The 57,671-nt window shown below is 40.7% G+C and carries 51 protein-coding genes (1 of these 51 only partly in view); 23 read left to right on the top strand and 28 right to left on the bottom strand.

Annotated elements, in window-relative coordinates; translation table 11 throughout:
• From ACTQ9S_RS04530 to ACTQ9S_RS04520, 3 genes are all read right to left on the bottom strand, one after another.
• Positions 1 to 685, bottom strand: partial view of an alpha,alpha-trehalose-phosphate synthase (UDP-forming) gene (locus tag ACTQ9S_RS04530; RefSeq protein ID WP_440454007.1) — the 5' portion only. It extends 1,034 nt beyond the left edge of the window; 685 of the gene's 1,719 nt are visible here — the first part of the coding sequence; the start codon lies at positions 683 to 685; its stop codon lies beyond the left edge, outside the window.
• Positions 660 to 1,703, bottom strand: coding sequence for a trehalose-phosphatase (otsB, locus tag ACTQ9S_RS04525; protein ID WP_440454005.1), 1,044 nt, complete (start codon positions 1,701 to 1,703; stop codon positions 660 to 662). The genes ACTQ9S_RS04530 and otsB overlap by 26 nt, the downstream gene beginning before the upstream one ends.
• Before the next feature lie 392 nt (positions 1,704 to 2,095).
• A complete protein-coding gene (locus ACTQ9S_RS04520) occupies positions 2,096 to 3,004 on the bottom strand; it encodes a LysR family transcriptional regulator (RefSeq protein WP_440454003.1) in 909 nt (302 codons plus the stop codon).
• 233 nt (positions 3,005 to 3,237) lie between these two features.
• Here ACTQ9S_RS04520 and ACTQ9S_RS04515 point away from each other — a divergent pair, with 233 nt between their 5' ends.
• Positions 3,238 to 3,942, top strand: a complete 705-nt coding sequence (locus ACTQ9S_RS04515) for a glutathione S-transferase family protein (protein ID WP_440454002.1) — start codon at positions 3,238 to 3,240, stop codon at positions 3,940 to 3,942.
• A 113-nt stretch (positions 3,943 to 4,055) separates the two neighbouring features.
• Positions 4,056 to 5,183 (top strand): zinc-binding dehydrogenase, encoded by a 1,128-nt coding sequence (locus ACTQ9S_RS04510; protein ID WP_440454000.1) that lies wholly within the window; start codon positions 4,056 to 4,058, stop codon positions 5,181 to 5,183.
• Positions 5,184 to 5,369: 186 nt separating this feature from the next.
• On the opposite strand, the gene ACTQ9S_RS04505 is transcribed toward ACTQ9S_RS04510, so the two are convergent.
• Positions 5,370 to 5,618 carry a hypothetical protein gene (locus ACTQ9S_RS04505; RefSeq protein WP_440453999.1) on the bottom strand — a complete coding sequence of 83 codons (249 nt, stop codon included), beginning with the start codon at positions 5,616 to 5,618 and terminating at the stop codon, positions 5,370 to 5,372.
• A gap of 479 nt (positions 5,619 to 6,097) precedes the next feature.
• Positions 6,098 to 6,529 (bottom strand): Lrp/AsnC family transcriptional regulator, encoded by a 432-nt coding sequence (locus ACTQ9S_RS04500; RefSeq protein ID WP_068037292.1) that lies wholly within the window; start codon positions 6,527 to 6,529, stop codon positions 6,098 to 6,100.
• A 168-nt stretch (positions 6,530 to 6,697) separates the two neighbouring features.
• On the opposite strand from ACTQ9S_RS04500, the gene ACTQ9S_RS04495 reads away from it, so the two are divergent.
• From ACTQ9S_RS04495 to ACTQ9S_RS04480, 4 genes are all read left to right on the top strand, one after another.
• The gene (locus ACTQ9S_RS04495) at positions 6,698 to 7,780 is read left to right on the top strand and encodes an ornithine cyclodeaminase (protein WP_440453997.1); all 1,083 of its coding nucleotides are present in this window, start codon (positions 6,698 to 6,700) and stop codon (positions 7,778 to 7,780) included.
• 368 nt (positions 7,781 to 8,148) lie between these two features.
• Positions 8,149 to 9,108 (top strand): arginase, encoded by a 960-nt coding sequence (locus ACTQ9S_RS04490; RefSeq protein ID WP_440453995.1) that lies wholly within the window; start codon positions 8,149 to 8,151, stop codon positions 9,106 to 9,108.
• A gap of 86 nt (positions 9,109 to 9,194) precedes the next feature.
• Positions 9,195 to 10,598 (top strand): YjiH family protein, encoded by a 1,404-nt coding sequence (locus ACTQ9S_RS04485; protein WP_440453993.1) that lies wholly within the window; start codon positions 9,195 to 9,197, stop codon positions 10,596 to 10,598.
• 564 nt (positions 10,599 to 11,162) lie between these two features.
• Positions 11,163 to 12,284: a Fic family protein gene (locus tag ACTQ9S_RS04480; RefSeq protein WP_440453991.1), complete on the top strand. Its 1,122-nt coding sequence runs from the start codon at positions 11,163 to 11,165 to the stop codon at positions 12,282 to 12,284.
• Positions 12,285 to 12,395: 111 nt separating this feature from the next.
• Here the strand turns inward: ACTQ9S_RS04480 and ACTQ9S_RS04475 are convergent, their stop codons facing one another.
• The 10 genes from ACTQ9S_RS04475 to madL form a co-directional block, all read right to left on the bottom strand.
• The gene (locus ACTQ9S_RS04475; RefSeq protein ID WP_068329066.1) at positions 12,396 to 13,199 is read right to left on the bottom strand and encodes a sulfite exporter TauE/SafE family protein; all 804 of its coding nucleotides are present in this window, start codon (positions 13,197 to 13,199) and stop codon (positions 12,396 to 12,398) included.
• Positions 13,200 to 13,332: 133 nt separating this feature from the next.
• Positions 13,333 to 14,241 (bottom strand): malonate decarboxylase subunit epsilon, encoded by a 909-nt coding sequence (mdcH, locus tag ACTQ9S_RS04470; RefSeq protein ID WP_440453989.1) that lies wholly within the window; start codon positions 14,239 to 14,241, stop codon positions 13,333 to 13,335.
• Positions 14,219 to 15,106 carry a triphosphoribosyl-dephospho-CoA synthase MdcB gene (mdcB, locus tag ACTQ9S_RS04465; protein WP_440453987.1) on the bottom strand — a complete coding sequence of 296 codons (888 nt, stop codon included), beginning with the start codon at positions 15,104 to 15,106 and terminating at the stop codon, positions 14,219 to 14,221. Before mdcB ends, mdcH begins: the two co-directional genes overlap by 23 nt.
• Positions 15,033 to 15,758 (bottom strand): malonate decarboxylase holo-[acyl-carrier-protein] synthase, encoded by a 726-nt coding sequence (gene mdcG / locus ACTQ9S_RS04460; RefSeq protein ID WP_440453986.1) that lies wholly within the window; start codon positions 15,756 to 15,758, stop codon positions 15,033 to 15,035. Before mdcG ends, mdcB begins: the two co-directional genes overlap by 74 nt.
• 31 nt (positions 15,759 to 15,789) lie before the next feature.
• Positions 15,790 to 16,506, bottom strand: coding sequence for a biotin-independent malonate decarboxylase subunit gamma (gene mdcE, locus ACTQ9S_RS04455; RefSeq protein WP_350656165.1), 717 nt, complete (start codon positions 16,504 to 16,506; stop codon positions 15,790 to 15,792).
• Positions 16,507 to 16,510: 4 nt separating this feature from the next.
• Positions 16,511 to 17,398: a biotin-independent malonate decarboxylase subunit beta gene (locus ACTQ9S_RS04450; RefSeq protein WP_350656164.1), complete on the bottom strand. Its 888-nt coding sequence runs from the start codon at positions 17,396 to 17,398 to the stop codon at positions 16,511 to 16,513.
• On the bottom strand, positions 17,391 to 17,708 hold the full coding sequence (gene mdcC / locus ACTQ9S_RS04445) for a malonate decarboxylase acyl carrier protein (RefSeq protein ID WP_068329083.1): 318 nt from the start codon (positions 17,706 to 17,708) through the stop codon (positions 17,391 to 17,393). Before mdcC ends, ACTQ9S_RS04450 begins: the two co-directional genes overlap by 8 nt.
• A 22-nt stretch (positions 17,709 to 17,730) precedes the next feature.
• Entirely contained in the window at positions 17,731 to 19,386 is a 1,656-nt protein-coding gene (mdcA, locus tag ACTQ9S_RS04440) for a malonate decarboxylase subunit alpha (protein WP_440453985.1), read from the bottom strand.
• A 21-nt stretch (positions 19,387 to 19,407) separates the two neighbouring features.
• The gene (madM, locus tag ACTQ9S_RS04435; RefSeq protein WP_068329089.1) at positions 19,408 to 20,166 is read right to left on the bottom strand and encodes a malonate transporter subunit MadM; all 759 of its coding nucleotides are present in this window, start codon (positions 20,164 to 20,166) and stop codon (positions 19,408 to 19,410) included.
• Positions 20,167 to 20,238: 72 nt separating this feature from the next.
• Complete coding sequence (gene madL / locus ACTQ9S_RS04430) at positions 20,239 to 20,643, bottom strand: malonate transporter subunit MadL (RefSeq protein WP_068329092.1); 405 nt, start codon at positions 20,641 to 20,643, stop codon at positions 20,239 to 20,241.
• A gap of 324 nt (positions 20,644 to 20,967) precedes the next feature.
• Between madL and ACTQ9S_RS04425 the strand changes: the two genes are divergently transcribed.
• Positions 20,968 to 21,645: a GntR family transcriptional regulator gene (locus tag ACTQ9S_RS04425; protein ID WP_068329095.1), complete on the top strand. Its 678-nt coding sequence runs from the start codon at positions 20,968 to 20,970 to the stop codon at positions 21,643 to 21,645.
• A gap of 802 nt (positions 21,646 to 22,447) precedes the next feature.
• Here the strand turns inward: ACTQ9S_RS04425 and ACTQ9S_RS04420 are convergent.
• Entirely contained in the window at positions 22,448 to 23,770 is a 1,323-nt protein-coding gene (locus ACTQ9S_RS04420) for an MFS transporter (RefSeq protein WP_440453983.1), read from the bottom strand.
• 30 nt (positions 23,771 to 23,800) lie between these two features.
• Positions 23,801 to 24,079 (bottom strand): metal-sensing transcriptional repressor, encoded by a 279-nt coding sequence (locus ACTQ9S_RS04415; RefSeq protein ID WP_068329102.1) that lies wholly within the window; start codon positions 24,077 to 24,079, stop codon positions 23,801 to 23,803.
• 259 nt (positions 24,080 to 24,338) lie between these two features.
• Between ACTQ9S_RS04415 and ACTQ9S_RS04410 the strand changes: the two genes are divergently transcribed.
• Together ACTQ9S_RS04410 and ACTQ9S_RS04405 are read left to right on the top strand one after the other, a co-directional pair.
• Positions 24,339 to 25,076 (top strand): HupE/UreJ family protein, encoded by a 738-nt coding sequence (locus ACTQ9S_RS04410; protein WP_440453981.1) that lies wholly within the window; start codon positions 24,339 to 24,341, stop codon positions 25,074 to 25,076.
• Positions 25,077 to 25,095: 19 nt separating this feature from the next.
• Positions 25,096 to 25,734, top strand: a complete 639-nt coding sequence (locus ACTQ9S_RS04405; protein WP_440453980.1) for a transmembrane anchor protein — start codon at positions 25,096 to 25,098, stop codon at positions 25,732 to 25,734.
• A 219-nt stretch (positions 25,735 to 25,953) separates the two neighbouring features.
• Here ACTQ9S_RS04405 and ACTQ9S_RS04400 read toward each other — a convergent pair whose 3' ends face one another.
• Entirely contained in the window at positions 25,954 to 26,343 is a 390-nt protein-coding gene (locus tag ACTQ9S_RS04400) for a DUF6122 family protein (protein WP_440453978.1), read from the bottom strand.
• A 314-nt stretch (positions 26,344 to 26,657) separates the two neighbouring features.
• Positions 26,658 to 27,641: an ImmA/IrrE family metallo-endopeptidase gene (locus tag ACTQ9S_RS04395; protein ID WP_440453976.1), complete on the bottom strand. Its 984-nt coding sequence runs from the start codon at positions 27,639 to 27,641 to the stop codon at positions 26,658 to 26,660.
• A gap of 248 nt (positions 27,642 to 27,889) precedes the next feature.
• Between ACTQ9S_RS04395 and ACTQ9S_RS04390 the strand changes: the two genes are divergently transcribed.
• Positions 27,890 to 28,609 (top strand): cysteine hydrolase, encoded by a 720-nt coding sequence (locus ACTQ9S_RS04390; RefSeq protein ID WP_068329117.1) that lies wholly within the window; start codon positions 27,890 to 27,892, stop codon positions 28,607 to 28,609.
• Positions 28,610 to 28,912: 303 nt separating this feature from the next.
• Here the strand turns inward: ACTQ9S_RS04390 and ACTQ9S_RS04385 are convergent, their stop codons facing one another.
• A complete protein-coding gene (locus ACTQ9S_RS04385; RefSeq protein ID WP_440453974.1) occupies positions 28,913 to 29,734 on the bottom strand; it encodes an alpha/beta fold hydrolase in 822 nt (273 codons plus the stop codon).
• A 639-nt stretch (positions 29,735 to 30,373) separates the two neighbouring features.
• Between ACTQ9S_RS04385 and ACTQ9S_RS04380 the strand changes: the two genes are divergently transcribed.
• Positions 30,374 to 30,571: a hypothetical protein gene (locus ACTQ9S_RS04380; protein ID WP_440453972.1), complete on the top strand. Its 198-nt coding sequence runs from the start codon at positions 30,374 to 30,376 to the stop codon at positions 30,569 to 30,571.
• Between the two features lie 619 nt (positions 30,572 to 31,190).
• Here ACTQ9S_RS04380 and ACTQ9S_RS04375 read toward each other — a convergent pair.
• Positions 31,191 to 31,940: an MBL fold metallo-hydrolase gene (locus ACTQ9S_RS04375; RefSeq protein WP_440453970.1), complete on the bottom strand. Its 750-nt coding sequence runs from the start codon at positions 31,938 to 31,940 to the stop codon at positions 31,191 to 31,193.
• A gap of 446 nt (positions 31,941 to 32,386) precedes the next feature.
• Here ACTQ9S_RS04375 and ACTQ9S_RS04370 point away from each other — a divergent pair, with 446 nt between their 5' ends.
• Positions 32,387 to 32,614 carry a helix-turn-helix domain-containing protein gene (locus ACTQ9S_RS04370; protein ID WP_440453969.1) on the top strand — a complete coding sequence of 76 codons (228 nt, stop codon included), beginning with the start codon at positions 32,387 to 32,389 and terminating at the stop codon, positions 32,612 to 32,614.
• A gap of 609 nt (positions 32,615 to 33,223) precedes the next feature.
• Entirely contained in the window at positions 33,224 to 34,345 is a 1,122-nt protein-coding gene (locus ACTQ9S_RS04365; RefSeq protein ID WP_440453968.1) for a Fic family protein, read from the top strand.
• Positions 34,346 to 34,433: 88 nt separating this feature from the next.
• On the opposite strand, the gene fecE is transcribed toward ACTQ9S_RS04365, so the two are convergent.
• The 5 genes from fecE to ACTQ9S_RS04340 all read right to left on the bottom strand — a co-directional run bounded on the left by fecE (position 34,434) and on the right by ACTQ9S_RS04340 (position 40,790).
• Positions 34,434 to 35,201, bottom strand: coding sequence for a Fe(3+) dicitrate ABC transporter ATP-binding protein FecE (gene fecE, locus ACTQ9S_RS04360; RefSeq protein ID WP_440453966.1), 768 nt, complete (start codon positions 35,199 to 35,201; stop codon positions 34,434 to 34,436).
• Positions 35,201 to 36,232 (bottom strand): FecCD family ABC transporter permease, encoded by a 1,032-nt coding sequence (locus ACTQ9S_RS04355; RefSeq protein ID WP_440453964.1) that lies wholly within the window; start codon positions 36,230 to 36,232, stop codon positions 35,201 to 35,203. The genes fecE and ACTQ9S_RS04355 overlap by 1 nt, the downstream gene beginning before the upstream one ends.
• 155 nt (positions 36,233 to 36,387) lie before the next feature.
• A complete protein-coding gene (locus ACTQ9S_RS04350) occupies positions 36,388 to 37,464 on the bottom strand; it encodes a FecCD family ABC transporter permease (protein WP_440453963.1) in 1,077 nt (358 codons plus the stop codon).
• 42 nt (positions 37,465 to 37,506) lie between these two features.
• Positions 37,507 to 38,598: an ABC transporter substrate-binding protein gene (locus ACTQ9S_RS04345; RefSeq protein ID WP_440453962.1), complete on the bottom strand. Its 1,092-nt coding sequence runs from the start codon at positions 38,596 to 38,598 to the stop codon at positions 37,507 to 37,509.
• A 104-nt stretch (positions 38,599 to 38,702) separates the two neighbouring features.
• Complete coding sequence (locus tag ACTQ9S_RS04340; RefSeq protein ID WP_440453961.1) at positions 38,703 to 40,790, bottom strand: TonB-dependent receptor; 2,088 nt, start codon at positions 40,788 to 40,790, stop codon at positions 38,703 to 38,705.
• A 205-nt stretch (positions 40,791 to 40,995) separates the two neighbouring features.
• Here ACTQ9S_RS04340 and ACTQ9S_RS04335 point away from each other — a divergent pair, with 205 nt between their 5' ends.
• From ACTQ9S_RS04335 to ACTQ9S_RS04310, 6 genes are all read left to right on the top strand, one after another.
• Positions 40,996 to 43,209 carry a TonB-dependent receptor family protein gene (locus ACTQ9S_RS04335; RefSeq protein WP_440453959.1) on the top strand — a complete coding sequence of 738 codons (2,214 nt, stop codon included), beginning with the start codon at positions 40,996 to 40,998 and terminating at the stop codon, positions 43,207 to 43,209.
• 329 nt (positions 43,210 to 43,538) lie between these two features.
• Positions 43,539 to 44,774: an ATP-grasp domain-containing protein gene (locus tag ACTQ9S_RS04330; protein WP_440453958.1), complete on the top strand. Its 1,236-nt coding sequence runs from the start codon at positions 43,539 to 43,541 to the stop codon at positions 44,772 to 44,774.
• Positions 44,775 to 44,830: 56 nt separating this feature from the next.
• The gene (locus ACTQ9S_RS04325; protein WP_440453956.1) at positions 44,831 to 46,636 is read left to right on the top strand and encodes an IucA/IucC family protein; all 1,806 of its coding nucleotides are present in this window, start codon (positions 44,831 to 44,833) and stop codon (positions 46,634 to 46,636) included.
• Positions 46,636 to 47,907 carry an MFS transporter gene (locus tag ACTQ9S_RS04320; protein ID WP_440453954.1) on the top strand — a complete coding sequence of 424 codons (1,272 nt, stop codon included), beginning with the start codon at positions 46,636 to 46,638 and terminating at the stop codon, positions 47,905 to 47,907. The genes ACTQ9S_RS04325 and ACTQ9S_RS04320 overlap by 1 nt, the downstream gene beginning before the upstream one ends.
• Positions 47,908 to 47,921: 14 nt before the next feature.
• On the top strand, positions 47,922 to 49,910 hold the full coding sequence (locus tag ACTQ9S_RS04315; protein WP_440453952.1) for an IucA/IucC family protein: 1,989 nt from the start codon (positions 47,922 to 47,924) through the stop codon (positions 49,908 to 49,910).
• 1 nt (position 49,911) lies between these two features.
• A complete protein-coding gene (locus ACTQ9S_RS04310; protein ID WP_440453950.1) occupies positions 49,912 to 51,177 on the top strand; it encodes a type III PLP-dependent enzyme in 1,266 nt (421 codons plus the stop codon).
• A 472-nt stretch (positions 51,178 to 51,649) separates the two neighbouring features.
• Here ACTQ9S_RS04310 and ACTQ9S_RS04305 read toward each other — a convergent pair whose 3' ends face one another.
• Positions 51,650 to 52,198: a manganese efflux pump MntP gene (locus tag ACTQ9S_RS04305; protein WP_440453948.1), complete on the bottom strand. Its 549-nt coding sequence runs from the start codon at positions 52,196 to 52,198 to the stop codon at positions 51,650 to 51,652.
• A 36-nt stretch (positions 52,199 to 52,234) separates the two neighbouring features.
• Here ACTQ9S_RS04305 and ACTQ9S_RS04300 point away from each other — a divergent pair, with 36 nt between their 5' ends.
• Positions 52,235 to 52,486 carry a cation transporter gene (locus ACTQ9S_RS04300; RefSeq protein ID WP_440454045.1) on the top strand — a complete coding sequence of 84 codons (252 nt, stop codon included), beginning with the start codon at positions 52,235 to 52,237 and terminating at the stop codon, positions 52,484 to 52,486.
• Positions 52,487 to 53,116: 630 nt separating this feature from the next.
• Here ACTQ9S_RS04300 and ACTQ9S_RS04295 read toward each other — a convergent pair.
• Positions 53,117 to 53,386, bottom strand: coding sequence for a type II toxin-antitoxin system HicB family antitoxin (locus ACTQ9S_RS04295; protein ID WP_440453947.1), 270 nt, complete (start codon positions 53,384 to 53,386; stop codon positions 53,117 to 53,119).
• A gap of 1,321 nt (positions 53,387 to 54,707) precedes the next feature.
• Here ACTQ9S_RS04295 and ACTQ9S_RS04290 point away from each other — a divergent pair.
• The 3 genes from ACTQ9S_RS04290 to ACTQ9S_RS04280 all read left to right on the top strand — a co-directional run bounded on the left by ACTQ9S_RS04290 (position 54,708) and on the right by ACTQ9S_RS04280 (position 57,642).
• Positions 54,708 to 54,959 carry a hypothetical protein gene (locus ACTQ9S_RS04290; RefSeq protein ID WP_440453945.1) on the top strand — a complete coding sequence of 84 codons (252 nt, stop codon included), beginning with the start codon at positions 54,708 to 54,710 and terminating at the stop codon, positions 54,957 to 54,959.
• A 278-nt stretch (positions 54,960 to 55,237) separates the two neighbouring features.
• On the top strand, positions 55,238 to 55,483 hold the full coding sequence (locus ACTQ9S_RS04285) for a hypothetical protein (RefSeq protein WP_440453943.1): 246 nt from the start codon (positions 55,238 to 55,240) through the stop codon (positions 55,481 to 55,483).
• 755 nt (positions 55,484 to 56,238) lie between these two features.
• Positions 56,239 to 57,642 (top strand): FAD-binding oxidoreductase, encoded by a 1,404-nt coding sequence (locus tag ACTQ9S_RS04280; RefSeq protein ID WP_440453941.1) that lies wholly within the window; start codon positions 56,239 to 56,241, stop codon positions 57,640 to 57,642.
• Positions 57,643 to 57,671: the final 29 nt, after the last annotated feature.

Here is a 57,671-nt window from a genome sequence, read left to right as displayed (position 1 = left end):
TGCTTTTCAAAAGACTTTTTTCTAAAAATTCATCCTTTAAATAATGTTGGAATACGTCAATGCAGTTGGTTTTATCTTGCTCAGTTTGGGTGCCGAGCACATCATAATGAGCAAGATACCTAATCAGTTCAGAGCTTTTTTCAAGCTGTTGCCAAAATGCTAACGGGGCAAACGGAATGTGCAAAAAGAAGCCGATACGATTTGTCATACCCATTTGCTTGCAATAATACGCCACGCTTAAAAAGTGATAATCATGTACCCAAATCACATCATCGGGTTGAATAATCTTTTTTAACTGCCTAGCAAAGAGGCTATTTACCTCTTGATAACCTGCATAGTCCTCTGCTGTTTGACTCATTAAATCAGGTTGCTCATGCAGTAGCAGCCACAGCACATTATTGGCAAAACCGCAGTAAAAGTGCTGATATTGTTTGCTCGTTAGGGCCGTAGTCATATAAGTGACTTCTGCATTGGTCTCATGCAGATATGCTGAAGTAGCTTGTTTATTGATGCTGAATTCATTGTTATCACAGTTGTCATCAGCCTCAACAACCTCACCATTCCAACCCATCCAGATGACTGAATTTCCTACTAATACGTCGTGCAAGGCTACTGCAAGCCCGCCTGCCATTGGATTGCCATCGGGCATTTTTACCCGATTAGATAAGACGATTAATCGGCTCATATGATTTATCTCGTTGTTCTTTCAGCAATGGAAGATTAGAGTCTGCTAAATCAGACGATAAAGTGGCGTTTTTTTGATAAAAAACGAATTGGCAAAAGCTTAAAAAGTTATCAAGCAAGACTGTTACTTCATCAATATTACGTACATAGTAATGAGCACACGTTGGCTCACTGCCTACTTTAATACCCATACCTTTTACTGAACTATTCACTGAGCTATTCGCTGAACTACGATATTTTTGTATTGCTCTTTTTTCACTTACCTTGTTTTTGGATACTTCGTTTTCAAATACTGTGTTTTCATTTTGTACGGCAATAAAACCTGCCTCATCAGTAATGTCATCACCAATAAAAATGGCACACAGCTCCTTGTCAGTTTGCATTTTTTCTAACAAGGTTAAGATCGCTGTACCTTTATCCGCTCCTTTTGGCAATATCTCCCAAACGTATTTACCCTGCTTCAACGTCCAGTTAGCATAATTACTTAAGGTTTTTAGCATAATGGTATGAGCCACATTGGCTAATGTAGGATTTTTACGAAAGTGCAGAGCAACGGAATAAGGCTTATTTTCTATGGTTAAGTCACTATATGACGTACTATATTGGCTAATAATCTGCCTTATAGCAGTAAGTTCGGCATTATCAACATGCATGGTGCTTGCAACGTGATTGTCGTTTGGCTTGCTTAGAGCATTGTTAAAGATGCTATCAAATGCTATTTCTAATCCGTGAGTTGCTGCAATGGGCAACTGTAAAGGTGAGAGCATTTGCCTTGCTTCAACAAGACTACGCCCTGTCACAATGGCGACTTGTACCCCATAGTTTTGTATTCGTTGTAAAAGCAATAATGTTGCATTTGGGATGATGCTATCTTTTGGATCAAGGGTAAAATCTGCAAGCGTACCGTCTATATCCAAAAACAAACAATAATCTCGCTGATGAGATAAATAATCAGCAAAATTATTTGGTTGGATGTATATAGCTGGCGTATTTAAGCTATGATTTCTTCCTGAAGTCACGCTCGTTCCTTTTTCTTTTTAATAGGACGTTGTGTCTAGCCTAATTTAATTCATATTCAAAATAAATTATGTATTAAAAGCTAACATGTTCGTAAGTATTTGTTTGTAAACAATAATAACCTACTAGTAAGTTTGCCACAAAGCCAGCTACCCTGTGATGGCAAAAGTATTCAATTTGGTATAAATTTCTTTAGTGTAAGTCTTTTAGTTCATAATTTATTAATACTTGATGTAGTCGCTCCAGCATAAAAGGAATACCGTGCTACTGGGATGAATTTTTCGCAGCCTCTGTTATAGCAGCACGCAAGGAAAATTTATACCAGTAGCACGTTCTAAGAAGTGTATTTAAGATTAACTATAGTCGGTAATATCAATCTGATTAATAACTATTTTCATGACGCTTCCTCTTTTATTCTTTCAACCAAAAAGTCTACAGCCGCTTTTACTTTTGGCACTAAATAGCGCTGTTTTTGATATAGTAAATAAACGGCCATATCAGCATGTTGCGTAATCGCCAGTTCATGCTCAAACTCTAGCTCTTGCAATTGTCCTGATTGAAGATATGACGCTAATGCCCAGCGAGTTGACATCAGAATACCTTCACCCTCACAAGCTTTTCTCGCCAGCCATGGCCCATTATTTGAAATTGCAACCGCTGGCCCTGAGACATCATGCCATTGACCATCCACATGACATAACCAAGGCGTTGGCCCTGTCGGCGCTTTAAAATACAGACCGTTATGTTCTTTTAATTCCATCACATTTTTAGGCATACCGTATTTTTCTAAATAGCTTGGTGAAGCGACAGGGATAAACCCATTATCCATGAGCCTTATCGCTAATACACGCTCATTGGGTGCGTAACCACCACGAATAGCGATATCAACATCGTCTCGCCCCAGCGTTGATAATTCATCACTTAAGCTAACATCTAGGACAATCTCGGGGTATAATGCGCTAAATTCATCCAACAATGGCAGTAGGATTTTTTCACCAAAGCCCACCATTGAGCTGATTCGTAAACGTCCCATTGGCGTGGTTTGGTAACTGCGAACCGTTTCATGGCTTTGTTTTAATTGACTTAATATTTGCTGTACATCGTTATAGTAAATCTGCCCCACTTCTGTCAGTTTGACGATGCGGGTCGAACGCTTTAATAACGTCGCACCCAAACTCTTTTCTAAATCAGCGACTCGCCTCGATAGCGATGAGGGCGGCACATCAAACACCTTTGCCGCTTTGGTGAAACTGCCCGTTTCGGCGACTTTACTGAAATAGCGTATTGCCCGTAATTGATCCAACTCACTTCTCCATTTAAGAAACAATCGTCAATAATTAGCTTTTAAGAAGCATCTACGCATTTTCGCTCTATTATTGTCTTAAAAGCAATAGTGATTCACATTTACCCTTATATACAAGCCAATTAAAACCAGTAATAATAGATTCAACTTAGACATTGCAGCCTTAGTTTTGTTTCTTCGGCAATGCTTCGGCAATAAAAATAACAATCACCTTAATAATGGATAACTGACTGATGATTACTTTGCACGGTTTTGCTGCTAGCAACTATTACAACCTAGTAAAACATGTCCTTTTATATAAACAACTGCCATTTCAAGAAAATCTGGTCTACGGTGGTAGTGACGAGTTACTGGCAGTCAGTCCAGTTGGCAAAGTACCTGCTATCACAACGCCTGAGGGCCTTAATCTCTCAGAATCGAGTGTCATTTGTGACTTTATCGAAGAGCGTTACCCTGACACTCCTCTATACTCTACAGATGCTGGCGAACGTGCGGTCGTGCGTCAAATCATGAAAATAGCAGAGCTTTATTTAGAGCTACCAAGCAGACGATTGATCCCTTTTGCCTTTTCAGGTACGACTATTCCTAAGCCAGTTGCAGCGGAAGTACGCCAAGTATTAGAGCGTGGTATTACTGCTTTAAATCGCCTAAGTCAGTTTTCACCTTGGATTGCTGGCGAGCAATTTACCATGGCTGATATCTACGTTTATTACGTTAGCACCATTGTTAGCAATTTTGCCTCAAAGCAACTTGACTGGGACGTATTAGCAGAGATAGCAGGTATGAAAGAGTGGAACGAAGCGATGAGTCAATCTACCATTGCTCAAAAAGTCGAAGCAGATCGCTTGGCAAACATGCCTGAGTTTATGCAGAAAGTAAAAGAGCAAATTCAAGCAGTCAACGCAGTCAACGCAGTCAATGCAGTCAATGCCGATTAGTTTTAGCAAAAAAAACGAGCCCTAAGCTTTATTTAAATTCAATAACACATACTTTGACCAATATAAAAAGTGATTGGTTTAACACCCTTAATTATTTGCAGGAGCAAAACACAATGTCAGATACAAACATCCAACTGGTTTCAACCATCAGCGCAGACAATAAATTAACCTTATCTTTGCAAGACATCGACATGCCACAGCCAGGTGCTGACGAAGTCGTTGTACGCATTGAAGCAGCGCCATTAAACCCGTCTGACCAAGCGGTGTTGTTTAGCGCCGCTGATATGTCCACAGCGACTCAGTCAGGTACAGAAGAGCGTCCCGTTATCACAGCGGATGTTCCCGCGCAGTTCATGCCAGCGCTGAAAACGCGCGTTGGTAAAGACACACCTGTAGGCAATGAAGGCGCAGGAACCGTGGTTGCAGCAGGGTCATCACCTGCAGCACAAGCATTGATGGGTAAAACGGTGGCAGTGATTGGCGGCGGTACTTATCGTCAATATTTATCTGCCAACATACAAAGCTGCTTAGTATTAAAAGACGGCACAACCGCTAAAGAAGGCGCTTCCTCTTTTGTGAATCCGCTGACTGCACTGGCAATGGTTGAAACCATGCGTGCCGAAGGTCACAAAGCCATCATTCATGCGGCAGCAGCCTCTAGCCTCGGTCAAATGCTCAACCGTATTTGTATGGCTGATGGCATTGATTTAATCAACATCGTACGCAAAGAAGAACAAGAAACCTTGCTACGTGATATGGGTGCAAAATATGTGGTTAACTCAAGCAAAGACTCTTTCCTTGCTGACTTGACGGCAGCAATTACTGAAACGGGTGCTACGATTGCATTTGATCCTATCGGTGGCGGTCAATTAGCCAGCGATATCCTTAACTGCATGGAAGCGGCAATCACTCGCGATGTCGAAGAATACAATGTGTATGGCTCTAATACATTCAAACAAGTTTATGTTTATGGCGGATTAAACCGTGGCCCTATTACGCTAAATCGTAACTTTGGTTTTGCTTGGGGTGTTAACGGCTTCTTGTTATTCAATACATTAGGCAAATTAGGCACTGAAACGGTCATGTCGATGCGTAAACGTGTGGCAGAAGAAATCACCACTACCTTTGCTAGTCGCTACACCCATGAAGTGTCATTGGCAGAGGCGCTACAATTGGATTCGATAGCGGCTTACTCTAAACAAGCGACAGGTGAGAAATACTTAATCACCCCGCAAAGCTAGTGGTTGCTGAAATAATAGATTTTTAAATTGAAAAAAAGCAGATACTATTTATAGTATCTGCTTTCGTATATCTTTAACGGTTATCTAACGCAAATAGAAAGAAGTTTCTACTTCAACAAAACCTCTTGCAAGCTGCCTTAAATTAATTGACCTTTACTTATCGTTTACAGCTATTAGTCTTTAACCTTAAGCCTGCTTACTTGCTATACATTTCTTCATCGCTTCTTTTTCAGTAACGCTTAGTTGACCTTGTGACCTATCCATATCCAAATTAGCTCGACACTCCAGTCTCATTTTTTTTAATTCAGTAGATGCGGCTGGTTTTTGAATATCATTCATCTCATCTGCAAAGGCGATACTCGGCACCATAGCATTGGCAGAATAACTTGTTGCACTGAGTAATGTGGCTAACAATATAAACAAGGTCTGTTTCATTAGAGGTCTCTATCAATTTTTAAAGTGCGTTTTTAATTAGTGTCAAGATCGACTAACGAATAATTTAAAGCACTGTTTGTGACTCTAAGCTCGCTCAGGCTATTATGCCGACTGATTGCTATCATAGCTGGTATATACGTTACGTAGTTTGATGAAAGTTAAAGAAAGGTAACAGTTTTTGCGCTCAATAAGGATTTATAGAAATATTGGCTTGCGATGATGAGATGCGACCAAAACATCCTAACAATCGCACTCAAATGATTTGGTAAAAAAAGGTATGTTAGAAAAGTCTGCTGCTTCAGGACGTAGTACGAATTAGATTTATAGCAAAAACTATGAACTTTGAAGGGGTTTTATACTGAGTGCAAGTCTATTACATTAAAACAAGATATATGAATAAACTCCTGTTAATACGTTCAGTTTATCAAGTTTGGTTCTACGGTTTCTTCAGCATACCTCTCTTTTTAAATATGATCACATTACAAACTCGAAAGCAAAACACTTGTTTCGCTATTCAAAATGCCATCAATCTCTCTTACTTGACGCAGCACTTCATCAAATTCTCTCAAGCTTGTAGTGTGTATCTCTGCTACCAAGTCCCATGCGCCATTGGTCGTATGCAGCTTAATGAGTTGCGGGATGCCTCGTAACTTCCTAATCACTTGTGACGTAGACTTTCCTGTTACTTCAATCATCATCATAGCTTTGACGGTTTCTTTGTCTAGTGCCTCATGCACTCGAATCGTAAATCCTAAAATAGCACCGTTATGAATCAATCTATCCAATCTGTTTTGGATAGTGGCACGAGAGACTTTGAGTTTTTTAGCAAGGTTTGAGATGGTTGCTCGACCATCTTGTCGAAGTTCAGATATCAGTTCGCTATCTAAAGAATCATAAGTGTAATACGCCATAAAAATGCTTCCTTCATTGAGTTTTGACATTATGCTAAATAGCACCTAACAATATGCCAAAAAAATGTCCATATTTAATAACTTATTGACATTTTAACTGACAATTATAGTTGGTAGGATATTAATTGTCGGTTCAATAAACAATATTCATGAAAAGGAACAGAATTAATGTCTAAATTTATCGTACCACCCAAGGAAGGCGTTCCATTCGTTAGTGTACAAGCGATGGCTAAAATGATTCATGATTATGGCATTGAGCAATGTATCACAGATCTAGTGGATGCTTTAGAGCAAGATTTCCTTCGTTGGGATCAATTCGAAAAATCTTCTCGCTTTGCTTCGCATTCAAAAGACGGCGTCATAGAGCTCATGCCTGTAAGCGATGGAGAGATGTTTGCTTGTAAATATGTCAATGGTCATCCAATTAATACCAAACGAAATTTACAGACCGTAGCGGCTATGGGTATCTTGTCTGATGTTGAAAACGGGTACCCTATTTTGCTGACAGAAATGTGTATCCTTACGGCATTACGTACGGCTGCCACATCAGCCATGTTGGCCAAACACTGTGCACCAAAAGGCGCTACAAAACTGGCGTTAATAGGAAACGGTGCTCAGTCTGAATTTCAAGCATTAGGCATGAAAGCCATAATGGGTATCTCAGAAGTTCGTTTGTATGATATTGATCCAGCGGCATCGCAGAAGACGGCTGACAACCTTTCAGACTCAGGTTTGAAAGTCATTGTTTGTCGCACGTTAGAGGAAGCTGTTTTAGGTGCAGAGATCATTACTACCTGTACGGCTGATAAAACAAATGCCACTATTTTACGAGACGATATAATTACAAAAGGTGTTTATATCAATGCGATAGGCGGTGATTGTCCTGGTAAGACAGAGCTGGATAGCAATATATTAATGCGAGCAGATCGTGTGATTGTAGAGTTTGAGCCTCAGACACGCATTGAGGGAGAGATCCAAAATCTATCAAGCGACTTCCCTGTTATTGAATTTCATCGAATCCTCAAAGGTGAAGTGCAAGCTCGAACGTCAGCTGATGATCTCATAGTGTTTGATGGCGTTGGTTTTGCCTCAGAAGACTTTACGGCTTTGGTATTTTTACGCGACTTGATCAGAGAGCAAGGAGGATATGAGATTTTAGATCTGATACCTCAGCAAGCTGACCCTAAAAATCTATACTCGGTAGTGAAAGACCATAGCATAGTGACCAATGAAGCTATGGCTGTGTCATAAGTAATTAATATAGTCAGTCCAATATGAAAAAGATACAGCGGGACTGGGAAGAATTTTTTACAGCCTCTGTCGGCGTAGGCACAGCAAGCCAGAAAAATTTATACCAGTTTCGCGTTATTAAATAATGTATCCGTTTTATTTAGTATCGACTATACAAAAAAATAAGCCCTTCTCATTTTGTGTAACGTTTAAAACCAACATCATTTTTTAAATTTTATCTATGTTTAGCAAGGCTCTTGGACAGTTATGGATATGTTTATTATTTTAAATCTATCTGCTATCTTTCAAGAGCTTTAATATAGAAAAATCAATTTAATCCCAAATTTAAATGATATAAAAAATTTATTTTCTTTAATAGAGACAAAATCATGACTGATATGATGAAAAATATAAGAATAGTAGAAGTTTATTCAGATATTGCAGGATATAAAAAAGGCGCTTCTCTAGGAATTGATGCATTAAAAGCGTCATCAAAAGAACTCAATGCAGATTATTTTGAAAAATTGCAATTCGACAGTATTGAGGATGATAGTAATAGTGAAGGGGAATCACAATTTTCACATGCAAAATATGCTGATGTGATTGGACCGATTATCTCTAAGTTAGCACATAAAATAAAAGATATAAGAAATGAGAATAAATTCCCAATTGTTTTAGCTGGAGATCATTCTAGTTGTGCAGGAACGATGCATGGCCTTAAGATGGCGCATCCCAATTCTGAAATTGGTGTGGTCTATATAGACGCACATGCTGACTTTCATTCACCATATACCAGTGGCTCAGGAAATATGCATGGAATGCCTTTGGCTATGGCTTGTGCAATTGACAATCTGGAATGTCAGCGAAATGAGCTTTCTGAAAAAGAAAAAGAGTATTGGGAGAAATTGAAATTCATGGCTTCTGATGAGCCATCAATCAAGCCTGAAAATGTGGTTTTTTGTGCCGTTAGAGATTATCAAGAAGAAGAGATGGATTTAATTAAAAGACATAAAATCCCTTTATATACCGTTGCTGAGATAACTCAAAAAGGAATCAGTTCCACAGTAGAGGAAATCTTCAAAAAATTGGAATATTGCGATCATATCTATGTCTCATTTGATGTTGATAGCGTTGACCCTTTGTATGTGCCAGGAACCGGTACGCCTGCAATGAATGGTCTGTCATATGAACAAGCCATGCAACTTAACATAGAATTGATTAAGAATAAGAAAGTATGCTGTTGGGAAATGGCAGAAATAAATCCTTTGTATAACAATTCAAAAGATGACTCAACCAGAATATTTAAAATTTTAGAAAAAGTGACACAGTCTCTTTTAAATAACTATTAGTATAAATTATTTAAAATGAGTTAAAGAATCTAGCATAAAAAAATCTATTTATGCTAGTTAAAAAATGGACTGCGAGTAAAAATAATATGGACATTATTAAAGCCAATGCTTCAAGTCAAGCTGTCAGCAGTATCAGTATCAGACAATTTTTAAAATTCTTTATACCCTCTATAATAGGTTTGATGCTCTTTGTATTTCCAATTCCCTATGTAGATGGTAAGTTTGTATCATATGCAGAAGGGTTTACCATTCCTATCTCTGTATTAAAGGATTATATACAAGGTTACATGGGTGACCTTTTGCCACTGTTTGTTGTAATCTCCATTATGATTACATTGTGTTGTACTTTATACACTAAAATCATGAAGCCTTCAGTGATTATAAACAATGCATTTTTAAATAATTTACTGAACGTGACGACCCCTTGGTTGATTATTAGAATGCTTGGTGCGTTTTTTGTTGTCGTTACTTATTTTAAATATGGTTACGAATTTATATATTCAGATAATATCGGTGGGTTAATATTATATGAATTAATGCCAATACTTTTCATCGTATTTTTCTTAGCTGGATTATTGCTACCATTATTACTTGATTTTGGCTTATTAGAGTTTTTTGGTGTCTTATTAAGTAAAGTAATGAGACCTCTATTTGGTTTACCCGGTAGGTCCTCTGTAGATTGTCTAACATCATGGTTGGGTGATGGAACCATTGGCGTGTTATTAACTGATAAACAACTGGAAGGCGGATTTTATACTAAAAAAGAAGCGGCAGTTATTGCGACAAGCTTTTCAGCAGTCTCGATTACATTCTGTTTGGTCGTCATCTCTCAGGTTAAGCTAGAAAGCTACTTTCTCAACATGATTGGGGTGGTTGCTTTATGCGGGATCGTTTGTGCTTTAATAGTACCAAGATTATTGCCTTTATCTAGAATTGAAGATACGTATGTAGTAGAAAATAGTGATAGAGATCATGAAACCATTCCTGAAGGAAAAACGTTATTTACCCATAGTTTACATAAAGCCGTTCACAAAGCAGAAAAGAGTCCAAGCTTTTTTACTTTCTTAAATGATGGGTTAAAAAATATTTTGGATATGTGGATCGGAATATTGCCTGTTGTTATGGCAATCGGGACGATGGGTTTAATCGTTGCAGAAGAAACACCTGTATTTGATTATTTAGGTATGCCGTTTATTCCATTCTTAGAATTAATGAATATACCTTTTGCAGCAGAAATGTCAAAAACCATTATGGTGGGTTTTGCAGATATGTTTTTACCTGCGATTATCGGTTCTTCAATAGAATCAGAGTTAACACGGTTTGTCATCGCTTGTTTGTCAGTTTCTCAATTGATCTATATGTCGGAAGTAGGTGGGTTGATTTTAGGCACAAAAATTCCAGTAAGCTTTTTTCAGTTATTAATAATTTTTCTATTAAGAACCATTATTTCATTACCAATTATTGCATTATGTGCTCATATGATTTTTTAAGTATAAGGCTATTTATAGATTAATCTAGTTTTATTCATCGTTGCTTTTTCAGGTAATTTATAGCTAATTAGACAACCTTGATTATAGAGTGCCGCAAGCAAAGATTTTCCGCTATAGCCCATATATTACAGGCATAAAAAAAGTCCCAATCATAAGATTGGGACTTTCGAATTTGGTAGGCATAAGCAGATTCGAACTGCTGACCTCTACCATGTCAAGGTAGGTCAAGCAACAATCCTTAAACAGCATAATCTTACATGCACTGTCTTTAAAGGCTTATAGCTTTATACTCACAATAAAAATCAGTATAAAATTAACATGCATTAATATTTAACTCGTAATTGGTCACTGCCATTTTACAGTACTTTGACCCCTACTCTTTCCTGAATTATGTGAGAACTAACCTAGATTTTCGTCCATTAGAGCTAATTTATTCACTCTATTCTTTCATTTGATACCTTTTAGAGCGCTTATTCATAGTTGAAATACATTGAACAAACCTTTTATTCTCTGCATAATATGCAGAGAATAAACTTCTAATTACCGCATAACTTAGGGGAAATCATGAAGCATGTGACCTACATCCATGAAAGATCAGACTGGACACAATGGCAATGGTCGGATAAAAAACTATTGCCACTAGTTAGTCGTTTGCGGATGCTACAGGGACACCTGCTTGGCAAACTATTAACGTTAGGGTTTGATTTGAACGTTGAAGCACAGTTAGATGCTGTCACTCTTGAAGTCGTTAAAACGTCTGAGATTGAAGGTGAGACGTTAAATGATGAGCAAGTACGTTCTTCTGTTGCGCGTCACTTAGGCTTAGATACTAGTGGCATGCCCGCTGCTACGCGCGAGATTGATGCAGTTGTTGAGATGATGCTTGCAGCCACTTGTGATTATCAAACGCCACTGGCACTGAATGACTTACTGGGATGGCATAACGCTTTGTTCCCGACAGGATATAGTGGACTGTATAGTATTAAAGCAGGAGAAATCCGTGATGATAGTAAAGGACCTATGCAAGTGATATCTGGTGGCTACGGACGTGAACAGGTTCATTTTGTGGCGCCAAGTGCAGATAGATTACCTATAGAGTTAGAGCGCTTTCTATTATGGTTTAATACGCCAGCTGATGAGCAGGATAATTTAGACCTTGTCATTAAAGCGGGTGTCGCTCATCTATGGTTTGTCACATTGCATCCTTTTGATGATGGCAATGGCCGCTTAACTCGTGCAATAACTGAACGGGTGCTAGCGCAAAGTGATGATAGTACGCAACGTTTTTATAGTATGTCAGCTCAAATACTTAAACAGCGTAATGAATACTACAAAATACTAGAACGTACTCAAAAAGGGGATTCAGATATTACTGAATGGTTGGTTTGGTTTTTACAAGCACTAGAGCAAGCATTGCTATCAGCACAAACAACAACGAATAAAATTATCAGCAAAGCAAGCTTTTGGCAGACCTATCGTCAGCAACCATTGAACCCAAGGCAAGTAAAGATGCTCAATATATTACTGACTGACTTTTATGGCAAACTCACGACCAAAAAATGGGCGACGATGACGAAGTGTTCAACAGATACCGCCTTAAGAGATATTAATGATTTGGTAGAAAAAGGTATGTTAGAAAAGTCTACCGCTTCAGGACGTAGTACGAGTTATGAGGTGGTCTTATAAGTTTGTGGACTGCAAATACTATTGGTCAAAACTCTATGTCCATCACTGTAAGTACTGACATTAACCTAGGTATAAAAAATGTCTAACAAATAGCTTTTTAAGCTAAGACACTTACAATACCCCAATACCACTCAACAATAACTGCCCGCCAGCGAACAATAATAACACTCCAAATGCACGTTTAAGCATCAAGGCTGGCAATACATGCGCAAGCTTGGCACCGACTTTTGCCATAGCGAAGCTGGCAACTGAGACATATAAAAACCCACTAACATGTACAAAGCCTATCGTACCTTCAGGAAGGTTAACCACGTCTTGACCAAACCATGCAAAACCTACTGCTCCAGCCAAAGCAATTGGCAAACCACAAGCGGCTGAGGTTCCAACTGACTGCTTCATTGGCAGTCCTGCCCAATTTAAAAATGGAACAGTCAAACTACCACCACCGATACCGAAAATAGACGATGCCATACCAATCCCCGTACCAGCACCAAACTGTACACCAGCGTGCGGTAATGGCTTGTCCACTTGCTCTTTGCTAGATAAGAACAACATCTTTAAAGCCATTAATAATGCACCAATACCAATAATAATTTGCAATACCTTGCCATCAATCATATCGGCAATACCTGCTCCAACTAAACCACCAAGGACTAGACCTAATGCCATACTACGCCAAACCTCCCAGCGTACACCGTCACGCTTATGATGTGCCGTCAGGGAACTGATAGATGTCACAACAATAGTCGCAAGAGAAGTACCAATCGCTAAATGGGTAATCACTTCAGGAGGGAAATGATACGCAGTAAAAATCCACACTAGTACTGGCACAATAATCATGCCGCCGCCCACACCGAACAAGCCAGCACTGACGCCCGCGAACGCACCTGCAATGACAAACCACACATATAACATCATACAGCCTACTTTTTATTATAATTATTCGTATACGATAGACTTATTAAACAAATCAGGTATCAGGCTTTAAATGATACAAGCCATCAATCAGGTATCAGGCTTTAAATGATACAAGCCATCAACTAGAATCTTAGCTATTTCTTTCTATCCACTCTTTCAACCCATCTAAATTACGAAAGTCATCCCAACTTCTGCAAGGCACATGGGGGAGCAAGTTATTTACCATTCTAGACAAAGCATTGCCTAGACCTATTTCTATCACCATGCTTGGCTGATACTCTTCAATATTTTCCATACAACAGTACCAATCTAATGCGTGATCGATTTGACGTGACAAGATATCTAAACCTTGATTTGTCTCGCTGTACCTTACGCCTTCAGTCGCACTAACAATCGGTATTGTCATAGCGGATAAAGCTAATGAGTCTGTATATTTACGGAACTCTGCTGACGCACCCTGCATCATTACCGTATGTGATGGTACTGACACATTTAACAGCTGCACACTTTGCGCACCTAGTGTTTGAGAAATTCTTGCTGCCTGTTCAAGATTTTTCTTATGACCACCTATAATAAATTGGTCTCTATTAATCTTGATAGATAGATAGGTTTTGCTCTCTTCAAGCAGTTGATCCAATTTACTATCAGGCACACCTTTGATTGCTAATAGCCCACTAGACTCTGTTACTTCTTGCTGCATCAGGTTGGCTCTTTTACTAACTAAATCTAGCCCTTCCTCAAATGTGAGCTGGCTACTACAACAAAAGGCACTTACCTCTCCTAAAGAATACCCAGCAAAAGCCATTGGTGCTGCAATCAATTGACGTAGCTGATGCCATCGATAGTATTGCAAAGTATAAATAAACGGTTGCGCAACTTTGTTATCAAACAACTTATCACTATCAGAATTTTCACCGAATAGCTCTGGTACCATAGCGCTTAGAATCGATTGGTCGTGCTCCGAAGTATAGGTCAGTACTTCATCCACGTGCTTTTGGCTTTGTAGGCCTTGCCCACTAAATAGGATAATTAAATTCATTTTCCACCTTATAAAAGAATATCGTGACGGCCAATAGATCAGCACTACCACCTGGGCTGAGGTTATGATGAATAAAATACTGATTGATATTACTTACTTTTTGGCGCCAATCTGATTGATGAACACCCCCTTGCTGCAAAAACTGTTTCGCCAACGCTTGAGCATTTTCTAAGTCTTTTATCCCGCCCCGCCACACAATATTAGTATCTGATAATACAGATATCAGTGTCATTAACGCTTGTATACTGGCTTTTTCAAAATCTCGAGTGCTATAAATAGTGTCATAGAAGCATGGCAAAACGTCAGTTAAAATAACCTCAAAGCCATTAGAAACCATTTCGATAGCACCAGTTATGCCGTACTTCTTGAACATTTTTTGACCATGGCTATCTGGCTCACGCTTCAAACGAGTCGTTAAATCAAACTGCCACCTGTCAACCAATTGCTCACAAATATTGATAGCTGTTAACGGTATTTCTGCTTGTATACACCTACCAATCGCCGCACAGACAAAACCCAGATTAAATATTGCACCTTTATGAGTGTTAATATTTTTGGTAGCCTCTCTCATTTTTTCTTCTTGATAAATTCCCATATTTTTTAAGTCATCGAATGGCCTGTCGTCATAGCCAAACTGACTTAAAGTGGAAAAATATCCTTTCAAAGAGGTGATGCTATTTATAAAGGTATGGTGGTTCATATCTGTGTGACTACCATTGCTTGAAGGACAGACAAGACCCGGTTTATTTTCAAGACTTAACTCATCATATAAAGCTTCAAGTACTAAATTATCAATCTGCTGCCAGACTGCCTGTGTGGGCAATAAAGGTTTGTTTGTTTGATCTAATAAAGTGTTCAAATTCATCAGTATTCCATCCTAGTAATACGTCTATTTTTTGAAGCTTGATATCACAAAGGGTTTTCACTAAAACGGTTGGAATATCAAACATAATGGCGTAGATTAGTTCATTAAAAGATATGTCGTTACATCCATGTAATCTTATCTCCCCATCAATTTTTAAACCCACGGCAGATTTAGCAAGTAGGTTAAAGGCTTCCATTTCTAATAATATTTGTGAGATATTATTGCTGTGTGCAACGATTAAAACATCCAAATCTGATGTTGGTTTCACAAAAGGCAAACCAGTAAAATATTGATTGGCAAAGGAGCCATAGACACGCACATCACAACCTAAATGAGAACAGCGTTCGATAAATTTTTGAGTGTGTTCTCGAATCGCTTGCGGTAATTGAGATATCAAAGCCTCAAGTGCTAAAGGTGAAGTGATGACTTCAGGCGTTTTAGATAGGTTTAGTGCTAAACGATATTTACGACCGTCTTCTATATAACTAGTAGCAACTTTGATTACACTATCAATATCTTGTCTACAAGCAGTCAATGGCTGTTGAGATTCAATCATCTTACCAACAGCCGTCGTTACAGATAAAGGTAGAGATGCATTCATAAAACCGTATGATTCATGTGGTTGTAAGTAAACTAAATCATGACGTTGCATACATCTCACCTCTATAAAGACTTGCTTAACATTAAGCCGTCAAAACCGACTGAACAATATCATTGCATAACAAACGCCCTTTTCTTTCTTCTGCCACTTGCCGGCGATCATCTGTAAGAAAATCATCAATATGTATCAGTTGGGATTCAAGAGCATTTTCTACCAGATGTTCATCAAGCTCTTTCCAGATATCATCAACTGCTCCCATTGCATAATAGTTCTCTACACCTGGAGCAAAAATGGCTGATGTCTGTGACAAGGATTTCAGTTTATCTAACGGTATTTTGGTTACCCTGGACATCGCATTTAAGTCCATTACTTTAACTTGGCTTGATTGCATAGCAAATACTTGATTTGCCATAAGACCATAAGATAAAAACCCACCACTAACCGCCTCACCCAAGACAATGGCTATATTTGGATGAGCGCTACGTCTGAGCAAATCTACACAAGATGCTAGATGAGCAAATGTTCTATTTAAACATAATAGCTCGTCAGCTCTCGATGAGTCTTGCCCCATCGTGTCTACAATAAATACGATGGGTGTTTTTTGACCTTTTGCTATGACATCTAATATCTCATTTGCAAGGGTCATTGCAATCAGCTGGTTCATAGCTGCAGAATCGACTGTACCAATAATTTCAACTTTCCCAAGTTTAGTGTCTGCACTACCTCGTATCATTGAATTATCAATGTGATACTCAAGCTCGTTAGGAAAAAGCGCTTCTAAAATTGTTTTCGTTTGCATGACATTATCCTTTTTTAATAGCTCTAATCTGTTGAGCGCTAAGCATGGAGATAGATTCAGGGTTGTCTATGTTCATCGATTGCCAAATTGGTATGCTATCTTTCTCTCCAAACCACTGATCATACTGACTTTGCAATGCGGCTTGCTGTTGCTGTAAATAATCTAAATCTAAATCCACAGCAGGTTGCTGAAGAGCTTCAACAATCCCTTGTTTAATATCTTCAATATCATCCTCAACCAAAAAGTCGACATGATCGAGCAGATAGCGTGTTTTGCCGCCCGTCACTCGCCAGACTAAAGCTCTGTCTTTAGAGTCAAACTCTTCTACACCCTTAATAGTTTCAATGACTTCAGGACCTGAAAGGGCTAAACGTCCCTCTTCTGTCATGATAACGTGCGTACTTAGGCACGCACATATACCCATGCCACCAAAGGCACCATTCGTACCACCAATGACGGTAATAATAGGAATGCCCGCATTGCGAACCTTTAACATCGCACGCATAATCTCAGAAATCGTGATCAAACCAGCGTTTGCCTCGTGAAGGCGAACACCACCTGAGTCAACCAAAAATATGATGGCTTTAGGCTTTTCCTCAATAGCTTTGAGTAACATGCCGACAATTTTTGCCCCATGTATTTCACCTACCGCACCACCCATGAATTTGCCTTCTTGAGCGATCATGTATACTGGCTCATCTTGAATTTTTGCCTGCCCAATAATGACACCATCATCGAAACTGCCTACAATATCTAAAGACGCAAGATTTGGGCTCACAGGTATGCTACCTGGCTTAAGGACTTCCTGAAAACTGTTCTTATCAACAATACTGGCTATCCGATTACGTGCCGTCTTTTCATAAAAGCTTTGCTGAATATGTGAATTATCCATGTGATTCGTCCTCTAAGATGTTAATCGCTTGGCTTAAGCGTAAACTCACTACCGCAGGAGTCGCACCCATATCGTTAACTTTAAACTCCAATCCACCCACTGCATAACGACTAGAGAAGTCCTGTAACACAGCCTCCCAAATGTGATCAAAGCCTGTGACTGAAGTATCAATAATAAACTTGCTATTTTCACTATTAGCTAAGGGTGTTACTAATACCTCTAAATTACCTGAGCCAACCACACCGCAAATAACTTCTTTCCTGATGTTTTCGATTGGCTGTGAAATAAAGTCAAAATTAAGTACATTCATAGTTATATCCTTAGTATTATTTTTACCAGTTTCTAAAACGACTTGGTGGAGAGTAAGTTCCATTGGACCACTTCACTAGATCTTTAACAGATTTTGCTGCCAATAGATCTCTAGTAGCTTTTGAAGCATCTACGCCAATATCCTCTGGTCTTTGGATAATCCCACGCTGTCTTAATTCTTTAACTTTTTCATGATCTCGTTGCATGCCGATAGGTGTGTAGCCCGCTACACCGCGAATAGCTTGCTCTCTTTCCTCTGGTGTGCGACACAATAATAAGTTTGCAATCCCTTCTTCGGTCACAATATGCGTGACATCATCACCATAGATCATGATGGGTGGAAAATCACTTCCCATCTTTTCTTGTAATTGCCATGCATCAAGCTCTTCGACAAATACCGAATCCATATGCTCACGGTAAGTTTCTACCATTTGCACCACGAGCTTACGACCTTTTACAACGCGTCCGTCTGTGGCTTCTTTACCTGCTTTAAGATATGCATAGCTAGAGTGTCTACGTCCATGTGGATCTGATCCCATATTGGGAGCCCCACCAAAACCTGCAATGCGATCTACCGTGGCGGTCGAGCTGTTACCTTGTAAGTCAATCTGCAAGGTTGCGCCTATAAATAAATCACAAGCATACAAACCTGCTGTTTGACTAAAAGCACGGTTGGATCTCATACTTCCATCTTTGCCTGTAAAAAACACATCAGGACGACTTTGAATGTATTCATCCATCCCTACCTCTGAGCCAAAGCTATGAATGCTATCCACAAACCCGCTTTCTATCGCTGGAATCATAGTAGGATGAGGATTAAGTGCCCAGTTAGTACAAATCTTGCCTTTAAGGTTTAATTCTGCCCCGTAAGTAGGTAAAAGCAATTCAATGGCGGCTGTATTAAAGCCGATACCATGGTTTAGGCGTTTAATTTGATATGGTGCATAGATACCTTTTATCACCATCATTGCCATCAATATCTGTACTTCAGTAATCTGGGCAGGATCACGTGTAAACAAAGGCTCTATATAGTTAGGCTTAGGTGCCACAATGAAAAAATCTACCCAGTCCGCAGGAATATCAACGCGTGGCACGCTATTTACTAGCTCATTCACTTGTGCAATGACAATACCGCTTTTGAATGCCGTGGCTTCTACAATTGCGGGTGTATCTTCGGTATTTGGGCCGGTATACAAGTTGCCTTCTGCATCTGCAGAATGTGCTGTGATCAAGCACACGTTTGGTATTAAGTCGATAAAATATCTACCATATAACTCTAGATAGGTATGAATCGAGCCAATTTGGATTTTTTGTTGCTGAACCAGCTTGGCTAATCTCAATGCTTGTGGACCAGAAAAAGAAAAATCCACTTTACTGGCAATACCTTTTTCAAATATATCGATATGGCTGGGTAGCGCTAAAACCGACTGTAATATATGCAAGTCGTTTAGCACTTCATTATTACACTGGGACAAACATTCAGATAAAAAGTCAGCTTGCTTTTGATTATTACCTTCAATACAAACTCTATCTTCAGGTGCAAGTACCGTTTCCAGTAGTTCAATTGTTCTATCACTCGGGACTAGTTTTTCTAATCCTTTGTCTTTTGCAGCATTTAGTTTGGTAAGCCGTCTAGTTTTTTGTGTATCCCATACTTTTTTGTCAATATTCGCTTTCATAAGACTTCCTTTATCTACTTATTAAAATATTGCGTTTAGTGTTAAGAAAAATATAGACGGGCCTAATAGAGCACCTAGCCCCGTATAGAAAGTGGCTACCAATGCTCCATATGGAACCAGTCTTACATCAGTACCTGCCAAGCCAGCTGCTACTCCACTAGTAGTACCTACCAAGCCTCCAAAAATCATGGCTGAACGTGGGCTTTTAAGATACATAAATCTGGCAAGCAAAGGAGTTGCGATCATAAAGAAGACTGCTTTAATCAAACCAATTGCAATAGATAAAGCAATCACATCGGAGGTTGCTCCAATTGCTGTACCTGTAATAGGACCCACAATGTAAGTCATTGCACCTGCACCAATGGTAGTCATAGAGACAGCATCTCTATAGCCTAATGTCCATGCAACACCGGCCCCTACCACAAACGGTATAACGCAACCTAATATCAAGGCAATAATACCGATTTTCCCAGCACGTTTTATTTCTTTAACGTCCACTTCAAAAGCAGTAGATGCAATGGCAAGATCTCGCAGCATCGCGCCACCTAGAAGAGCAAATCCAGAGAAAATTTCTATATCGGAAATACCCTTGCTACCATTCGTATATAGACCTGCAAAATAAGCAGCAACCAAACCAAGGGTGATAGCAATTGCAGATGACTGTAGTTTATTGTTGGTTAGGTACTTGGATAGTATTTGAGAGAAGAGCATCACCAGGCCTGTTACTGCTAGAGCAGTTACAAAGGCATTTTTAGTGAGGGTTTCTATAATTAAGTCCATTTAATTACTCCATTGGGCGATTGAATTGGTAGTTTCAGTTTTCTTATAGTGTTAATAATAGTGATGAAACACTCACAATTGGTCGCGATACTCTTCAGTATCATCCCAAGTAAATGTATCGTAATCATTACCAATATTATTAAGTAAGCGTACGACAAAGACAGTTGCAGTAAGCGCAATAACAGAAACAACAGCTGCTACCATTCCGCCAGATAGTGCAGCGACTACGTTCTGTCCTGCAGCCATCGCAACAACGATAGGGATGTACATACCTGCCCAATATAGAACACCAAACTGCGTCGACTTAGGTAGATAACCTTTTTTAGCAAGCATTTCTTTGCCGACAATTAGTAGAATCATTGCGATAGCTACACCACCAATATTAGCGTCAACCCCTAATATTTGTCCTAGCAATCCACCAAGAAAAACTCCTAGCAAATAACTAACTGCCAATAAAGCAGTACCATATATGATCATAAAAACCTTCCTTGGATATCATGACAGCCTTCTCGGTAATATCTAACTTGATATACGGGCTGTATAAAATAAGAATCTAAACTAGTGACAACTAGATTTAGGCACAAGCGCAAATAATTATAGTTTGATAGTGTCTTTTAGGGTTCTTCGAATTTCCTTATCTATCCCTACCTTATAAAGAATATAAGCCTTAATAGAGCTCAAAACCTTTAGAAGGATCTATCACCTACTACCCACTTGTTTGATATAATCTAATACAGTTGGTTTGAAATCGCAACCATATTGTATTTATTAAATTGTTTATTGTATACAAATGGAGGATTTATGAGTTTAATTGATGATTTACCTTTATCATTACAGGTCAGTAAAAAAATAGAAGATGAAATTATTTATGGTCGTCTTCCACCTGGCACTAAACTTGACGAAGCAAAACTTTGTGAAAAATATGGGGTCTCAAGAACACCTATCCGTGAAGCATTGAAGCTTCTAGCATCTGAAGGATTAGTAGAAATCCGACCTCGTAGAGGAGCAATAATACCTACTTTGGACATCGTCACGTTGTGTGAGATGTTTGAGGTGATGGCAGAGCTTGAAGGAATGTGTGGCAGATTGGCGGCTAGAAGGATAAATGAAGAGGAAAAAGTTGAGCTTTTGTCTCTTCATGACCAATGCAAAGAATATGTCTTAGAAGGAAACACAGAAAGTTATTACGAAGCCAATAGGAAGTTTCATTTTTTTCTTTATCAGCTTAGTCATAATAATTTTTTAATAGAGCAAACGAGCAACTTGCATAATCGATTACACCCCTATAGACGGCTGCAACTGCGAGTAAATAATCGGATGCAGAATTCTTTTGAAGAACATCAAAGCATTGTAGATGCCATTATCAATACTGATGAGGATTTAGCCGAAACCTTACTAAAAGGACATGTTTCAGTCCAAGGTGAAAAATTTACAGATTTGATCGCAACTATGAATTCTAATGATAGTATCCAGAATTAGTATGATGGGTCGCTTTAGGATAATGGTTATATAATAAGTTTGGAAAAATCGACTCCAAATCCATAGGAATAACCTAAGAATGGTTCGATTTATGTCAGATAAAGTTTAGATTTAAACTTGGTAAATAAAGCGGCCTGATAGTAAAACCTGCTTATTATGTGCATTACTTTATTCAAAAGTCTAAACAAAGAGGCAGATAGGATAGAGGAGCTTAACGCTTTCAACTTAAACGTTGAGACTGCTGAGCAAGATCTACCAAAAGCATCATAAACGCTGATTTATTCCATTAAAATAGAAATCCTTGTAGATTTCTATTTTTTTGACTATCTGTTTTGATAATTAGCATTAATGCTTAAAAAATATCTTTACGATATTCCTTATTTATTAGGTAATAATTACTTTGTTTTTATAGGCATTATTATATTGATAATGTGTGGCTCACTGAAGCAATTAAGAAGCATAAGAAACCCTTCATGCTATTATTTGTATAGCATGAAGGGTTTCTTATGCTTCTTTTTTTACTTAGGTGATGTGCTTAATACTAAGGTTTGAGTACGGAAGAATATAAAAAATTATTATCAGAATCCCTACCTCAACTGTCTCATGTCTCTGTTGAAGTTAATAAAATCTGAATGGGGTGATTTGAATCTAGGAGCGTGCTTTGATAAATCAGTAGCATAGTAAGCTTCATAATATCAGCGCCGTATATTCATTGGTTTTTGGAAAGAAAGTCCTTAGTAGCGTCCTTTTCAAACACCAATGCTTCTGCAATGGCAACCCCTTCTTATGTACAAAGTCGACATCAATCACCAGAACTTGGCCAACGAGGGTGATAGTCATCGACTACGAAAAGATGGGTATGGCGTATCCCGTTGGATGTAGGAGATCCAGTGGCATGAGCATGACCTTCTGGTAGGTTAGAATGTTCGTGTTCAATCTCTGTTAAATCAATAGATGGCCATACTCTTAAAGCCGCCCAGACGGCTAGCGCCGCCGCACAGCCTAGTACTGCAAAAGCTACGGTCATACTATAGCGAACACCTAACCAACCAGCTAACGGATAAAATACTAACCAACTGACATGGGACAAGGCAAACTGAGCGGCAAACAATGCAGGACGATCTTCCTGATGTGAGGATCGCCATAACAAGCGCCCAGAAGGTGTCTGAGCAGCAGAATAACCCAAACCTAGCACAAACCATAAGGCCATGAGCGAGTTTTGTCCTATCATCAATGTACCAGCGAACATACCAACAACCAACAATCCCACGCCGCTCAACATGACCCTACGGTCTGTCAGCTTACTTAGTAAGCTTGGCAAAGCCAATGCAGCAATCATAGAACCTGCACCAAAGCTCGCCAATGCTAATGCGACTGCACTCTGAGTTAGTCCCATGCCACCCTGAATGATCACCACTGTATTCACAAAAACCATAGACGCTGCGGCAGAAACGGCAACATTGACAGCGAGTAATCCGCGCAGTCGAGGTGTGGCTAAATAGATTCGAATACCGCGCGTGGTTCTATCGTAAATGCTACGACGCTCTGGCACAGCATGCGCTGGTAGCACCACCGACACTACCAATATGGCAGAGGCTAAAAAACCCAGCACCGTACCCGTAAACAAATTGTGAAAGCTCATTACTGTCAGTAGTGCCGCCGCTAACATGGGACTGACCAGACTTTCCATATCGTACGCAAGGCGTGAGAGTGATAAAGCTTTTGTATAGTCCGCTTCATCAGGTAGAACATCAGGAATGGTGGCTTGAAAAGTAGGCGTGAAAGCCGCTGAGGCGGCTTGCAACACGAAGATTAGTACGTAAACTTCCCAAATCTGGGAGACAAATGGCAGTAAGAGAGCGACACCTGCGCGTACTAAATCCAGTGTTACCAGCATCGTGCGTTTGGGCAGCCGTTCGGCGAAGGCAGCTGCAATTGGTGCGATACCAACATAGGCAACCATCTTGATGGCCAATGCGGTTCCCATGACGACCCCAGCGTTATTACCTGCTAAATCAAAAGCTAGCAGTCCTAGCGCTACAGTAGCTAGGCCAGTTCCAATCAAAGCGATGACTTGTGCGGCAAACAAGTGGCGATAGGTTCGATTCACAAAGATACTAAGCATCCGATGCCTCTTTATTTCAGCCGGTTGACCTTATAGATAACGGGTTATTTCCTTAAACTCATCTATAGAGTCCTGCTGGTTTTTATCAACAGACCCTAATAAGTCTTCAAGGCAATGATCCAAGTGGTCTTGAATTAAAACTTTTTTAGCTTGATGAATGGCATTTTCTACAGCCTGCAACTGCTGCGCTACATCAAGACAGGTTCGACCCTCTACCAACATCTCTATCGTACTACTCAGATGACCATTCGCTTTTTTAAGGCGTGTGATAACGGCTGGATGAGAAGCGTGTATGTGCGGTTTTTTCATAATGATAGTGTCCTTCCTCTAGGGAATATGATTATACCCGATAAAAACCTAAGTTTTTTATTGACAGTATCCCCCCCTAGGGGATAGTATCTTACTCCTTAATTACTCGGTTTGCATTCAAAAATCTCATGATTTACGTGTCAATCTGTAAGAAAGTGCTTAGTGATGCAAGTCATGATTACTTTATCGATTGAGGTCAAAATTTTTTATTGTATTACATCATGCCGTGTATCCATTATTTCACACCATAGGATTCTTAATGCACAGCTATGTTCATAATAGGCCAACAAGCTCGCCATGGGCGACTTGGCAAACCCGTCTGCTATTACTCTCGGTACTGCTTTTCTATGTCCTTATTGGCAGCAATGAAGCTTTGGCTCATGCTGTAACAGCGGGCGATAAAGGCTATATTCAGGAGATTTCAGGGGTCAATATTTTACCCTTTATGTACTTGGGCGCTAAGCACATGATAACGGGGTATGACCACATCCTGTTTCTCTTCGGGGTCATCTTCTTTCTTTACCGCATGAAGCACATTGGCATCTATGTGAGCTTATTTGCATTAGGTCATTCCACCACGATGATCTTAGGCGTGTATTTCAACATCGGTATGAACAGTTATCTGATTGATGCAATTATTGGTCTCTCTATTGTCTACAAAGCCTTAGACAACATTGGTGCTTTTCAGCGATGGTTCGGGTATCAACCAAATACCAAAATAGCAGTGCTTGTATTTGGTCTTTTCCACGGCTTTGGGTTATCAACTAAACTTCTTGAATACAATATGTCACCTAACGGTTTACTGCCTAACCTACTCGCATTTAACGTGGGTGTGGAAATTGGGCAACTACTGGCTCTAGCAATCATATTAATCGGTATGAGCTATTGGCGCCGTACGCTAAGCTTTATTCGTAACGCCTATACCGCCAACGTCGCCATGATGAGCGCAGGATTTATATTAGTGGGCATGCAGCTCACTGGCTACTTAATGTCTTAATAACCCAAGGATTCCCAATATGTATAATAGTGACGCCCCATTGCAAGCTGAACTTCCCTCTTCACAGCAGCTTATGAAATCTACTATTCTGGCTGCAATTGCAGCCATAGTTCTTTTATTTACGGTGGTTCTCCCAGCTGAATATGGTATTGACCCGACTGGGGTTGGCAACCTACTTCGTTTGACAGAAATGGGGCAAGTTAAGCAGCAATTAGCAGAAGAAGCTGCCGCCGATGCTGCTGGTTTACTAGCAACTGATACGCTGACGTCCGAAACAGTAGATATTGATAATGTGACCGAGCAAGCAATGAGTGCCACACTTGCTGACACTGCTGTCGCTAGTGGGCAATGGCGTGATGAAATTCCCTTCACCTTGACTCCAGGTGAAGGATTAGAAATTAAGATGAAAATGGCTTCAGGCGATAAGACGGAATACTCTTGGGTCGTGACTGGCGGTGACGTTAACTTTGATACTCATGGTGATGCATCAGGCAAAACCATGAGTTATGAAAAAGGTCGCGGAGTTGCCGCTGATGAAGGCGTTCTAGAAGCAGCATTTACAGGTAATCATGGCTGGTTTTGGCGCAATCGTGGCGAATCGGATGTTCAAGTTGTTTTGCGTACCCGTGGTGATTACAGCACTATTAAAACGATGTAAAAGAAGTAGTGGTTAGTTCTTGCCGCTACTACCTGATTAGAAACAGAGCTATCTCACTAATCTTAGAGTAACAAGCTAAACAAACCCAATCCTCGCATTAGAACACAAGCGGTCTAATACGAAAACTCATTTAGGATTGGGTAGCGATGTATATACTTCTAGAAGTTATTGAAGATGTGATCTATGAGAGAAGCACAAAAAGATGTAGTCACAGCCGTATCAAAACTTAGTAACTTTTACAAGCCATTCTACCAACTCAAGGGCAGGAGCCTCACTCAAACATTGCGGACAATTAAGATAGGTCATTACGCAGTCATTCAAATCGGTTAGCATATGTAGTAATAACCCCAAACCAATTATTTTATAGGGCTTTGGTAAAAATAGCATAGCCGCATATACTGCCATTGCATAGTAAGTATGCAGCGGATGAAAGTTAATACTACAACGATTGGGCGAAAAAATAGGAGTGGACAGCAAATGATCTAAATCTACTAGCATAGTGGCCAATAAGATTAAATATACCCGTTTATAGTCGTCACGAAAAAACATATAGGCGATGACCAATGGCATACCAAAGTGTAGAAAATAATGGATAGCGGTTTGAATCATTGTTTTTCCAATTCGAGATAGTTTGTAGTGGCACAACAATGCTTGATAAAGCCTAAGATATTTTTGTCTTTCGAATGCATATGAGGTATATGCATCATACACTTACTTTCCTATTGTTGAATTTTTCCAAAAAATCACTGGTTGATATTAAAGTATAGCCGTAAATAGGTGGGTACTTATAATTGATAATGAGGAGATTGGTACGCATGGTCATTCATTTTTTAATTTAATGATCGCCCATATGTATGCATGAGTCGTTGAATTAAGAGTGACCAAAGTGAAAGCAGCTATCAATTTCGACTGACGATCTCACTTCATTTTAAAACTTGGAACAAATGAAAAGGCTTTGTGCTATCAGCAAGTTGAAACAGTAATGGAGTTATATCAGCTTTTCTAAGATTAATTTTTTTAGCAATATCATCTAGACTTATTCCTTCTGAATTTAGTTCATTGGTTATCGTGTTGAGTACTTGAGATGTCTCTCTATTCATAGGATGAGGCTCTGACTTGCGATAGTTATACTTTGCAATTGCTGGACAAAGCACTCTTGTATAAATCCATTCGCTTATGAACCCTAGTTTATGCATTCTATATGCCAGTGCTATTAAAGATACACCGAACACTTTTTTCAGCTCAATAAGATTGTTTAAAGTAGGGTTTACATGTTTATATTCCATTAATGCAACTTCGGGCATTAAAAACGCAGACGCAAACTCATCTGCACCTCTTTCAACTGCTTTAGAATCTAAATCTTGATCAAGCGATTTGCCGAAACTTTCAGACATTTTCATGCTGTAGATATCTCTAACCAAATGACCTAACTCGTGACATGCATCAAACCTGCTTCTCTCCATAGTTTTTTGGTTGTTCAGAAAGATAAAAGGCTGGTCATCATACCAAACGCTAAAAGCATCAATATATTCCGATTTTACAAAAATCGAAAAAATACGTATACCTTTCGACTCTAACAGAGCAATTAAGCTTCCAATAGGTTTATCGCCTAAACCCCAGTCATAACGGAGCGTATTAGCCGCTTCTTCAAACCAATCATTAAGCATAAAACCGGTTATGCCATAAGTTAGGGCTTCGGCTTTGACTTTCTTGGTCATTCTAGAACGAGATCTAAAACTAACGCTATGTTCATCAATGATTGGTAAATCACTGCCTTTAAAAAAATCGATAGGCAAGCTTAGTACCCTTGAAAGATCAACTAAATTAGGCTCAGTATTTCCATTTAGATAATTTGTTAATGTTCTAGGAGTAATACTTAGCTTTTCCGCCAGTTCGGCTTTGCTCACAGCCCGCCTATCGATTGCAAACTGTAATCGATTTGTATTAAACATATATTAGCTTATAGGAGCAATCGGCTATTTTGGAGGTCTAATTACCACTAGTGAAAATTATATTTTATAACCTGATTCGTAAGAAAAACTGGTTTTCTTACGAATCAGGTGCTAGATTGAGATAGGACATTATTGTACTTAAAAGCTTATCAGCTCCAATGTTCTGGATTCTCAAAAGTTTCATATTAGACAAGGATAAAATTATGAAAAGTACAGAATGGCAAGTAATTAGTGCTGCAAAGGAAGCTGGGATTCCGGATCCCGGATTTGAAATTGATAAGAATACTGCCATAGTAATAACCGATCCGCAGAATGATTTTTTGCGAGAAGATGGGGTGGCTTGGCCTATTGTAAAAGAAAGTGTTAAAGAGAATAATACAATAGAGAACATGTCTACCGTCTTTAGGCTAGCCAGAGAAAAAGGAATGAAGGTCTTCATATCACCCCATTATTTTTTTCCGACAGATAAGGAATGGAAGTTTGGTGGTGCTCTTGAGGAGTTTATGCATTCCAAAGAGATGTATAAACGCAAAGGGCGGTTGGATATGGAAGGCTTTGAAGACTCTGGGGCCGATTTTCTCGAGGAATTTAAGCAATACCTTGAAGGAGAAAATATTATTCTTTGTAACCCTCATAAATTGTATAGCCCAAAGAATACAGACCTTAGCCTGCAACTTAGAAAGTATAAGATAGAAAAAGTACTAATGGCCGGAATGTCTACAAATTTATGTGTAGAATCCCATACTCGGAATCTTCTTGAAGAAGGATTTGAAGTAGGAGTGATTGCAGATGCCAGTGGGAGTGCTAAGTTACCGGGACTAGATACTTTTCAAGGAGCTTTAATGAATTTGAGAATGATTACCAGCCATGTATTTACCACAGAAGAATTTGAGGAAGCTTTAAAAGCTGCAAGGCTTTCCTGATTAACCAAAATGGTAATCATCCCAACCATAAGACACTTATGAAATAGAACTAGGCTGCGTGGTTTAGTGTCTGCAGAAATGTTGAGAATTAACTTCGTATTGCTCTAATCTACTTTCCTCTTGAGCAACTTGCTAATGAAGATGGCAGTAATATCTGTAAAATTAGCCCTGATATGTCTCCGGTTAATTTTCTGTAATGGCGAGCGGTACAACGAAAACGCTGCACTGGACAGCAATGTAGAATAGTATCATTGCCATTCGGTGCAGTGCTGCCGTGTTAGATATCTCCGTACTACTCGTGCTTTAACTAAGAAATTGATTGATGTGTTCACCAATTTCATCAGGCTTCTCGTCAATTAACCAATGAGCAACATCTTTGATCCAGACAAGATTGGCATTTGGAATCGCTTCCACCAGTTTTGGCGCATATTCCGGTTTCTGAAAGGGGTCTTTATCACCCCATATAATGAGTGTCTCATGTGGAAGGTTGCTAAGTTCGTCAGCAATGGCTTGAGTATATTCTTTATTCAACCGTCTAAGGTTGCGAAAAAAAGCCCGCTTACCCTCTTCAGTTGACCAAGGTTCAAGATAGAGCTCAATAAGCTCATCAGTCATGACGCTCTTATCGTATACACCTTTTGGCATAAAGCCTCGCATCATACTCAAAAAGTCCTCAAGACTTATCTCCGACTCAGCGCCGGGTTCCTGTAATGGCTCAAACTCTGGGATAGGCCACGAATCGAAACAGATACTATCTATCAAAACGAGCTTTCTAACTTTCTCTGGATAATTGACTGCTATCAACTGAGCAATACCCCCACCAATATCATGTCCAACAATATCTGCTTGCCGCGCACCTAAAACGTCCATGAGCTTTACAATCATGTTGCTCTGAGCATTAATGGACACATCCACGCTTTTCGGTTTCGCAGATCGACCATAATTGAGAAGGTCGGGGGCGATGACGCGATGTGTTTTTGCAAGTTGTGGAATAATATCTCGCCACATGAGGCTATTGGTTGGAATACCGTGCAGCAAAATTAATGGACTACCTGAGCCCTGTTCCAAAAATGCAATCTTATGCCCATCAATGTACGTATGGTTTTCTGTTATTTGAGTATTCATATCATTTTCCTAAAAATGAAAATCGATGATCATGAGACCATTCTATGAAAAAGAGAAACAGATTTATTTTTCAGCTAAGATGAGCTAGAAAGGCAATAACTGACCGCAACGTTACAATAGTGATTATTTCATGAAGTGATTCTTCAGGAAGTTTGCGGTCTCAGTGGTCAATGACAACATAGCTATCAAAAATAGCACCAACTGTGTACGGTCTTACATTCATAAGAAGCTTAGTCTCGCCTCACTAATGTCCTTCGCATTCAGACAACAGCCTAATACAGTGGCTTTATTGGAATAACGTGACTTTATCAAATAATGTCATATTGAAGTTAGGCAAACAAATCTGACGAAATTGATTTAATAATACATCAATAACAAAAGTATTATGGCCTCAGCCGTTATTGGTTTGTTGAAAGATCCAAGTAATCTATAATATTCTGAGTGTCTAACGCCATCGAAAGAAAGTGTTACCTATGTTTGGTATTGAGAACTATGTAGGACTTATCGTGGCTGCCATTTTGTTAACCTAATTCTAGACACAGATAGTATGTATCTCATCACACGTAGTATTTCACAAGGCAGGAAAGCTGGATTTTATTCTTTTTTGGGCATTAATCAGGCATTTTAGTACATACTTTATTGGCTTCGCTAGGTTTACCAGTATTACTAGCCAAATCCCCAACGGCATTTATGCTAGTGAAATATATCTGCGCAAGTCACTTATGTTATCTAAGCTTTAAGATGATAACGAGCAAAAAGGAGTTTTTAATAGCAAACAGCTTGCAGGAAGATAAAAATTGCGCAAACCTCAGTTTCAAGTCTTTAAATGCTTGGTAAATATACAAGCAAGGTGTATTAACCAATATTTTTAATCCAAAAGCTTAAGAAAAAACCCATCATTTAAAACTGTTTTAAGTAAAATATGTGGGATTGTATTCCTTGAGTTAGGCATTAAATTAATGACTAAAAAGGCTTAAAAAGATATTATTAAGTCGTGACACCCTAGGTATTAACAATACTTCCTGTTATATTTTGTGTTTTTCCAATAAGGACAAAGGCTTGTTTTTAAGAATATACCTCAGCGGAATCAGCCTGATATCCCTGTAAATAAATTTACAGACTACTCAGAATAGACCGTTATCATGGAATCACTTGTATTAGACTGTTGAGCTAATGATGTGTATTAGAGCTTATTTGAGCAAGTCTACTAAAGATTAATCAATGGACTCTGCCGTTAGGTTGCCTGATTAAAAAATCCTAAGTTAATATCTACGGATTTGATAGCAAGGGTCAATAATTATAGGTTTCTATTTTTTTAACTATTGATTTTGATAATTAATATGTATGCTTAAAAAATATCTTGACTATATTCCTCTCCCATTTCAATCTAAACTATCAAAAGTACGTGTAGCATAGGTTGAGAGTGAAAACATCGAATCCCTTGAAATCAGGAATATTATCCTTGAACGCTCTGCATCATCTGGCGACAGTAAGTGGCTAAATTTTCTGGTAAATCCTCTGGGCAGACACCGCACTGCTGGTTGCCAGGGACAGCATAGTCAATGAATTTTGGATACGATAGATTTAGGTTGCTCATGATGACCTTGAATTCTTCGAGTGTTATGTCCCCGCCAAGCCGTGGATTGCGCTTTTTTTCCTGAGCGATTGAAGATACAAAGCGCTCCTTATAGTCGTGCGCAGGATAGACCAGCGTGTCGTCTGGCAAAGAAAAAAGTTTCTGCCGCACAGATTTATACAGTGCATCGGCATCGCCGTTCTGGAAGTCGGTCCGACCACATCCATCGATAAGTAAAGCATCACCAGTGAACACCCGCTCATTATAGAGATACGCAAAATGACCATCAGTGTGTCCCGGCGTATGCAATGGATGCAAGGTAATACCAGCAACCTGTAAAGGTTTTCCTTCTTCCAGCCCGACATCTACACACGGTAGACGGTCAAAGGCAGGTGCTGCAATCTTGCTACCGACAGCACGCTTCATTTCTAATGCTGCAGTAATGTGGTCTGCATGAATATGCGTGTCAACTGTGTAAACCAAATCCAGCCCCAATCTATGTACTTCAGCCAAGTCACGATCCATGGTCGCGATGACCGGATCAATCAGGATAGCCTGACCTGTATCCTCGTCTCCTAGCAGATAGGTATAGGTGCTAGAAAGGGGTTCGTACAATTGATGAAATATCATGATTACTCCTTATCTGATGTGGTAGACGATGCCCAACATACTGCTTATTGTATCTATGTTTTATATATTATATTCTAACATAGTGTATGCATAAAGCATTACACTGTATGTGTTTTATGTGACATTAGTAGACCAAGTTAGTTGATTAGCACTTCATAGCTTTATAATATCTACAAACCTCATTGTTTATTCTAGCTCTTCAATATCTGCTCTTGAGCTGGTCAAAATGGCAATCGAGTGATGCTGTATCTCCAATCGACTTGATCAACAGTTGCTTGAGTGAGCTATACAAGCATCGAACTGCAAGTGTTAGATATGAATTTAATGACTAGGAAATCGACAGCATGGGTCATCACCATCGAGCTGTCTGATTAAAATCGCCCATGTTAGTTTCTACAATTTATTCATCATAGCTCACTTTTTATAACTTTAATTGGAGTTTTAGAATGCTAGTTAATCATCTTCCAACATTATTAGCTGAAAGAAGACTAAAAGTAGCGGATGCAGTTAGAGCGACAGGTATAAGTAAAACCACTTTGCACAAAATTTATAACGATCAATCTACAAGAATTGATTTCGATACTATAGATAAGCTATGCAAGTATTTAGAAGTAGAAGTTGGAGATATTTTTGAATATGTAGAAGAAAGTGAATCAGAAAATATTGAGAAATAGACTTAAAGTTGAAAATTGAGGTAGAGATCAAAAAGAAGGTTTACGTTTTAGTAATTTTTGAGGGCTGGTCACCGTTTGGTCACCGTCGCTTTTCTGGCTAATTTATAGCTAACTAGACAACCTTGATTATAGAGTGCCGCAAGCAAAGATTTTTCGCTATAGCCCTTATATTACAGGCATAAAAAAAGTCCCAATCATAAGATTGGGACTTTCGAATTTGGTAGGCATAAGCAGATTCGAACTGCTGACCTCTACCATGTCAAGGTAGGTCAAGCAACAATCCTTAAACAGCATAATCTTACATGCACTGTCTTTAAAGGCTTATAGCTTTATACTCACAATAAAAATCAGTATAAAATTAACATGCATTAATATTTAACTCGTAATTGGTCACTGCCATTTTACAGTACTTTGACCCCTACTCTTTCCTGAATTATGTGAGAACTAACCTAGATTTTCGTCCATTAGAGCTAATTTATTCACTCTATTCTCTTAATTGGTACTCTTTACAACGCTTTCTCATACCTGAAATGCATTGAACAAACCTTTTATTCTCTGCATAATATGCAGAGAATAAACTTCTAATTACCGCATAACTTAGGGAAAATCATGAAGCATGTGACTTATATCCATGAAAGATCAGACTGGACACAATGGCAATGGTCGGATAAAAAACTATTGCCACTAGTTAGTCGTTTGCGGATGCTACAGGGACACCTGCTTGGCAAACTATTAACGTTAGGGTTTGATTTGAACGTTGAAGCACAGTTAGATGCTGTCACTCTTGAAGTGGTTAAAACGTCTGAGATTGAAGGTGAGACGTTAAATGATGAGCAAGTACGTTCTTCTGTTGCGCGTCACTTAGGCTTAGAGACTAATGACATGCCTGCTACTACGCATGAAATTGATGCGATTGTTGAGATGATGCTTGCTGCCACTTATGATTATCAAACGCCACTGGCACTGAATGACTTACTGGGATGGCATAACGCTTTGTTCCCGACAGGATATAGTGGACTGTATAGTATTAAAGCAGGAGAAATCCGTGATGATAGTAAAGGACCTATGCAAGTGATATCTGGTGGCTACGGACGTGAACAGGTTCATTTTGTGGCGCCAAGTGCAGATAGATTACCTATAGAGTTAGAGCGCTTTCTATTATGGTTTAATACGCCAGCTGATGAGCAGGATAATTTAGACCTTGTCATTAAAGCGGGTGTCGCTCATCTATGGTTTGTCACATTGCATCCTTTTGATGATGGCAATGGCCGCTTAACTCGTGCAATAACTGAACGGGTGCTAGCGCAAAGTGATGATAGTACGCAACGTTTTTATAGTATGTCAGCTCAAATACTTAAACAGCGTAATGAATACTACAAAATACTAGAACGTACTCAAAAAGGGGATTCAGATATTACTGAATGGTTGGTTTGGTTTTTACAAGCACTAGAGCAAGCATTGCTATCAGCACAAACAACAACGAATAAAATTATCAGCAAAGCAAGCTTTTGGCACACCTATCGTCAGCAACCATTGAACCCAAGGCAAGTAAAGATGCTCAACGTATTACTGACTGACTTTTATGGCAAGCTCACGACCAAAAAATGGGCGACGATGACGAAGTGTTCAGCAGATACCGCGTTGAGAGATATTAATGATTTGGTAGAAAAAGGTATGTTGAAAAAGTCTGCCGCTTCAGGACGTAGTACAAGTTACAAGGTGGTTGTATAGTTGATTCTAGATAATTATCCACTATAAGTTAGTATAATTATTTTACTTAGGTGATGTTGGCAATACTAGGGTTTGATAATATAAGGGGTTATAAATACACACACATCGGTGAGCCTGCGACAGGGTCTATAATCACTTTGGCTTGCACGTCAAATATGTCAGCCAGCATTGCCTCTGTCATCACTTCAGCAGGGGTTCCCATCATTTTTAATTCGCCCGACTTTAGAACCACCAATAAATCACAATATCTCGCTGCTTGGTTAAGGTCGTGGAGCACAACGATGATGCTTTTGCCTTTATCTTTTAATTCCCGAATGAGTCGCATCAGCTCTATTTGGTAGGAGATATCTAAATAAGTGGTGGGCTCATCCAGCATGATAATATCCGTATCCTGCGCTAAAACCATCGCGAGCCAAGCGCGCTGCTGTTGGCCGCCTGACAAAGCTTCAAGTGATGTCTCAGCTAGAGATTGAATAGACATCTCATGCACGACGCTATCTACTATCTGGTTGTCTGTCGAGCTCAATTTACCCCAATGTGAGACATAGGGCGTTCTGCCATACTCGACCAACTGCCTGACAGTCAAGCCTTCAGGATTAGTTTGCGCTTGCGGCAATACCGATATCTGACGAGAAATCTGACGATTGTTCAATTGCGCCATATCTTGTTGTCTGAGTAGAATACTACCCGATTGAGGTTGAATCAGCCTGCACAAGCCTTTTAATAGCGTAGATTTTCCGCAACCATTTGGACCAATTAGCCCCACGACTTTATTTTCTGGCAGCTCAAGGGACAAGTTCTTGATAACTGTCTGTCCGCCATAATAGCCAAGCTGTAGTTCATTCAATGATAGCATCACCACCCCTTATAGCGCGAAAGTAAAAAGATAAAATAAGGCGCACCGATCACTGAGGTTAAGACGCCAGCTGGCAGCTCAATAGGGGCAAACAGACTGCGTGCCAATAAATCTGCGGTGACTAAAATGATGGCACCTATCAACGCTGACGCTGGTAGTAAGATACGGTGCTGATGCCCAAAGAGCAGTCGTGCAATATGCGGTGCTAATAAACCAATAAAACTGACTGTTCCTGCAACGGATACGGCTAAACTTGCAATAACCACCGCGACTAATAACGTGGTGAATTCTAGGGATTTTACTGATACACCAAGATGATATGCTGTCTGCTCACCAAGTCCTAGCACATCCAAGCGCCACGCTAAATACATACTAACCGCCATCAGTACGACAAATATTATCGTTAGCATCGGAATATGTTGCCAGCTGCGACCCCACAAACTACCGGTCAACCAAATCATCGCGGTGTTAATTTCAACTGGATAAATGACCAGTAAAAAATTAATTCCACTGGTTAAAAAGGCACTAATGGCAACGCCTATAAGTGCCAAGCGTGCGGGCGTTGGCTGAGATATTTGTGCCAATAGCATGATAAAACAAAACGCCAATAATCCACCAAGTAAAGCTGCGACAGATAGCCACCACGTGGGTGCAGCAGGAAGCATAACCAATAACAAAGTCGCGCAGAACCCTGCGCCAGCACTGATACCCATCAAATCAGGCGATGCTAACGGGTTGCGAATGACCCCTTGCACTAATGAGCCTGACAAGCCAAGACTTGCCCCCACTAAAATTGATAATAGTGTTCTTGGCAATCGGTGCTGCCAAACAATAAAATCTTTGTCGCCGCCAAATCCTTGCTGTAAATGCTGCCAGATTTGCACTAGCGTTAATTCACTGGCACCAAAAAAGATGCTGCTCACACTAAGGATAAATAGCATCACAATAATCAGTACCACCGCCCTACTTGCAGACTTATTAGCACATAGCGAGTTTGAGCGAGATGAAGAGGCGTTGGTTTTTATTGTCATTCGTTGCTTACTTTTATTGCTTGATAGAGTATTGAGTCGCTTTTAGTTAGCATACATACAGACTTAACGGTCTTGAGTCTTGATAAGCCGTAAAAGCTTATTAACAGACTTTTACATTGAACCGTCACTTATAAAGTATTTCACACTTATTTTTATTAGCTATCGAGTCGCCGTCTGCATGCCAGCGCAATAAAAACGGGTGTCCCAATTAGAGCGGTTAATAAACCCACTGGTGTCTCTGCTGGATAAGCGACTGCCCGTGACAAAACATCCGCCCACACCATCAATATACTGCCAAGCAGCATAGACAATGGCAGAATCTGCTCATAAGCCATATTGGATACCTGTTTTAGCAGGCGCTTGGCAACATGCGGGATAATCAAACCGACAAAGGCAATAGGACCTGCGACCGCCACACTGATAGCCGTTAATATCGTAATCAATGCCCCGCACGACCACTGTAATGCACGTAGGTTTACTCCAAGGCTGCTTGCTACATCATCGCCCAGCACCAATACATTTAACTTAGGTGATAACCACCACGCATACCCTAATGTCAGCAGCGATATAACCGCTAGCATAGAAATGGACTCCCAGCGCGTATTGGCAATGGAGCCTGCCAGCCAATACAACACCCCATACGCCTGCTCATCCGTAGTAATCAGCGCCGCGCGAGTCATACCGACCAGCAGCGCATTGATAGCAACGCCTGATAAAATCAGACGGACAGGATGCACTGGACGACCAGAAAAATAACCTGCCAATCCTGCAACGAGGGCACAAGAAACCACTGCGCCGACCATCGCTTGCAAAAAGGTAGAGGTTAAAAAGGCAAATCCTAAACCAATAGAAGATAAAGCAACCACACAAGCTGCCCCTGCATTAATACCCAATACCGCAGGAGATGCCAGCGAGTTACGGGTCATGACCTGCATTAGCAGTCCAGCTACCGCCAAATTAGCACCCACTATAATCGCCACGAGCACGCGCGGCAGGCGAATCTCTATTAATAATTGTGCGGTTAGCGACGCTTGACCATTGTGCTGCGTCAATAAGGAAAATAGATCCGTCAGCGACAGGGCAAATTTTGAATACGCCGTTAACCCTTGCCAGCAGCCAATCAGTAAAATAAATAATAGCCCACACCATAATAACGCCCGTGTTATCGGGCGCTTTGCAATATGGGGTTTTAGCGATATAGAAGCTGAGCGGCTCAGTTGCGGTTCAACCATAAAAGCCGCCTTTCTTTAAAAAGACAGTAGTGCAATGTCTCATTAATTTGACTCTTTTAAAGCAGTATTTGAATCTTTTTTGCCTTTTTGCTTAGCAATCTCAAGCAGCTCAGCTGTCATGTATTCAGCAGACTGCATACTGCGATTGAGCGCCCAATAATTGGGGTCGACTTCGATGACCTGATTCTTTTTAACCGCCGTTAGCTGATTAAATAGCGGCGAGGACTTCCACTCATCATAAATGGTGTGTTCGTTATAACGTCCAATTAAGAGCCAATCAGGATTAGCCGCTAATAATTGCTCCAAACTGGTTGCGATATACGCCTCACCTGTTTGCTGTGGAATGGGGCTTTTGATATTTAGATGATTAAGTAAGCTACCGGCATACGAGCTTGGACCATGTAGCCACATGCCTTTATCACTGATAATAGCAAACTGCACGCTGTGGTTAGCAAGTGGGGTTGTTGCCAGTTGCGACTTTAAATCTGCCATCTTTTTTAGATGCGTGTTGATGACTCGAGATATTTTTTTATCTTGGTGTACGATATGCCCGACCAATTGCGCCGTCTGGATATTCTCTACATAACTCTCGCCGCGACTTTTGAGTACAATCGACGGTGCAATACGACCAAGCTCATCGGCGATGACGGTATGGCGCTCATCATCCGCTATTATCAGATCAGGTTTTAAATCAGCGATGGCTTCAAGGCTTGGCTGATATCTTGAACCGACAGAGGTGTAATCCGAGAGTTGTTTGGTAAACTCGGCAATAATACTGTCAGGCTTATTGTCATCGGCAATACCAACTGGCATCAGACCTAAAGCTAACGCATCTCCTAAAAATGAGTATTCGAGCACTACGATGCGCTTTGGGTCACTCGGATAGTCGCTCAGATTGGGCAAACGCGCTTTGATTTCTTCATCAGTTAGTAGAAGAACACCATTATTGTCGCTACTGCTACTACTGCCATTTGGCTGAGTAACTGCTGCTGTCGATACGCCATTATCAGCATTCAATGATGGCGTTGCCGTAACATTGTTTTTTTGATTCACAATAAAAAAAATACCGCCAACCACAATCAATACGATGACCAGCAAGGGTAAAATAAGCGTGAGCTTTGGACGTTGATTCATAAGTAGCTTTTCTTAATATCATTAAATTGATTGAGCATTAGACGGATAGAGCACTGAATATAAAACTATGACGTCAATTAAAGACCATAAAATGATTCAAGTTTTTAAAACGCATAGTTATATGTCAACAACCATGTTCTAGGCGCACCAAGACCAATTTGATTTTTGCCCGAGGTGCCATTGGTAGCCCCAAGCGCATAGTCTTTATCTAGAGCATTATTTAGATTCAATTGCAGATTATGTTTGCCCATGGTGTAGGCAGTCATTAAATCTACGGTCGTATAGCCAGCTAGCTCAACTGCCTCTGCGTCCCCTGCGTAGCGATCACTTATATAATTCACGCCGCCGCCGACACGCCATTGGTCATCGGGCTGATAGGCGGTCCATAATGAAAAGGTCTGCTCTGGGACATCATTTGGTACAAGCCCTGTTTTTTTATCTTCAGCATCTAAATAACTATAACCTGCTGATACATCCCAGTTGTCCCGAATCTTACCGCGCGCCTCAAGCTCCAGCCCTTGATGACGAAACTCATCTTTATCCGTCACTTCACGATTGTCATTGGTTTTTGGGTCTTCTTTATCAATCTGATATAAAGAAGCATTGAGCATAATATCGTCATTATTTAGATACGTTTTCAGCCCGATCTCTTTTAGGTCGGTCTGGTAAAGTGCGCCCAACTTTGGATTGATAAACGTTCCAGAATAAGGCAGCTGCCATGAACGCGCAACGGTAGCATAAGCGGAGGTGGCATCAGTAAACTTATAAACGACGCCTGCGCGGTAGCTGAACTTGTCGTCGTTTAGCTCGCTATCTTGACCTTGAAAGTTTTGGTCCATCTGGATATTGTCATAGCGAACATTGCCAACTAGTGACCAGTCGCCAATATGGTAGATATCTTGTGCAAAGATACCGACACTTTGGGTACTATTTTTACGAAATGCGGGAAAACCTGGGTTGGGTGTCGCGCCCGCGTTTGGATTGGTTGCCGATGTGGGTGGTACACTTTTATCAGTGGCAAGGGTCAAATCAATGTCGATATCATTATAATCAGCACCAAAAAGCAATTCATGATTGCCTTTATTCCAAGCCAGCTCAGATTGCAACGTCTTACTTGTGCGTGGATCATAACCAAAATTATTAACGGTTCGCCCAACTTTGTTGTCAGTCACATCCGCTGACGACTGACGGGTGCCTTTTTGTTCTAACGTGATATGGCTGTATGACGCCCGATTTGTCCATTTAACGTTGTCATTGATATCGAGCTCATGATTGACATTGGCATGCCAAGTATCTGAATCTTGGTAATCATTGCTGCCGCCATAAAAAGTATTAGGAGGTACATCAACAGGCTTACCATTTTTGGAGGGTACGCCGCGATAAGGCACAAGGTGCTGACGCATAAAATCGAGGGAGAAATCAAGCGTTTGCTGGTCAGTCGGCTGCCAACGTACCGTTGGTGCGATAAAGACATCATTTGAATCGACATGATCGACATATGAATCACTGCGGCGATACTCGGCATTGATACGGGCATTGACGGTATCTGATAATTTGTGCGAGCTATCGACGCGCGCCACGGCTAAGCCGTCGCTACCCACTTGCGCCTGCACCTTATCGAAGTTTTCACCTTCTGCTTTTTTACTGACGAGGTTGATAATACCACCTGCACTACCGCGCCCATACAACGTGCCCGCTGGACCTTTGACCACTTCTACGCGCTCTACATTGGCGAGGCTGCGATAGGACTGCAATTTGCCATCATCACGCATGCCATCACTATAGACATCGTTTAAACCATTAAACCCGCGTATCACAAACTCGTCTCGGCTACCTTCGCCAAGCGTGTTATTCAAACCTGCAACGCCTTTCATCGCGTCCATCACGCGTACCGCACCCCTATCCTCTAGCTCCGTTTTAGTCACTACTGATACCGACTGCGGCACATCTAGCCATTCGGTATTGGTCTTCGTACCTGACGTTGGGGTGTAAGCAGCATAGCCTTCATAGGTTTTAGCCGTGACCACAATGGGCGCAAGCGTCGTTGATGGTAGTGTTGTTAATGGCTGTATAGCTGTCTCTTGAGCAGCAACTTGTTGACTCACCGCCATGGTTAGACCAGTCGTCATCATGGTTAGTAATAATTGAGCACGAACCGCAGTCACTAGGCGTTTATATTGATGGTGAGACATATTTGGATCCATAGAATTTTTAGTTAATGAGCGAGGTTGTTAGTGGCTTAGTAGCAATAATTATTAATGGAAATTTATCAATAACTTTTTATGCAAATGATAATAATTTTGCAAATGATAACTATTACTGTTTATAATTGCAACGTTTTAGTAACACTGTTCATCTTTGACTGACATAAATACCTGCTAAATAATTGGAATTGTTATGATTATTATTTTTAAACGTTCTGCACTTTGTCTTGCTATGCTTTGCATTTATCAACAAAGCAGTGCTGAGGTGACGCCCATTAGCAAGAAAACTAGCGTTGAGGCGCGCTCAGATACTTCTATCACAAGCAGTGCCATTACCTCAGACAATCCCCTTAATAATAAAGCAGCAACGCAAGTACATTCTTTTACCGCAGCGCCGATCGTAGTTACTGCAGACAAGTTAGGCAATTCTAGTGCTAACGAGGTGAAAGCATTTGCAGGAAATCGCACGGTTATTGACAATAAATTTATAAAAAAAACCGTGAGCAACTCAATTGACGGTGCACTACAATTTATCCCAGGCGTCAAAATCGATGATGAAACGGGGACTGGTGTATTACCTAACATCTCTATCCGCGGTTTACATGCTAGCCGCAGTGGACAAGCGCAGTTTTTGATGGACGGTATCCCTTTAACCTTAGCGCCTTACGGTCATACCGGTCAGTCTATCTTTCCAGCAACCCTTGATAATCTTGAGCGCATCGATGTCGTACGCGGCGGGGCTGCGACCCAATACGGTCCAAATAATGTTGGCGGCGTGATTAACCTGATTACCAAACCTATTGCTAAAGAGACTCAAACTGAGATTGGCACCAATTTAACTATATTTGAGCAAAACGGTAAGCCGTTGACCAGTTTATACGCGCGACACAGTCGCTGGTTGAATGACAAGTTGGGTGTACAAGTGGAAGCCAACGGTATTAAGGGGGATAGCTTTAGAGATCACTCAGACACTGAAGTCACTAACCTGCAAGCCAAAGCCCTTTGGTATATTGATGACAATCAGGAATTAGAAGGGTTTTTACAATACTATGATGCCGATACAGAAATGCCGGGGGCACTGTCGCCCTCTGCCTATGACCAAAATATAGAACAGAGCCAGCGCCCATTTGAAGCCTATCAAGGCAAATCAACGCGCTGGCATGCTAAGTACAAAAACTACTTAAATATTGGTGACCAAGCGGTGTTAGACCTGACCACTTTTGGGCATCATGCCACGCGTAATTTTGAATGGGGATTTAATTCACAAGCTAACCAGCAAGGCGTACATTGGGCAGACCCTGCTATTGCAGCAGATAGCCTGCGCACCTCCCCTCGGGAGTTTAACGTCTATGGCGTAGAGCCGAAGTTTTCTGTTCAATTTGGCGATACCAAAAACATCAAACACCATCTCATCAGTGGCATGCGCTATGTCAATGAAGATATCGATTATAAACTGACGCAAACCAAACTTGCGGATGGTACGACCACTACGCCCCGTGATTGGAATCTACAAACAGATGCATGGGCCGCTTATCTTAGCGATGAGATGAGCTTTATGGATGAGCGCCTAAAAATTACCCCTGGTATTCGTTATGAAAATGCAAAAATGATATTTAATGATGCCGGTAATAACACACAAACAGACAATACCATTACAGAATGGCTGCCTGGACTAACAACGTCTTATGCATTAAACAAATCGGATGACAATCTATGGCTAATTTATGCCAACGCGCAGAAGTCGCTGAGAACGCCGCAAATTGCCAATATTCGTGGTAATGGTGAAGAAGGTAGTGAGCTTGCGTGGAATTATGAAATAGGTACACGCTATACCCTGGATAACCTGCAAGCCACCTTGGGACTGTATCGCATAGATTTTAAAGATCAGCTGCAATGGAACAGTCGTGATCAAAGCTTTGATAATGTAGGGCGTACCCTGCATCAAGGCTTGGAGACTGCGATTACTTATAGCCCAAAAACATTCAAAAACCTAGATGTTGGTCTTAGTTACAACTATCTTGATGCCACGCTAAAAGAAGGTGCAAATGAAGGCAATCAATTGCCGTACAGCTCGCCACATCAGTTGGGCTGGCATGCCAGCTATAAGCATCAAGATTACAACGCCACTTTATCTGGTGTGTACTATGACAAAGCCTATGCCGATAATGCCAATACCGTTGAAGAAAGTACAGACGGCGGTATTGGCGAAACACCTGCCTATCAAGTCTGGAACTTGAGCCTGCAAAAGACGCTGCAAGATACAAAGAACGAAAAGCTGTCTGTTCAGTTCGGTATTAATAACCTGTTTGATGAACAGTATTATTTCCGAGGTATCGATACCAGTCCTGTCGGTCGCTATCCTGCACCCGGACGTTCGTACAAATTAGGGCTCAACTATCAGTTTTAAGAGTTAATAAACCCTAATCCTGAAAGATCTCGCAACGATAAAAGCAAATCTACTTCCGATTTGCTTTTATTTCAAAAAAACATTGATAACTGCTTAGCGCTCTTACCAACTATATTACAAAACACAGCCACTCTCTATGTGAGTAATGGAAAATGGCTGAGCTGCCCGTCATCAACCCCCTCTTCAAAAAAATTGCTAGATTTTTGCCATTAATTGCGTAATATTTTCATGTTTTACTTGTAAATGATTCTCATTATCAATATCATTACGGTCACGAAAATATTGTCATGCTTGTTTTTATTGGTAGTTCATTATAAGAGGAAAGCTTTATGTCCTATGCGACGGTTCTCATCACTCATGTGGTCAACGATGCAGTTATTGAAGGTTTCATCCCTGCCTTACTAAACTTAAGACACGACCCTGACAGCCCATTGATTGTCATAACCGATCATAAAGAGGTGCACATGGATACGCTAATAGCGACGCCTTTAGGGGCGCAAATTAGTATCCTTGAATGCGATGTATTTAATCCTCTAGCAATCATTGACACATTAAATACTTATCATATCCTGCCCAATCTGGTCTTTAGTAATAGTGACCATCTACAAGCCTCAACTGCTATCGTCGCTGACTTCTTCCATTTGCCTAGTAAAGACTGGCGTCACTGCTTGGTTTTTAAAGACAAGTACTTGATGAGAAAACAGCTACATTCTGCTCATTTATATCAAGCTGACTATCAGCTGCTAAGCGCTAAAGATTTATACCTTGATAATCTTGCCATCAGTTTTCCTATAGTCGCCAAACCCAAGCAAGGCGTCGCTAGCATGGACGTTCAGCTTTGTATGGATAAAAATGAGCTGCTCAGTTATTGCCAAGATTTTTGGCAATCAAAGACCCTGCCTATTTTGGTTGAGTCCTATGTGGCTGGGCGCTTGATTACGTTAGAGACACTCGGAGATAGTGAGCGCTTGGTGGCGGTAGGCGGCTTTGAGGTGACATTGACCGAGCCGCCGCATTTTGTAGAGCTTGATGCGGTTTGGAATACGCCATTATGTTTACATTACCGTGAGCGCTGTTTATCGATTCTGCAAGATATCGGTGTTGAACTTGGCGTCTGTCACAGTGAGTTTATTATTACCCCAACGGGTGATGTCCATTTGGTTGAAATCAATTATCGTAGCATCGGCGATGGCAGAGAGTTTTTATTACATGATATGGCGCACTACCCTTGGTTTGATACCATTGTTAGATTGCATCAAGGGGTTAGCATTGCTGAGTTGGAGGCAGATTTCGGGCAGCTCGCCATCAGTACGCATGCACGCATTCATTACATTGTTGCACCTCAATCAGGCACGATTTGCGCGGCACCCAGCCCATTTAATAAGCAAACGCAGCAAACGGTCATCATCCATCAACCCTTAAAAAAGCAACATCAAACCATTCAAATTACCCACTCTAATAAAGACTATTTGAGCCGACTACTGGCTTATTCTAATTGCGAGAACACTATGAATGACGCGATGAACGATGCCATAGTAGACCTGCAGTGGCAGTTTCAGTCGTAAGACGTTGTTACTCACCTTTTTTTACACATTTTAATTGTTCTATTTTGAGAGTTTAAATGGATAAGCAATATATTACCGAGCGCTTTATTAACACCTGCATCCGTGAAGATGTTTATGGGCTGCTATCAAATAATACGGTCATCGAAACAGAATTTGATGTTCCTCATCTGCCAGAAGTGTTGAAACAGCAAAAGTTATGGTTAAAAATAACCTCACCTCAACAAACCGACTGGTTGCCGATTATAGCCAGTGACTATATGCAATATTGGCAACTTGCCAGCCCACTGTGGATTCAACAAAACTTAGACGGTTACATCATCAATAATGACTATCAGGATTTTGTTGCCATCCTCAAACAGTTGTCAGATGCCTCTGAGACCGCGCTTGACAGCTATCTGATTGAGCTTGATTGTGCCACTGAACACCGAGCGTTAGCACGCCAAGGGTTTGAGTCTCAACGTCGCCATCTTGAGCGCAATATTAATGATTACCCGAGCTGGTCTGAGCGTTTGCTATACGCTGATCAAGTCGCCTCGTATTTAGACCATCCTTATTATCCGACTGCCCGCGCCAAGCTTGGTTTGGATGCGTCTGATGTCGCATCCTACAGTCCAGAGTTTGCGCCGACATTTAAACTATATTGGGTCGCTGTCTCTAAAGAGATGGCTACCTTATGCTCTGAGCTGCCTAGTATTTGGCCAAGCTTCGAAGACGTGGGTCTCGATAGCAATCTTCAACAGACTCACCATCTGTTTCCCATACATCCGTTAACCCTGCCGCTGCTGCAACAATCTGCTGTCAAGGATGATACACGGCAACTTATATTGGCACCTAAGTCTGCGGTAAACGTACAACCGACCTTATCTGTGCGTACGGTGGTGTGCTGTGATGCCCCAAACATTCATATTAAAGTGGCGCTCATCGTCCGCACATTGGGCAATAAAAACGTGCGCTTAATTAAGCCCTCAACCATTTATGACGGTTACTGGTTTCAACGAACCTTACAGTTGATTGAAAAAAATGATGCCTCGCTGCAAGGGTGTTACGCGCATTGCGATGAAAGCCTAGGCGGTCATATGGGCGATGATAGAACCTTCGCCTTTATCGTGAGGCGCTATGATGATATCAATTTAACGGATAAAACCCCTGTACCTGTGGCAGCATTTGGCAGCGTCATGCCTGATGGTCGCCCCTTTATCAGTCACTTAATTGCAAAGTTTTATGACGGTGATAGTCAGGTTTGGTTAAAAGAGTACATTCATCTGTTATGCCATGTTCATTTAAATTTATGGATCAAATATGGTATTGCGCTAGAAGCCAATCAGCAAAATGCCGTCATTGTATTTGACCAACATAGCAGCACGATGACCTTGCTCATGAAAGACAATGATTCTGCACGCCTTTATCCCCCACGATTTAACGCTGGCATGGCACAAATTGATTTAGGCGATGTCATTAATAGCAGTGCTATTAATGACATCAAGGATATTAAAGACCAACGTATCGTCGTTGAGGATGAGTTGGCTTTGGCGCAGATGTTTTTGACCATTACGCTCCAGCTAGACATCGTTGCCATTATTGAGATGATGAGCGCCCATAACATCATCGACCGTCATCATGCCTATCAAACCCTCATAAGCGGTATTGATACGACCTTACACAGCCTCTCTAAACAGGGTTACGACACCCATCTTGCCAAGCAAGTCTTATTAGAGAATCAGCATTGGTATATCAAATACTTGTTGTGTGCTGGCAGTCTGTTATCAAAAGAGCAGTCTGGCGCGACAGATATTAATAAGTTCTATGGCAAATCAGCACCCAATACCTTAAAAATTATGCAGCAACACAATCAGGATTTCTAATGAGCTATCGAATTATGGTGGCAATCGTCCTATGTTGTCACTACATGTCCGCGTTTTCTGCTTTAGGTATGCCTTTGTTTTTGCCAATCATGCTCCAAGAGCTGGATGCGCCATTGCAATCAGGCTGGGTTGGTTTGCTCTTTATACTACCAACCCTAATGACTGCTATCGCTGCCAGATATTGGGGACGTTTCGCCGATACTTATGGTCGCAAGACATCCCTGTTGCGGGCAGAGCTGGGGTTGGCAGTAGGGTTCTTAATATGCGGTTTTTCTCAGTCTTTATGGCAGCTTATCATAGGGCTGAGTATTCAGGGGCTGTTTGGCGGGACTATGGCTGCCTCAAACGCATATTTAGCTACCAGTATTACCGACAAAAACGCCTTAAAACGGGTGTTAAATTTCACTCAGTTTTCAGCACGGCTTGCCCTTATTACCGCCCCGATTGGGCTGGGATTTTTGGTACACCATTATGAAGTATTAAGTTTATATCGCGTGCTTGCCATACTACCGTTATTAGCATTACTACTCAGTTTTTTGTTAAAAAAAGACGTTATCGCACCAGGCAATGTCGGCACAATAGAAAATACTATCGAGTTACCAAAAGCATCTGCAAACACTAAAAGCAGTAACAAAGCTAAAAGCGATAAAAAGGAGACGGAGCACTCAGCACAAAGTCTAACGGGCGCAGCTTTTTTCGCCAATCCTTATCTGTTTATATCAGTGCTGCAGTTTTTCTTAGCCTTTTGTATGGTAGTGACTTTCCCATATTTTTTGCCATTTGCCAAAACTTTTGGGCTTAGCACCTCTCAAATAGGACAGTTATATGCCATGCCTCATATCATGTATCTGATCTGTCAGCTGCTATATGGACGCATCAGCCAGCGCATGCCAGCAGCATCACTCAATATTGGTTTTGCGGTATTGGCAGGTGCAGTTTTGCTGCATTTGACGGATTACCTTCCCTTAATTTGGTTGGCTAGGATGTTATTTGGCGTGGGCATGTTTATGTGTTACCAAAGCCTGCATGCACAAATGGCGAATACCAACCAGTCTAAACATAGCGGCAAAATATTTTCCAGATACGATGCGCTATCAAAATGGGGCGGCGTGCTAGCAGGATTGTCGGTCACTCTATTTGTACCTATATTTGGTCTGCTCTCTCCGTTTACCCTCTCAGCAGTGATGGCAATTATTGCAATGATAACCATCAAAATGCATCAACACTATTCAACGAGTGCTAAAAATCACACCTACTTTAAAAACATCTAAAAAAGACATCACCTATGAAACCAAATAACCCAGTACCAAGCTTGCTATCACAATACCATCAGTATAAATCTGAACAGCATGCACTCATGAACGTCATCAACTGTTATCTTCGTGAGTTTGCCATTCCCAATCAAGATATGGGCATCGATGAGTCTTATGACGATTTGCCACTGTGTTTACGGGATAACCGCGCCTGCCCGAGCGAGCGACTACTGACGATTCGATTTCCTTTGGCTAATGATGTCTCTTCTTCTGCAAAAATCGTATTGCCAGTGGCATATTTCAGTCACCTAGGGAAGTGTCAGCCCAGCGGAGCACCTTGGCTAAAAGCAGATAATCAACCGTGGGTATGCCTAAACATTTACCAATTGGTAGATTATCTTCATGATTATATTGCTACTCGTTATCAGATAGACATCAATCAAGAGTTAAAAAATCAGATTAGTAATAGCATCAGCGTGACAACTGCCTTTTTACAGTCTTCTACTAGCCACGCTACTAGCTACCATCACGGTATGCAGCGTGACATACCTACCGTTAATGGCTATATAGATAGCGAGCAGGCATTACTTTGGGGTCATGCGTATCATCCGTCTCCTAAAAGCCGACAAGGGGTCAACATGACCTCCTTATTAGCGCACTCGCCCGAAACCCAAAGTCAGTTTGCCTTATTTTGGTTTAAAGTTGATTCCTCCCTCGTCAGCTATATTGGCAAAGATACCAAAACCGTATTGAGCAACATCGCTCGGACGTTACTTGCTGACGCTGGCGACTTATTAGAGTCCGTTAATTCAGACACTGGTAGTTTAAATACTGATAGCGAAACCGATTGGGTTTACTACCCTTGCCATCCGTGGGAAGCCGACGGCATCTTGGCAAATCTGACCATCAAGCGCGCAATCGCATCAGGATATATGATACCGCTTGGTCTGACTGGTAAGGCAGTATCCCCAACTTCATCGGTGCGCACCTTATATCACGATCAGCTGTCGCATTTTATAAAATGTTCCATTCATGTTCGTCTGACCAATTGCATTCGCAAAAACGCCTGGTATGAGCTACACAGCGCCGTGTACCTAAATGCTATTTTAGAAAAAATTGATCATAGTAAACGCTTGACCGCGCCAGCTTTTAAGCTGATGTTAGAGCCGGGTGCCGCAACCCTTGATATGACCGCCAAGTTCTCAAATGATGACGCTAACTCGACTCAGTGTATTACCGAAACCTTTGGCATGTTATTTCGAGAGTCTTTTACTACTGATGAAATTAAATATCTTACGCCGCAAGTTGCTGCTGCCTTATTTACGGAGGATAGGTTCGGAGACAGCGTCATCGAGCGCCAGCTACAAAAACATTGCGTCCACACTGGTCAAAGTAATCATGATAAATCAGCTTATGACACTCTAGCCTGTTTATGGTTCAGCCGTTATGCCAATACTTTAATTGACGGCACGTTTGATTATTTCTTTAACCATGGCGTTGTGTTCGAGCCGCATTTACAAAATACGGTGATTGGCTTTCATCAAGGGCTGCCTGCATGCGTTTGGATTCGAGATCTTGAAGGCACCAAATTGGTTGATACGATGTGGTTACTTGATAACGCAACAGGTTTATCTGAGCGTTGCAAACAGTCCATCCGCTACTCTAAAACGGCAGGATGGTCGCGCATTGCCTATTGCGTTTTTGTGAACAATCTTAGTGAAGCGATCTTCTATTTATGCCGAGGCGCGCAATCAGCAGAGGTTTTAGAGGCGCTACTTTGGCAGCGTGTCAAAGACATATTAATGAATTGGCAGCTGGTATATGGCATTCAGCCTGAAATTCAGGATTTGTTAGCTGGTGGCAGCTTACCAAGCAAGACCAATTATAAAACTCGATTACTCACGCTTGCTGATAAACATTCCGCCTACGTGATGCTCCCTTGCCCGTGGCAGTCCTCTATGCTCAACGCCAATAAAGACAATATAAAAACTCATAAATCATCTGAATCAAAGGTTGCCTAAAATGATGACAGACGCGACAACAACACACTTAATCGAGACATCAGATAAGCATTCGCTTCCTCAAAAAATAATTGACTGTATCCATAATTATGGTGCGCAGCCGTCACCGCTCTGTGCTTATATTTATGACTTGGAAGCTCTAGAAGAGCGTATAACAGCTATGAAGCGCTGCCTGCCTGATAACACGCAGCTGTTTTATGCCATCAAAGCCAACGCTGAGCCTGAAATACTATCAACATTGGCAGAGCATGTGGATGGTTTTGAGGCCGCTTCTGCAGGCGAGCTAAATTGGCTGCAAGCCCACCAACCGAATCATCCTATTATTTTTGGTGGACCGGGGAAGCTTACCTCAGATTTACAGCAAGCCATGCAACAGCAAATCGATACCATTCATGTGGAAAGCCTGATCGAGCTGACTAGAATCCAAACCCTCAGTCAATCCTTGCAGCTTCCCGTCCGTATATTTTTGCGGATGAATATTGATATTGGTAATATCAGTAGCAGTAAGCTGGTCATGGGCGGCAAGCCTACACCCTTTGGATTGGATGAAACCCATCTCAAGCAAGCATTAGATATCATAGATTCAAGCCCACTCATTGAGTTCTGTGGGTTTCATTTTCATTTAATGTCGCATCAATTATCAGTCGAGCGCCATCTGCTGTTAATGCAGCGCTATATAGATATGGTCAAGAATTGGCAGAACGATTATCCGTCGTTGCCCTCATCACTGACCATTAATGTTGGTGGCGGCATCGGTATTCACTATGACCAGCATCCGCATCATTTTGAGTGGCAAGTGTTTTGTCAGCAGCTTGCGAGTATCTTAACGGCAAATCTTCAGTTTACTTTAAGATTTGAGATTGGACGTTTTATCACCGCGCCCTGTGGTTATTATGTCATGGAGGTACTGGATATCAAAAAAAATCTTGGCGAGATATTTGTGATTGGTCATGGCGGCACCCACCATTTTAGAACGCCCGCCGCGCAACAGCACAATCATCCTTTTCGCATCATGCCGCGCGGCATTAGCAAAGCAATGGAGACCGAACCGCAAGAAAGTCTGATAGAGGAAGCCGCCATCATCAACACCAAGGCAACCCTTGTCGGTCAGCTTTGTACTCCCAAAGACATACTGGCAAAAGACCAATGGATTAAAGCGTTGCATATCGGCGATTACCTAGTTTTTACCTTAGCAGGCGCTTATGCTTGGAATATCTCTCACCAAAACTTCTTGATGCATCAGCCACCCAAAATGGTTTTTTTGTAAAAATAACAAGTACCTATCTTTAATAGTGCTATATTTTTTAAGCAACGACGCTATTGTATTTATAGAATCAGTGTCTAAAAATTCGTGCCCATTTAGTATGACCAGGCCTAACTATATCGGAGACTAATCTATTTGAGTCGGTCAGTTATTAATTACTGTCCATTGATCAAGTTGTTTATGGATACTCGCCTAGTCTGCTGAAAACAGTGAAATATGTGTTCAAAAATTAGTGCTTTTCTTACCGTGCAGAAAGTACTGCTTATCTAATCAACATATATTAGACAGTAATTGAGTTATCAAAATGGATTCGTTTCTCTAGTTAAGACTTGAATATGTGATTGTGTGCTATTGTTATCAGTAGCCTAAATTATTTATAGCATCTCAATGTACACAGCGGTGTAATTTTGAACATGAAATGGTGGTATGCTCATTCTCTGTTAGGCACTGAAAACTATTAAGTATAAGACTGAGTTTAAACCACAATATTCACGCCAATTGCTATCAACACCAAACCGCCTAGAGATTCTGCCCAACTGCCCAGCCAGGTTCCTGATTGGCGTCCTATATAAACCCCAAAAAAACTTAAAATAGCTGTCGTAAGTGCAATGATTAAACATGCCAAATAAGCATTAACTGACAATAGATTTAATGTAAAACCTGCGCCCATCGCATCAAGACTGGTGGCTATAGCCAACGACAGCAACGTTTTATGACTTAAATTGATCCGAGTATCATCATCGTTAACTGAACGCGACTCATAGAGCATCTTGATTCCAAGAACTACCAATATGACAAAAGCAATCCAAGCCGCTCCCTCAGAAAACCAACCGAGCAAGGTAGAGCCAAGCGCATAGCCAATCAGCGGCATCACCCCCTGAGCAACCCCGAAATATAATCCAATGATTAATGCCATTTTTATAAATTGTGGCTTGGAATCAGCTCTATGAGTGGAACCAAGACCGATTGCAGCGGCAAACGCATCCGCAGCGAGTCCTAACGCCAATAACAGTATTTCTAGCACAATAAAACAGTACCTTTTGAGAGATTCTTATTCTTAATTTTTATACTGAAAGATGGCCGCTACCATCATGATTATGATCACAATATGAAAGCTGCTTATTTACATGTTTTAGCAGATGCCCTTACTTCTGTACTCACTATCGCGGCTTTGCTTACCGGTAAATACATGGGCATAGTCTGGATAGATCCTGTCATGGTAATTGTCGGAGTAATAGTGATTTTTCACTGGTATTATGGATTAATCAAAGAATCGAGCAGCGTGCTTTCAGACAAATCTGTTGATGTTTGAACTTTCGAAAAGATATCGCAGATACTCAATGAGAAAAATACGATTATCAACGACATCCATGTATGGGAAATAGCGTCAACTTACTAAGCTGCCATCCTTTTAATTTCCTCACCATCCCCTTTGAGTACGGAAGAATACAAAAAATTATTATCAGAATTCCTACCACAGCTTGCTCATATATCTGTTGAAGTTAATAAAGTCTGAATTGCATGGTTTTGTGTCTAGGAGAGTGCCTTGATAAATCAGCAGTATAGTAAGTTTTCTGATATTAGCGCCGTATGTGCATTAGCTTTTGGGAAGGATTCTATTAACAGCGCTCTTTTTAAAAACTAATACTCACGCAATGGCGGCCCCTCCCTAATCCCCCAAGTTTGTTTGTATAGATTTGACAGCAGGGGTCAGTTTCAAGTGTGCAGTCAATTTTAGGGGCAATAGCTTTAATGGCTGACAATGTGAAAGGACAGTTATTTGATGCATCAATAAGTATGCGAACGGTTCACTCTTTAATCATAGGAGTACAGTTTTCTCTTTTCATTCTCGTATTCTCTCAGAAAGTTAAGTCTCCGACAATTTTGAGGCGGTCCAGCTCAATTCTTATCTATTGCGTATATTGGTTACTATTCAACTTCATCAATAAAACTCATCTGTTTGAACATCGACCGTTGCCCAAGACATTCCCTCAAAATCTGGGTTATCTCTATATTTGTTACTATCAGTAGGCATAGGAATTGGTTCGCCATTTTCTATCATGCCACTTATATGGAGCACAATAGCTTCTTTAGCATTTTTCAGAATATTTTCATACTCATCACTAGCTGAATAGCAGCCCGCTATATCTGGGATAATGATGCCATACGCAGTATTGTCATCACCTTGTTCAATTGCTATGGGATATTTCATCCTCCACTCCTTATAATCTTAAGTTTATGTATTGGAAAATAAACAAGTCGGATAGCCAACCCAGCCCGTTTTAAAATAATTTGAACGGTACCTTTTAGGAGAAATTTCTTTGGATAAGGAAGAGTAATTTTTCCTATTTTATTAGCATGTTTGAAAATGGTGATAACTACCAATAACACTTACTTCGTACCAACCATCTTTCTACATAACTTTAATTAAATCACGACTTTTTATAAAAGTCTCTAGCTTACGACAATAATTTTCTAATACTTAAAATAGAATTATGAATAATTGACTTGTATTTGACGGAGATCTTTAATTATTGATATATAAATTTCGCTTTTTCCTAAGTCATCCTTTAGTACTTTCTTGTATGACATCTTAATATTGGCTTATTACCATTAGAGATCTCGACCTATGCTGTCAATCCAGTAAACATTCTACTTGAGAGATTTTAGTCACGCAGCCTGACGATAAAATTCAAACCACATCTGAGAACTCAAAGTCATTATATAGTCAATATATGGTTAGAAGCCTTAAAGGAGAGTACGGAATCAAATGCCTTGTCCATAAGCACTTTAAAGTCACCACCAACTCAAAATAAGCTGATCTATTCAAACCTGCTAGATCAGAAGTTTGATACCGATCGGCTTAACAAGTTCTGGGTCAGCGGCATCACCTATATTTGGATATATGAGAGCTTGTTATACTTAGCAACTGCCAAACTCAATATCAAATTAACATCAATAGTTAGGTTGACTACAACATATCAAAAAAACTAGTCACAAATATGGTAGTCAATACAAAAATTAAAGCACTCACTCCCAAAGCTCGTACAACAAATTTCTTACTTTCCATAACTGACCCCTTAATACTTTTTTATATTTAATCTATACGTGAATCATCTTTTTCTGTAAAAGTGATGTTCGAAATATTTATGTAAAGTACACTCCAATGTACACTTACAACACCTATCAGTAGGTAAACATCGAAACATTAATACCTTAGGTTATTGATTTAAGTTTCCTCCGCAATAGGGTGCTGTACTTCAAAAAAGCAGGTTCTTATTAGTTGATACTAAATTGCTAGGATTGCTGAAAACCTAATTTCTAAAAATAAGGCAAATAAAACGCCCGCTTGCTTTCATCTAATAGGTCAGACTCGATCCGTGCAGTAAATTGCTTTTAATCCTCACCTTGCTTAGCATGACTAGAATCAATTTACTTAAGAGACACTACAATAAAAAAATATAAACATCAATCGAGCTGTTAAAGTATAATTTAAAATTAAGTAATCAGGACTAATAAATAAAGGTTTAGATATGAATACTCGATTAGTAGGCAGTGACTTAACGCGAGCGATGTTGTCTCGTGATGACAAAAACATGTGGTGCGCAGTAAGTAATGATGGCGATGAACATGCTATGGCTGCTATTAATAACGCTGACTATCACCACATCCTTCGTATTGTGTCTTTCGACAACGATCATTTTGTTTGTAAGAATGGTAATTTATGGCAATACGCGATACCTGTCAAAAAGATCGAGCTAACACAAGTCGAAGTTGGACTTTAAACAGACTAAACTAGAGTCAAGTGAAATTAAATATATGTTCACTACTTTTCTACCGCTTAAACTAAAAAAAAGACAGTTCATACCAATAACAATATATAAAAATGATAGGAGCTTATAGTATATATGGCTAGATATGTCTGCCGTACCATGTTTGATGGTAGTGTTATTAAAGGCAGCGTTTCAGAGATGGTCAACGAATTATAACGATGAGGAGACTCTACTACAGAGTCTTCTCATCGTTTAATCACCATCATAGCCAACAACTAGGAGTAATTAGAGTGAACAATAAATTAACCGGTAGTGACTTAACCCGTGCGATGTTAAATCGTGGTGATAAAGAGATATGGTGTGCGGTAGCTGACACCAGCGATAAAGAGGCCATGTCAGATCAAGTTAACAATGACTTTACGGCTCGTATTGTGTCCTTTGATAATGGCAGTTTTTTGTGTACCAGTGGTACAGAGTGGTTGTTCGCTGTACCAATTAAGATAGTTGAGCTGACACAGGTCGAAGTAGGACTCTAAAAAGATTGAATAATCATATTAACCTATGCTATTAAACCTGTAGACTTTAACTTGGGATATTTTAATCAAGTAGCCTAGCGATAAAAGTCTAAACCCTTCTGAACTCTAGTTTAGTCGTAATCTAACTCAATATTTAACAATGTACCGTCCACTATTTTGTATGCTTACATTTATTCTTTATATCCGGTTAGGCGAATATAAAGAATAAATGTAAGCATACAAAATATACGGTGCTTGGCTTCTAGCTTTTGCAACCTGTTAAACAATATGTACTAAACATTTTCATTTTTTATTGTTAATTTTAAGATTGCTGAAAACCCAATTTATGAAGATAGGACAAGTAAAATGCCTACTTGCTTTCATCTAATAGGTCAGACTCGATCCGTACAGAAAATTTCTTGTAATCCTCACCTTGCTTAGATTTACCATTCTTCTACTATGGCTTTACTCTAACGAGCGCTTTTGCCTTGATAGTACATTGTCTAAAAACTAATTTGAGATCGAGCAATAAACCTCATATAAGACTGTAGCCCAGCTTCATTATATTCGTACAAACGAATTCTTGTTATCAGGGATAAGCGCGTATAAAGTTATACTTAGTAAACAGGCTAAATGCCCTCTCAACTTCTTTTACCAATGTTTGCCGCCGCACAGACTAAGTCCCACTTTTAAAGACCTATTGCTAGTGGGAATCCGAATCGATCGGAAGCTATCTAATACTGCTTTTAGCGTTAATAAATTGAAGGGGAATCATCATGAACATCAAAGAGCAAAAATTCTCTGTAGAAACACTAGCTATCCTCCGTGAAAAATTGCGTGGCGTAGCAATATTACCTGATGAGCCGCTCTACGATGAATCACGTACAGTCTGGAACGCGATGATCGATCGGCGACCAGCTTTGATTGTCCGTCCACGCGGTGCTGCCGATGTGATGTTAGCCGTAGGGTTTGCGCGCGAGAACACGCTTGAGATTGCGATAAAAAGTGGTGGGCACAACGTTGCTGGCAACGCAGTCTGCGAAGGTGGGCTGATGATCGACTTTGCCGACATGACCTCAGTCCAAGTCGATACACAAAAGCATATAGTAAGAGTTGAGCCTGGTGCACTGCTCAATGATTTAGATCGCGAAACACAGGCACACGGTCTAGCGACACCAGTCGGATTCATATCGTCAACCGGCATTGCTGGACTTACTCTGGGCGGTGGATTCGGTTATTTATCGCGTAAACATGGCCTGACCGTTGACAACTTACGCGCGGTTGATTTAGTCAGTGTTAAAGGTGAATTTGTGCAAGCCAATGCCAATCATAACAGCGAGCTGTTTTGGGGCATTCGTGGGGGTGGCGGCAACTTCGGTATCATTACTGCATTTGAGTTTGAGTTACATGCGGTCGGCCCGCAAGTGCTCTCGGGGCCAGTGATTCACGATTTCAAAGATGCTCCTACAGTGCTACATGCGGTCGCAAAAGCAATGCATGATGCGTCCGATGAAGTGTCATGTCTGGTCGTAATGCGACATGCGCCGCCTGCACCGTTTATTCCTGAAGCGTTCCACGGAAAGATGATCTTGCTACTTGCACTGATCCACATGGGTGATCCGTCTGAAAGTGAGGCGGCGCTAGCTCCGCTGCGCCAGATTGGCGAGCCAATTGTAGACGCGGTGGGGATGAAACCTTATGCTGCATTTCAGTCTGCGTTCGACGCCACGGGTAATGCGGGTGCACGCAATTATTGGAAGGCACACTACTTACCTGAGCTGTCTGACGACAGCATTGATGTATTATGCAAGCAAGCCACGACTATGACCTCCAAGGAGTCAGTTATTGGCATGCTCTCGCTCGGAGGCGCTGTGGCGCGCCAATCAGCTGATTCAACCCCTTATCCACACCGCGATGCAAATTGGGTACTAAACATTCAGTCGCGATGGCGCGAAGCTGAGGAAGACGAGCACCACATCAGTTGGACACGCGAGGCTTTTGATGCAGTCACGTCGTTTTCGACTGGTGGTGTTTATGTCAACTTCCTAAGCGGTGATGAGGGTGTAGACCGAGTGCGCGCGGCCTACGGTGACTCAACGTTTGAGCGGCTCACTGCCCTTAAGAATGAGTGGGATCCAGATAATGTGCTACACATGAATCAGAATATTAAGCCTAGCTAAAGGCTAAAGGCTAAAGGCTAAAGGCTAAA

It is taken from the genome of Psychrobacter sp. ASPA161_9 (assembly GCF_051970275.1).
Lineage (GTDB): Bacteria > Pseudomonadota > Gammaproteobacteria > Pseudomonadales > Moraxellaceae > Psychrobacter.
This window is presented reverse-complemented; position numbering and strand designations above follow the sequence as displayed.

Coding starts and splice junctions, on each gene's coding strand:
- ACTQ9S_RS04515 (WP_440454002.1), top strand. CDS start 3,238: ATGATTACTTTGCACGGTTTTGCTGCTAGCAACTATTACAACCTAGTA.
- ACTQ9S_RS04510 (WP_440454000.1), top strand. CDS start 4,056: ATGTCAGATACAAACATCCAACTGGTTTCAACCATCAGCGCAGACAAT.
- ACTQ9S_RS04505 (WP_440453999.1), bottom strand. CDS start 5,618: ATGAAACAGACCTTGTTTATATTGTTAGCCACATTACTCAGTGCAACA.
- ACTQ9S_RS04500 (WP_068037292.1), bottom strand. CDS start 6,529: ATGGCGTATTACACTTATGATTCTTTAGATAGCGAACTGATATCTGAA.
- ACTQ9S_RS04495 (WP_440453997.1), top strand. CDS start 6,698: ATGTCTAAATTTATCGTACCACCCAAGGAAGGCGTTCCATTCGTTAGT.
- ACTQ9S_RS04490 (WP_440453995.1), top strand. CDS start 8,149: ATGACTGATATGATGAAAAATATAAGAATAGTAGAAGTTTATTCAGAT.
- ACTQ9S_RS04485 (WP_440453993.1), top strand. CDS start 9,195: ATGGACATTATTAAAGCCAATGCTTCAAGTCAAGCTGTCAGCAGTATC.
- ACTQ9S_RS04480 (WP_440453991.1), top strand. CDS start 11,163: ATGAAGCATGTGACCTACATCCATGAAAGATCAGACTGGACACAATGG.
- ACTQ9S_RS04475 (WP_068329066.1), bottom strand. CDS start 13,199: ATGTTATATGTGTGGTTTGTCATTGCAGGTGCGTTCGCGGGCGTCAGT.
- mdcH (WP_440453989.1), bottom strand. CDS start 14,241: ATGAATTTAATTATCCTATTTAGTGGGCAAGGCCTACAAAGCCAAAAG.
- mdcB (WP_440453987.1), bottom strand. CDS start 15,106: ATGAATTTGAACACTTTATTAGATCAAACAAACAAACCTTTATTGCCC.
- mdcG (WP_440453986.1), bottom strand. CDS start 15,758: ATGCAACGTCATGATTTAGTTTACTTACAACCACATGAATCATACGGT.
- mdcE (WP_350656165.1), bottom strand. CDS start 16,506: ATGCAAACGAAAACAATTTTAGAAGCGCTTTTTCCTAACGAGCTTGAG.
- ACTQ9S_RS04450 (WP_350656164.1), bottom strand. CDS start 17,398: ATGGATAATTCACATATTCAGCAAAGCTTTTATGAAAAGACGGCACGT.
- mdcC (WP_068329083.1), bottom strand. CDS start 17,708: ATGAATGTACTTAATTTTGACTTTATTTCACAGCCAATCGAAAACATC.
- mdcA (WP_440453985.1), bottom strand. CDS start 19,386: ATGAAAGCGAATATTGACAAAAAAGTATGGGATACACAAAAAACTAGA.
- madM (WP_068329089.1), bottom strand. CDS start 20,166: ATGGACTTAATTATAGAAACCCTCACTAAAAATGCCTTTGTAACTGCT.
- madL (WP_068329092.1), bottom strand. CDS start 20,643: ATGATCATATATGGTACTGCTTTATTGGCAGTTAGTTATTTGCTAGGA.
- ACTQ9S_RS04425 (WP_068329095.1), top strand. CDS start 20,968: ATGAGTTTAATTGATGATTTACCTTTATCATTACAGGTCAGTAAAAAA.
- ACTQ9S_RS04420 (WP_440453983.1), bottom strand. CDS start 23,770: ATGCTTAGTATCTTTGTGAATCGAACCTATCGCCACTTGTTTGCCGCA.
- ACTQ9S_RS04415 (WP_068329102.1), bottom strand. CDS start 24,079: ATGAAAAAACCGCACATACACGCTTCTCATCCAGCCGTTATCACACGC.
- ACTQ9S_RS04410 (WP_440453981.1), top strand. CDS start 24,339: ATGCACAGCTATGTTCATAATAGGCCAACAAGCTCGCCATGGGCGACT.
- ACTQ9S_RS04405 (WP_440453980.1), top strand. CDS start 25,096: ATGTATAATAGTGACGCCCCATTGCAAGCTGAACTTCCCTCTTCACAG.
- ACTQ9S_RS04400 (WP_440453978.1), bottom strand. CDS start 26,343: ATGATTCAAACCGCTATCCATTATTTTCTACACTTTGGTATGCCATTG.
- ACTQ9S_RS04390 (WP_068329117.1), top strand. CDS start 27,890: ATGAAAAGTACAGAATGGCAAGTAATTAGTGCTGCAAAGGAAGCTGGG.
- ACTQ9S_RS04385 (WP_440453974.1), bottom strand. CDS start 29,734: ATGAATACTCAAATAACAGAAAACCATACGTACATTGATGGGCATAAG.
- ACTQ9S_RS04375 (WP_440453970.1), bottom strand. CDS start 31,940: ATGATATTTCATCAATTGTACGAACCCCTTTCTAGCACCTATACCTAT.
- ACTQ9S_RS04370 (WP_440453969.1), top strand. CDS start 32,387: ATGCTAGTTAATCATCTTCCAACATTATTAGCTGAAAGAAGACTAAAA.
- ACTQ9S_RS04365 (WP_440453968.1), top strand. CDS start 33,224: ATGAAGCATGTGACTTATATCCATGAAAGATCAGACTGGACACAATGG.
- fecE (WP_440453966.1), bottom strand. CDS start 35,201: ATGCTATCATTGAATGAACTACAGCTTGGCTATTATGGCGGACAGACA.
- ACTQ9S_RS04355 (WP_440453964.1), bottom strand. CDS start 36,232: ATGACAATAAAAACCAACGCCTCTTCATCTCGCTCAAACTCGCTATGT.
- ACTQ9S_RS04350 (WP_440453963.1), bottom strand. CDS start 37,464: ATGGTTGAACCGCAACTGAGCCGCTCAGCTTCTATATCGCTAAAACCC.
- ACTQ9S_RS04345 (WP_440453962.1), bottom strand. CDS start 38,598: ATGAATCAACGTCCAAAGCTCACGCTTATTTTACCCTTGCTGGTCATC.
- ACTQ9S_RS04340 (WP_440453961.1), bottom strand. CDS start 40,790: ATGTCTCACCATCAATATAAACGCCTAGTGACTGCGGTTCGTGCTCAA.
- ACTQ9S_RS04335 (WP_440453959.1), top strand. CDS start 40,996: ATGATTATTATTTTTAAACGTTCTGCACTTTGTCTTGCTATGCTTTGC.
- ACTQ9S_RS04330 (WP_440453958.1), top strand. CDS start 43,539: ATGTCCTATGCGACGGTTCTCATCACTCATGTGGTCAACGATGCAGTT.
- ACTQ9S_RS04325 (WP_440453956.1), top strand. CDS start 44,831: ATGGATAAGCAATATATTACCGAGCGCTTTATTAACACCTGCATCCGT.
- ACTQ9S_RS04320 (WP_440453954.1), top strand. CDS start 46,636: ATGAGCTATCGAATTATGGTGGCAATCGTCCTATGTTGTCACTACATG.
- ACTQ9S_RS04315 (WP_440453952.1), top strand. CDS start 47,922: ATGAAACCAAATAACCCAGTACCAAGCTTGCTATCACAATACCATCAG.
- ACTQ9S_RS04310 (WP_440453950.1), top strand. CDS start 49,912: ATGATGACAGACGCGACAACAACACACTTAATCGAGACATCAGATAAG.
- ACTQ9S_RS04295 (WP_440453947.1), bottom strand. CDS start 53,386: ATGAAATATCCCATAGCAATTGAACAAGGTGATGACAATACTGCGTAT.
- ACTQ9S_RS04290 (WP_440453945.1), top strand. CDS start 54,708: ATGAATACTCGATTAGTAGGCAGTGACTTAACGCGAGCGATGTTGTCT.
- ACTQ9S_RS04280 (WP_440453941.1), top strand. CDS start 56,239: ATGAACATCAAAGAGCAAAAATTCTCTGTAGAAACACTAGCTATCCTC.